We start from the raw sequence: 50,295 nt of genomic DNA, 5'->3' as shown, positions 1-50,295 counted from the left end.
GGCTATATGAACGTCGCTTCGCTCCGGCCTTGACAGATTTCCTTACTTGGGCTATTGGGCATTTAAGAGGATTGAAAACATAAGAAAAACAATAAAAAAAGTGTCAAGTAAATTCAGGACGTGACAATGAATTAAGAATTATGAATTAATGTATAAATGACTCTTGGTACGTTGTACTTGGATCTTGGTAATTAGTAATTGGGTTATTTTGTAAAATTCGGCTTTTGGTTCCTTTTAAAAATCGAAGGAGGATGTGGATTTTAAAATTAAAAGAAAGCCCCTAAAGGGGGCTAATTTGATTAGCCATGGGTGAAACCCATGAGAAAAGGGATAGGACAATTTCACACCCAACTCTGAAAGAGTTGAATTTCTGATAATAGTGAATGGGACCGTTCGTCATGTTGAGTGAAGCGAAACATCTCCAGATGACCGATGTGGGAAGTGATGAGTGATGAATGGGAAGTGAAAAGTGGGAAGTGGTGACAGAAGTGAAAAGTTAGAGGTAAAAAGTACATTGTACTTGGTACTTGGTACTTGGTACAATGTACTAGTTACATCCTGTCATCGGTGGCTGATCGTACTGGTTACTAAATAAAAATTTGTCGGAATAACTGAATACGTGACATTGAAAATTTTATTGAAATTGAAGAAGGAGGAGCTATCATGACCATTCTAATCGCCTTACTCACCCTTGGAGGATTGACACTTTTGCTGGCATTGATGCTGACCATTGCCAACAAGAAGCTGTATGTTTATGAAGATCCCAGGATAGATGTCGTGGAAGGCATGCTTCCCCATGCCAACTGTGGTGCCTGTGGGTATCCGGGATGCCGGCCATTTGCGGAAGCCTTGGTCAAAGGGGAAATGCTTCCCGGAAAGTGTACCGTAAGCAGTGAAGACGGAAGAAAAGCTATAGCTACCTATTTGGGTGTAGATGCCGGCTCTGAAGAAAAAAGGGTGGCCCGATTATCCTGTGCAGGAGGCCTTAATGTGGCCATCAACCGCGCTATGTATGATGGCATAAGCACATGTAGGGCAGAAGCTCTTGTCTCAGGCGGCTCAAAGGGTTGCTCTTGGGGATGCCTTGGGAAAGGGGATTGCGAAAGAGTCTGTGATTTTGATGCCATTTCCATGAATGAATTTGGACTGCCGGTGGTAGATGAGGCTAAATGCACCGCCTGTGGGGATTGTGTGGAAGTCTGTCCTAAAGATCTGTTTTCCATTCACCCGGTAAGCCATAGGCTTTGGGTTGCCTGCAAAAGCCTTGAAGCAGGGGACGGAGTGTTGGAAGATTGCGAAGTGGGCTGCACTGCCTGCGGCAAATGCGCCATGGATGCTCCAAACTTAATCAGCATGGTCAATAATTTACCCCTTATTGATTATTCAAAAAACCATCAGACTCAGGTTCCTATTCAAAGATGTCCAACTGGAGCCATAGTCTGGATGGAAAATACCGGAGAGGTGTTAAAAGGTGCTGAAGCTAAAAAAGTTATCCGTAAAGGCAAAAAAATGTTAGGGGAAAGTTGATAAACCACATATTTCAGTCCTTTTTTTAATAAATTCTTAAAGTCATTTTCCCCAATTAAAACAACCTTTAGTATTTTTTTCGAACCACAAAAGTAAACATAGTGAACAATAGAAGGACCTTTAGGGATATTGCCCAAAGGGATGATTTCCCAACCATTTGTGTTCCTTTTGTATCTATTGTGGTTTTTTTGACCTCCTATGGTAATGCAGGGTCAGCATGAAATTGCCTGGATTCAGGTTTTTTCGAACCACAAAAGTAAACATAGTGAACAATAGAAGGACCTTTAGGGATATTGCCCAAAGGGAAGAATATCCCAACCCTTTTGTGTTCCTTTTGTATCTATTGTTGTTTTTTTGACCTCCTATGGTATGCAGGGCTAGCATGAAATAGCCTGGATTCAGGTTTTTTCGAACCACAAAAGTAAACATAGTGAACAATAGAAAGACCTTTAGGGATATTGCCCAAAGGGAAGAATATCCCAGCCCTTTTGTGTTCCTTTTGTATCTGTTGTGGTTTTTTTGACCTCCTATGGTAATGCAGGGCTAGCATGAAATTGCCTGGATTCAGGTTTTTTCGAACCACAAAAGTAAACATAGTGAACAATAGAAGGACCTTTAGGGATATTGCCCAAAGGGAAGATTATCCCAGCCCTTTTGTGTCCCTTTTGTATCTATTGTGGTTCGATATTTTTCTTCTTTGTTCTTGTATGTTTCTCAGGGTCGGCCTCCCTGAACTTTAGAAACAATATCCTGTATGGTATCCCTCCTACTAATTTTACCAATTTGTTCTTCTAGATGAAGTTTTCTAAGAATATCCCTAACTTCGGCTCTTGCACCCACTATTTTTAATTCTTTTTTCTCTTCTCTGAGTTTTTCGGAAATTTTAAACAACATTTTTGCTCCTGTAACATCTACATGAGGGGAAGAATTGAGATCAAGAATGACAGTAAGAATAGCTGGATCACTACAGAGTTCCAAGATCCTGTCCTCCACAAAATCAGCATTGAAGTAAAGGATACTGGATTCCACCCTAAGGATTCTAATTCCTGTTATTTCCGAATTTGTCGGATTTCTTTCAATATCAGAATACACCTCAGTACCTGGTATAAGCCCTAAAACAGAAATATTGGGATTTTTTGATTTTTTTATTAATTTAAGAATAGAAAAAACCACCGAAATCAATACTCCCTTTAATATTCCAAATATCAAAACACTGAAGACCGCTACCATTGCAATCCAAAATTCACTTTTTTGAATGGAATAAATTTCTTTAAGAGATTTGATTTTGATAAGGCCTAAAACAGCATCCAACACGACTGCTGCTAATAGTACTTCTGGAAGATTTTTCAATAAATCCGTCAGAAACATCAAAATCAGTATCAGGACAACAGAACAAATAATCAAAGACATGGGTGTTTTTGCACCTGCCTTATCATTGACAGTGGATTGCGATAATCCACCTGCTACGGGATAGGCACCGGTAATACTTGTTCCTAAATTGGCCATTCCCAAAGACAGCAATTCCTGTTGTGGATCTATTTGGTAATTATTCTTCTCCCCAAAGGTCCGTGCCACAGACACTGTCTCCACGTATCCCATCAGAAAACAACCCAAAGCGAGCCCAAAAATTCCATCTATATCGGAAAACCTTAAACTGGGTCTCTTGATTTCAGGTAAGCCTGAAGGGATTTCACCTGCCATATGAAATCCATGTTCCACCAGTGGGTAAATTGTAAACAGTGCTAAAGCGCCGATAACGACCAACAAAGAAACAGGCCTGCCTGGAAAAAAGTGATGGCCCAAACGAAGCAACAAAAAAGCGGTAATTCCAAAAATCAAAACTGTCAGATTTGATTCTGGAATTTGGATGATCAGATGGTAAATTCTCGAAAAAAAATTAGGTCCTTCAGCATGAAGGGAAAATAATTTAGGAAGCTGTGTAGAAATGATCGAAAGTGCTGCTCCTGCCTTGAAACCCAGGAGTATATTTTCACTGATAAAACTCATCAGTGAACTCAGCTTGAACAAATAAGCCAACAGGGAAATTACAAAAATGGCAAAAGCAGTAAGAGAAGCTATCGCAATGGCTTTTCCCAAATCTCCTCCTGACAACACTGCAACAGAGGCTCCCACCATCAGGGAAATGGCTGATGTTGGACCAACTGCAATTTGACGACCCGTTGTAAACAAGGCAAATAACAAGCCTCCTGCTATGCAACAATAAATCCCTACCTCAGATGGCAGGCCAGCCAAACTTGCATAGGCCATAGATTCCGGCAACACAAAGGAAGCAAGGGTAATCCCTGCAATTAAATCCAGTCGGAAAAAACTCCACTTGTATTCAGGAAGCCATTGGCTGATCTGAAATATATTTTTAAAGTAAAGGTGGTTGGTCAATTTCTTTTTCGTTTAGTCAACGAAAAGATAATAAATTCTCAGAAATTTTTTCTCCCTCACCTTTACTGTGTTTGCGATTAAATTTGAATCAAAAAATCCCAAATCACTACTTCAAAAAAGTATTCAAAAAAATCACATCAATGGCAATTTAATCACAAAAACAGTACCCTCACCTTCTTTTGATTCTACAGATAATTCTCCCCCATGAGCTGTAATAATATCATAAGATAAACTCAGTCCCAAGCCAGTTCCTTCTCCTGTAGGTTTGGTTGTAAAAAAAGGTTGGAAAATTTTGTCCTTGATGGAATCAGGGATGCCAGGCCCATTGTCAGCAATTGATATCTTCACTCCTTTGCCTCCTTTTAGCGTGGTATATCCTGAAGTTGTCAGTGTAAGTGTCGGCTGATAATCTTCATTTGATCTCGATTTTTTGGCCGACAAGTCTTTAAGAACATAGAAAGCATTATTGAAAATATTTAAGAACACCCGCCCAATTTCCTGGCGGACTACATCAACTTTTGGAAGAGAAGAGTCGAATTCAGTGATTAATTTAATTTCACAACCTTTATTTTTAACTTTGAATCCATGATGGGTAAGGTTTAGAAATTCATTGGACAGTTTATTCAAGTCAGTTGATTCTTTATCCCCCATATTGAATTTGCTGTGTTCTAACATCCCTTGGACAATTCCATCCGCACGACGTCCATGACGGGTGATTTTTTCCAGATTTGTTTTGATATCATTCAACAACTCATCTTCCAATTCATCCTCCTCTGATTTCACATACCCATTGGTTTGAGTAAGCGATTGTTTTTTGTTCCTTAATTCCTGTATTTCCAGTAGCAAATCATAGCTTACCTCTGAAAAATTATTAACAAAATTCAGCGGATTCTTGATCTCATGGGCAATACCAGCGGTGAGTTCACCAAGAGAAGCCATCTTTTCGGATTGGATCAGTTGGGCCTGGGTGGATTTTAATTGGTTTAAGGCAAATTCTACTTTTTCCCTTTGGGCATGTATTTCTTCTTTCTGGGTCTGGAGAAGTTTGTTGGCTTTTTGTTTATTGAGGTTATTTCGGAAAAGGAAAATACTTATGATAATAAACAAAAGTAATCCTCCCAATGAGGTGAATATGATAATTCGTTGGTTGAATACAGCCGCATTTTTCAGTTCTGTGTCTTTTTGGAGCAATTCTATTTCTGCTTCTTTTTGGCTCAGTTCAAATTCAAATTGAAGCTTTCGAATCATATCATCTGTGCTGGATTTTGCAATTTCTTCCTTTACCGATTTGGCATTGATTTCATTATTATAGGCGGTTTTGAAATCTCCAACCAGTGCAAATAATTCCGATAAACCTTCATATGCATCTTTCAATTCAGGTTTAGCATCGATTTCTTCAGCTAAAACTTTTGCCCTTTCCAAAGTTCTGATTGCTGGTTGAAATTGACCCTGCCTCTTTAGTGTTTTCGCTAAGCCTATGAGACTTTGTGTCAGTTCAAATTTGGCATCCAGGTTTTCGGCTATGTCCATAGCTCTTTGGTGGTAACTTAAGGCTTTTTCATATTCACCCATCGTACCATAAATTTCTCCCATTTGGGTAAGGGGAAAAGTTGCATCAATAGTGCCATCACAAAGCTCCAAAGCCACTTCATGATAGTGTAAGGCAGAATCATAATTAAATTCCAAAAAATAGATTTCTCCTATATTCATGGCCACTGTAGATACCCCAGTTTCATAATCAATTTCTTCAAAAACAGCCAATGCTTTTTTATAAGACTCCAATGCATCATCAAGGGTACTTTCAGATTGCTGAAATACCGTACCAATATTGTTGTAAGATGTTCCTATTCTTATCTTATTTCCTAATTCTTCAGAAATTTTGAGGGATTGAAAATGAAACTCCAAGGCTTTGGTACTGTTGCCCATTCGATGATATATTGAACCCAAATTGTTTAAGATATTGGCTTCACCGGTTTTGTCATTTAGCTCATGGTATTCGGTAAGAGCTTGCTTGAAAATAAAAATTGCATCCTGGAAATTTCCTTGGTTGGCCAATGCCCTGCCCTGTACATTATATGCATCCGCCAATCCTTTTTTATAGTTGATTTTAAGTGCCAAAAGAATGGCATCATCAAGGTAATGTACAGCTTGATTGATGTCTGAATTCATTATTTCCTGGCCCAAATCCAAATAAGCTCTCACTTTTAAACTGTCATCATCGGAGTTGTCAATTACTCTCAATAGACTGTCAGCTCTCGGGGTTTGTGAGGAACCATTTACCGAAATGAAAAAAATAAGCAAAAATAAAATTAGAATAGCCCTACACGACATCATTTGACCGTCAAATAATTTAGTTGAAAAACAATTCCAGTACTTATGTCAACTCCGAGGTTTATCATTAACGCTTCCTTTCAATTTAATCCTAAATTCAATAAAATTTCATCGATTGAATATAATCATAATGAGCGGATAATTTTTGGAGATCTCTGATTTTCATTTGATTTTGGGAGGGAAAAACTTTTTCTCCCATCAAACAAGAGTCTAATTAAATCCAATTATAACCGCCAGGAAATCCATCCCTTATCAAAGGTAGCACTTAAAGATTCAAATCTTCAAAACAATCTTAAACGTAGTTTGTCCAGCTCGTGAATTTAACTCAAGCTCTCCTCCTTGAGCCTTAATGATATCATAACTAAGGCTTAATCCCAGTCCGGTTCCTTGCCCTGTTGGTTTGGTAGTAAAGAAAGGTTGAAAGATTTTGTCTTTGATAGCATCGGGGATACCTGGTCCATTGTCTGAGATCGATATCTCAATTTTGTCTCCCAGAGATTTTGTGGTAACGGTGACAATGGGCTTGAAATCCCCCAAGCCCCGATAGGCATCGGGATCAGAACCCTTAGAGGATTGCTCCGCACAGGCCTGAAAAGCATTATTGATGATATTTAACAATACACGCCCAATATCTTGGGGGATGACATTCACTTTGGGAAGGTTTGCATCAAAATTTGTTTTAAAATCTGCATTGAAAGACTTGTCCTTGGCCCGCATACCATGATAGGAAAGACGGAGATATTCATCTGCCAATGCATTGATATTCGTAGGAACTTTCTCTCCCGCACTGGCACGGCTATGTGCTAGCATACTTTTTACTATTGCATCAGCACGATTTCCATGATGGTTGATCTTTTGTAAATTGGTCTTTATATCTAACGCAATTTCTTTGGCTTCTTCTATTTTTCCATGTTTTAGTTCTTCCGTCATTTCATCTATCAGCTCATTGCTGACTTCAGAGAAATTATTTACAAAATTCAAAGGATTCTGGATTTCATGGGCGATTCCGGCTGTTAGTTCCCCAAGGGATGCCATTTTTTCACTATGTACCAATTGAGCCTGAGCGGCTTTGAGCTCATGCAATGACTTTGAAAGCTCCTTAGTACGTTGTTCTACACTTTGCTCCAGCAAAATATTCTGTTGTAACACCAAATCCGCATTTTCTTTTGCTGCTTTCAGTGCCTTCGCCTGAGCCTCTTCCCTTTCCTGCTTATACACATTAATACGGTCAGCCAAAGCAAGGGACAGAAGGGTCACTTCAAAAGCTGAGCCTATCTGCATGGCATTGATATAATACATCACCGGCAAAACATTGACCGTTTCTAAAATTGCAGCGATGAAACCAGCTATTAAGAAAATCCAGGCCACGAGATAAAATTTTGCAGGTTTATATTTTTTCCGGTAAACAACAATACCTGTAATCAGGAAATAAATCGCTGCGAGCATAATACCCGCCTGGGCAAGCATGAGTGCCGGAATTTTTAAAGGTGTAAAAACCATTATAAAAGATAGGGTACCCATTCCAATGAACATCCATGAAAAGGTATGCAACCTGGGTACCTGCTGTTTGGTATGCAAAAACTCCCTGGTAAAAAGTGTGGCGGTCAAAATGGTGGCTGCTGCAGAAGCAACCGCAAATTGATTGATAATCGGATTTCCCGGCCATAAGAATTCAAAAACATACTGATATACCGTGGACATAAACCAGGTTATACTTGCCACATATCCAACATAATAAAGATACAATTTTTCCCTTGTTGAAAAATATAGGAAGAGATTGTAGAAAAGTATAAGGAGCATACACCCCAAGTATATACCCTGTATAAAGTCCAATTTATGGGTGTCTTCCATAAAAGCCAACAAGGTTCCTACCCTAAGGGTAAAGAAAAAAGGCTGCAGGGTCTTAAGTTTTAATAAATAAGTCTGCTGAGTTCCCTGCTCAAGATTCAAAGGGAAAAGAAAAGTGGTAACCTTTACAGGCCTTTGTGAAAACACATAATTATCCCCTGATACCTGAAGTTCTCTGATTTGCCCATCTGAAATAGCATACAGGGTAATGCTATCAATAAATGCGGAGCCTATTTGGAGGTAAAAATCCTCATCTAATTCATTTTCAATAGTAAATCTTAGCCAAACTACATCTTCTGTACTTCCAAAATTGGGATTATCCTGTTGGTAAGGCTGGAATTGGGCTTGGATTTCAGGGTTCAGTACACTTTGAATATCAAGGTTTTTTGAATCACGGAAATAAGTAGTTTGTTTACCTATTGCACGCCAATTGGAAGAGTTATTTAGGGGAATGATGGATTGCGCATTTGCATTTGAAAACTGAAAAAGAAAAATTATTAAAATGCACAGTGTCTTATTCATTTAAGTTCGAGGGTTGGGTTTAATAAATGTATAAATAATATGTGTTGTGTCATATAAATACAATAAGATTTATTTATATATTGAACTGAAAGCCTGAAATTTAAAGATAAATGATTAAAAGCAGCCTAGAGCTATTGGAAAAAGAGGTTTGGAGATATGTGGAAACCCTAAAAGATAGTCCTGAAGCCCGCCTTGGATCAAGGAAAACGTTTTATAAAAAATATGGTCGGGAAAGTAAACTTTTTACTTTTGGTTTTGGGGATGCAGAAATCGCCTTTTTGAAATGGGAAGAAAGATCAGTACTTCACCCCCCGCATGCGGTACCTTCCGGCAGCGAATGGTGGAGCAGCGTCAATCTCTGGTTTATTTATCTTTCCGAATTAGGAGCCAAAGCTTTCGAATCAGGATTACAAAAAGATTTATTGCCAGCCCCAGCGCAAGCATGGATTGATTTCATTGTAAACCCAAGCTCTTCAACTTGGTACAGAGCACATAATTCGAGTATTATTGACGGATATCTGAAATATCCGGAAATAGCTGATAAAGAATCATTGCCAGAAAAGGTATTTATCAATATGGTACTCTATCGCTTGCTTTTCGCTCAATCGATGGTAGAGGGTGATTTTTTGTTTGCCAAACTGGGCAAAATATTAGGCGATCCCCGAGGTGAGGCTGTTAAATTCATAACGGGTTTTGATGCCTTTTATCCAAAACACTACCCCATGACGCAGAAAGAAATAAAAATGGTGATGGGAACAACTCACAATCTCGGGGAATTAGGAGTCCAATTTATGGATGATGTACTGATTGAACCTGAACTTAGTCATTTATATAAACTGGCGTCGGAATGGAATAACCAACCTGCACTGAATGGTCTCATCAAAAACCATCGCCCTTCCTATCCTTATGGGGAAAATTTGCCAAACCCAAAAAAAGGATTGGCAATTCGCATCATGGAATGGTTAAGGAATATTTTCTTTAAAAACAAAAATGTATCACTCTCATAAACAATAGAAAATGGAATCCTCAAAAAAGAAAATCATCATATTGGGTGGAGGAATGGCCTCTCTTTCTGCAGCCTATGAACTCACTGACTATGAGGGCTGGCAAAATCATTATGAAATTACCTTATACCAGGTGGGTTGGCGTCTTGGTGGAAAAACAGCTACAGGTAGAGGTCCATGTGATCGCATTGAGGAACATGGTATACATATCCTTCAAGGATGGTATGACACCACCTTCCGGTTGTTAAGAAGCGTTTATGATGAACGAAAAAAAGAAGGACTTGCACCTGGTAGCCCTTTGCAGGATTTGTTTAAAGATGGTTTAATTGCCAATAATACCACACTAATGACAGAGTTTATTCCCGAATTGGGCAAATGGTGCAATTGGCCCCTAATTTTTCCTGAAACAACAGAGCAGCCTGGAATCGGAGGCCCCTTGCCCATGTGGGCTGTCATCAGAAAAGGTATAGCCCTTACGTTGGAAATGTTACTGGGAAGTCCCTATGCAAAAAATGAAAGTTCTTTGATCAAATGGGTCTTGGATCATTTTTTTCCAGATTATAAAACAGGTTCTTCTTCTACCCTTGAAACCAAAGAAGGTTGTATGCCTTCACTTTTCAAACCCTTGGCGGGACTTATTGGCAGTAGTGTCAAAAAGGAATTTAATGAAATTATTGAGGAATTGGAAAAAGATGGAAAAGCAGATGGCGGCAATACTCACAAAAAACATAGTCTCATCCTGAGAATCTTAGAGCGATATGTAAAACATATTGAAAAAGAGGGTTTGCCCTATAAGGAAGGAGAAACACCTGCAAGGCATATCGCTTTGGGCATTTGTTTTGCCTATTACAATCTTAAAGGTGTTCTAAAAGATGTTTATAACCCAGAAACCCGGCAATTCGATTTTGATAAGATAAACAATTACGATTACCGCGAATGGCTTGGCTTGCAGGGAGCCCCACAATGGTTGGTTGATTCGGTAATTGTCCGCTTTTTTTATACCGGTACTTTTGCCAACCTTGTTAATGAAAATGGAGGAGCGGTAGCAGCCGGCACTGCATTGCAATTCTTTGCCAAATCGGTAGGGTATAAAGGTTCTTTTGTATACCAAATGGTCTATGGCACAGGTGAAGTGATGGTAATGCCCATGTATGAGGTGCTCAAGCATCGGGGGGTACAGTTTAAATTTTTCCATAAGATCCAACAGGTGCATTATGCTGAAGGAGGCAGTATTGAAAGTATTTCGTATGCAGAACAGGTTCAACTTGCTGTTCCTGAATACAATCCGGTTAAAAAAATCATGAACGACAAGCTTAGCGCCTGGCCTGCTGAACCTTTATATGAGCAACTCAATCCCGAAGATGCTAAAAAACTAATTTCGGGGAAAGTAAACCTAGAGGATCCTTGGGCGGATTGGACAGATTACAAACAAGGACAATTACAAAAAGGGATCGATTTTGATGAGGTGATTTTGGGCATACCTGTGGGTACCCTAAAAACCATCTGCAGCGAAATTATTGAGAAAGATGAGCGCTGGAAACTGATGGCAGAAAATGTTAAGACAACCCCTACCCAATCAGCGCAACTTTGGTTTTTACCTTCCTTGGAGGAATTAGGATTTGACCGTGCCTCTTGGGGTCTTCCCCCGAAAAACGGTGCACCCAACGTGGTCGTCTATCAAAATCCTATGTATTCCTGGCTGGACAGTTCATTGGTGTTGCCCAATGAAAACTGGCCTGCAGCGCAAAAACCCAAGTTCCTGGCTTATTTTACAGGCCCTTACTTACTGCGCAAACCCTTACCTCCATTCACGGACCACGGCTATCAGTCCTCAGAAAATGAAAGGCTAAAAACTGCCTTTGAGCAGTGGCTTTATGATAATGCAGCCTGGTTTTGGCCCAAAGGAGCTACTTACCTTTATCCACAAGGTCTGAATTTCCAGTTGCTGGCTGATATTGAAAATTCCCCGGATGGCTATACCAGATACAGTAACCAATTCTTCAGGGCCAATGTGCGGCCTACGGATCATTATACCCTTTCCGTACCAAACAGTGCCATTTACAGACTTAAGGCAGATGCCAGTGGTTTTGACAACATGTTCCTCTGTGGGGACTGGATTGATTTTGGTGGTAATGTAGGATATATTGACGGCACTATCCAATCAGGTCAACAGGCTGCACAGGCGTTACGGAGTAAAATGCAATTGGGCGGGCACAAAGAAATCTGGGCTACCCTGCACTCGGGAACTGTCTGATGGGATACGATTAATATTTCATGCTATAGGTAATTGGATGACAAAAGTAGTCCCTTCGCCTGATATTGATTCCACCCTAATCTCCCCTCCATGCGCCTTCACGATATCATAAGCAAGGCTCAATCCCAATCCCGTTCCCTGACCCGTCGGCTTCGTGGTAAAGAAGGGCTGGAAGATCTTGTCTTTGATGGCATCGGGAATACCTGGACCGTTATCCTTGACGGAAATCTCAATTTTGTCGCCAAGGTTTTTGGTGGAGACAGTGACAAGGGGGTGTAGACCTTCCAGGTTTTTTTTGTCGTCGCTAACACCCCGATAGCTATCGGGGCTAGGAAGGTCTGCCTGCGAGCAAGCCTGAAAAGCATTATTGATGATATTCAGCAGCACCCTCCCGATATCCTGTGGAATGATATTCACTTTTGGCAGATTCGGGTCAAAGTCTGTTTGGTAGTTGCAATCAAAGGACTTGTCTTTAGCCCGCATCCCATGGTATGAAAGTCTAAGATATTCCTCCGACAAGGCATTGATATCCGTGGGCACCTTTTCTCCTGTACTTTTTCGGCTATGTTCCAACATTCCCTTTACTATCGCATCCGCCCGCTTGCCATGGTGCTGGATTTTCTCCAGATTCTGCCTGATATCCTCCAAAATCTCATCCTCTATTTCGTCCTCTTCTGTCTTGGGTCTTAAGTCTTGTGTCTTGAGTCTTGAATCTTGTATCTCCTCCACCAATTCCGCACTCACTTCCGAAAAATTATTCACAAAATTCAGCGGATTCTGAATCTCATGGGCGATGCCGGCTGTTAATTCCCCAAGAGAGGCCATTTTTTCGGATTGGATCAGTTGGGCCTGAGCAGATTTGAGTTCGCTGTATGCTTTTTCTATTTCCTTGGCATGGGCTAGTTCTTTTTCTCGGTTTCTTTCTCTTTCTTTGGCGAGCAACCTTTGACGCATTTGACGGTCAATTGCGATAATGGCAAGAACAAAAATGAAACTATAACCCAAATAAGCCCAAGAAGTTTGCCACCAAGGGGGCAATATGATGATTTCAAGGCCTTTAGGCTTTTCGGTCCAAACCCCATAGGCATTGGAAGCCCGGATCAGAAATTGATATTTTCCAGGTTCTAGATTGGTATAGGAAGCGAAATTCCGGTTATCATAATTCCAGTCCAAATCATAGCCTTTGAGCATATGGGCATATTGATTTTTTTGGGGATCAGCGAAATGTATTGCGGCATATTCGAATGCCAGATTGTTTTGGTCATGGGATAGGGTTATGCTTTCGGTATCAAACAGAGGGTTTTCCAGTAGGGATCTTGTATCCATGGAAAAGACTGACCTATTAGAAATCAATAAGTCTGTGATTAGAATTTCAGGGGCTTTGGATTCTTTTTGAGATCCACTGATCACCGTCAGCCCATGTGCTCCTCCGAAATACAAGGCTCCGTCACTTCCTTTGTCAGCTGCAAGGGAAATGAAACTGTCTCCACCCAAACCATCCGAGGCATAGTAATTAATAAAGGTGGAAATGCCCAAAGATTCGTTGTTTACCATTTGAGAAATTCCACTTTGGGTGGCAATCCATAAATTACCATCTTCACCTTCCAGTATAGTTTCAATGAAGTTGGTAGGAAGTCCGTCCTGATCTGTATAGCGAATCCCCTGATTGTTTTTCTGGTTGATTTTAATCAGCCCCTGTTCGGTACATAGCCACAGGTTCTGATTTTTATCCAAGAAAAGCTCCCAAATTGTTAATTCAGGATAATTTTTGTCTTTGATTAAATGGTCAAAATTTAAGATTTCTCCTGAAGACAGATTGATCCTGTCCAGTCCTGAGTTATTTGCAACCCAAAGGAAATTGTCAAAAATCTCCAAATCATAAATACTTGATCCTCCGATAGCAGGTTGATTTTGGACAGATTTAAGGAGGGTTTTTATTTGTTCAAACTGATTTATATTATTTATTTTAATAAGCGCTATGCCATATAAATCTGTCAAAGTGGGCTGGGCTTCATTCCAGGAATTGTAGCTATGGCTGTCGTCCGAAACATATTTTAATGTATAGTTCCCGGAGGACAATTGGAGCGGTTCTATGTAAATTCTATTTTTTTCATTCCCTCCAGCGTAGAAAGAATTATTAAACGACTTGGAATAATGAGTGAGGGTGTCCCCATTTGCATTTTCTATCCAGCCCAAATCTGACAATGTTGATTCATTTAACCCTTCACCCACCATGACGGCCAAATAGTTTCCTTCCGTCTCTATTTTTAATTGTTGCGACAGGTTTTGAAAGTTTCCTACCTTTTCTATGCTTGCAACTTTTTGATCACTTTCTAACCAGCTATTTAGCTGTTTTAAGATTTCTGAGGGATAGGTTTTGGATTTATGGTCCAGAATGTTTTTTGTTTCACCAGATTTCAAATTCATTTTAAAAAGTCCCAAGTCAGTACCAACAAACAAATTATTTTCCTGGTCCATTTTCAGAACCCTAATCCGATTGACTTTTATGTTATTTTCTAAAAAGTGGTCAAAAGTATATCGTTGAATCTCTTTTCTGTTTTGGTCTAAATGCACAAGCCCATCTCCCCAAGTTCCCAACCAAAGTGAACCGTCCGCACTTTCTGATATTCCTCTGATGGAGGCCCAAGCACCGAAAATACCATGTTGCGAATTAATTCTGATTTTTTCAATGACCTGGGTTTTACTGTCAAGTATGTTCAGGCCTTCTCCGCGGGTTCCTATATAAATTATCCCCGGATTGGTTTTAGAAGCCATCAGTCCGAATACTCCATTGGGACTAATGGAATTGGAATCCTCCGGATTATTTAAAAAAGTGGAAAAAGAAGTTTTTTCTGGGTCAAATTTTAGCAATCCGGCATTATATGTTCCAAACAAAAAAATCCCATCCCGATCAAAAGTAAGAGTAATAACAGCTGGGCTCCCTTTTATTCTGACCTTTTCAAAATGGTCTGAAATTCCGCTGAATTTGAGGATCCCATGAATATTATTCGCAATCCAGATATTTCCTTTTTGATCCTCAACTATTTTATCATGAAGCGTTATGTTGTCCAATAATCGGTCATTGTATCTTTCTAAGGTTTTGAAAAAACCTGTTTCTGGGTTGAATTTAAAAACCCCATTTCTGGAGTTTATCCAAAGGGTATTGCTATGATCTACAAAAAGGGAGGTAATCAAATTCTCTTGCATAGAAAAATCCATTTCCCCCAATAAATTTTTTGGTATGGAGCAAAAGGCATTTTCTCCTTTGGGTTTATAAATCAATCCTTGGCTATTTGCACCCGACCAGATTCCTCCGTTTTTGTCTTCAGCCAGAGCCAAAGCACCGACTATTATGGGATCACCAGATGCCATTGGTACAGGTTCCCACTTATCTTTTTCTGGATTAAAGCGGACAATTCCCATGGAAAAAGAAGTGGCCCATAGGGTTTGTTCAGAATCCAATAGCAGCTCAGAAAATTCCTCCCCAATAACTGACCTATTTAATTGGTCACCTATCCGATAGTTCTGGAATTGTCGGGTTTTCCTGTCAAACTTTGAGATACCTCCATTCGTAGCAATCCAAATATCTCCTGTTCCATCTTCCAATACATTCCTTACATCATTGTGAATAAGGCTGTTGGGATTTCCAGGGACATTTTTGAAAGTCTGAAACTTCACCCCATCATAGACTTGAAGTCCGTTGACTGTAGAAATCCACAATAGGCCATAACGGTCTTGGAAAATATTTTGAACAGTAGTGGAGGCTAATCCATCTGAAACGGAAATTACAATAGGTTCTAACTCTTGGGACCAGCCTTTCTGGTTGATCAGAAATGCAGAAATCCAAAAAAGCAGGTTTAGAATTTTCTTTCGACTTCTTGATTTTTTTTCCTTCATCAGTTTGAATAAGGTTGCTGAATGGTAATTTTTTAAATTTTATACAGACTTTGACGAAAAGTCTAAAAATCAACTTAATAAAACTTCAAAACTAGCCATTCTAAATATATTCACTTTAATTTTATTAAATAAACCACATTAAATTCTGCAAAAAATGATTGAAGTAAGGTAAAAATTATTTGAAAGGCATTTGAAGGTTATTTAATTTATTAGTTTCTTTCTTATTCTATTTTCTGCTTTTACCTTCTCAAAATGTTCTTGAAAAATGCTTTTGATTTCCTATTCTTCTTTTTTAATGCTACATCACCACCTTTCCTATCATTTTTAGTAGAAAAAGTACAAATCTTAGCCTTCAAAAATTCCTGAATTAAGTTTTATGGTTCTTTCAAAGTAAATGCATAATCACATAAAAAAATTACAATCAGAAAATTGAAATGGTCTTCAAATTATACCATTAAAATAACTATGAATTCTGTTCCCTGTCCTTCCTTCGACACCATTTTCAATTCTCCCCCATGCGCCTTGACAATATCATAAGATAAGGATAATCCTAGACCAGTTCCCTGCCCGGTAGGCTTGGTAGTAAAGAAAGGCTGGAAAATTTTGTCTTTGATGGAATCCGGGATGCCGAGGCCGTTGTCACGGACAGTGATCAAAACTTTACCATTAACACTTTTTGTACTCACTGAAACGGTGGGTTTATATCCCGATTCTCCATTTTTCTTTCTTTCATTAACAGCGAAAAAGGCATTATTGATTAAATTCAGCAAAACCCTCCCTATATCCTGTGCAACTATAGCTATTTTTGGAAGTTCAGGATCAAAGTCTGTAGTAAATTGGGCATTGAAGCATTTGTCCTTTGCTCTTAGCCCATGGTAAGACAAGCGCAAGTACTCATCTGCTAAGGCATTGAGGTCTGTATCTTCTTTTTGACTGGAACTGTTCCTGCTATGGGCCAACATTCCTTTGACTATCGCATCCGCCCTTTTACCATGGTGGTGTATTTTTCCAAGGTTTTGAATGACATCACTGATAATTTCATCTTCCAGGTTTTCATCTCTTTCACTTTTCTCCTTTGACTTTTCACTTTTTAATTCTTCCATCAGTTCATGGCAGACCTCCGAAAAATTATTCACAAAATTCAAAGGGTTCTGTATCTCATGGGCAATGCCTGCAGTAAGTTCTCCCAAGGAGGCCATTTTCTCCGACTGAATCAATTGGGACTGAGTGGACTTGAGATCATCCAATGATTTTTTCAGTTGAGCTGTCCGGATCGATACTTTTTCTTCCAGGATTTTATTTTCCCTTTTCAGGTATTTGGACCTCTCCTGTACCACCACAAAGACCAATCCTCCAGCCAAAAGGGCAAAACTTAGATACGCCCACCAAGTCTGCCACCAAGGTGGCAAAATGCTAAATTGAATACTATCCGGTTCGCTCCAGATTCCATTGAACCCACGGGTAGCTACTTTGAAGGTATAATCTCCCGGAATCAAGTTATAGTAAATTTTTGAAACATTTTTCGCACTTACATCAGACCATGATTCATCCGCTCCTTCCAATATATACCTGTAAACAATTTTATCCCTTCCCAAAACCGTTTGGTTGGCAAAAGTAAAATTAAAGGAGTTTTGGTTGTAGGGAAGTTTTAGGCCTATCGGCATCTGGAACCCAGGAGTAATACTGTCCCATTGAATTTTGTTTTGTGATAGGTAACCGGAATCCAATGGCAATTTCCCTTTTACAAAACCTTTACTAAAATCACTGTTCCATAGTGTGTCTTCCAAAGACAACTGGTTTTCAATCAATTTTTGTTTCAAAAATACCGGGTTTTGGTCCATGATATTCATCCCTTGGATTATTGCCACTGGAGCCAAGCTGTCAATAAAAGGATTTTGATGGTTTACGGTCAAAATGGGAGAAGCCCCCCACCAAACCTGACCTGACTTGGTTATAAAGGAAGTGGCCTGATTGTAATCATTATAGGGAATCCCGGCAGATTTGTCATAATTGGCAATCCTCCAGGCTTGATCAAGGTTTTCCGCTCTTGGCCTTTCTACCACAATGATTCCATTTTCAGAACCGATATGGATCCGGCCTTCAAATTCATTGAGATCATACAAAGCCGGTGGATTCAAGCCGTTTTCGGCGGTAATATGTGTAATGGAAGTTTTATTAGGGTTAAAAATCGAAATCCCCAAATCGCCACCGACGATAATCTCCCCGCTTTTGGACTCAAAAACCATGGAATTATAATCACTCAACAATCCCTCCTTCTTTTGCAAAGTCACATTGGTGTTATTTTTTGGATCGATGATATTTATTCCGGAATCCGAGCACACCCAAATTTTACCTTTTTGGTCTTTGATCACCACAAAGGAGGTATTAGATACAATTCCATTGGTTGTGTCAAGCTTTCTGAAGGAATTTTCACCTGGATCAAAAACCAGCAACCCACTATTGGTTCCCATCCAATATTTCCCATCTGAAGTTTTAACCCCATTGAATATGGCATTACCGATTCCTTTATCAAAAGTGTTATAAATGGTGATGGACTTGGCCTTAACGTCTATGATGGCAAAACCCCGCATGATACCGGCCAAAAAAACATCCTCTTCAATTCTCTTCAATTGCCGGAAATCATTGGTACTAAGTTCTTGGGGAAGCCTTAAGAGGGAAAGCTTCTCTTTGGCAGGATCATAAATATTGATCCCACGGTAATTGGCCATCCATATTCTCCCTTTGGAGTCTTCCTGTATCCCCCATACATCATTGCTTTCCAATCCATTTTCGACTGAAAAATTGTCTGAAAGCATGCCCTTTGGATTTACCAATAGCACACCGTCCTTATCTGTTCCAACATAAATCAAACCTTCCTTGCCTATCATAGAAGAGGAAGGAAAACCGGTAGTTCTGATGGCTGAGCCAGTATGAACTTTTTTAATTTTTGATGTTTTGGTATCAAATAGGGTGAGGGTATCATTTGAAATAAACCAAAGTCTCTCATAATCATCCTCAAATACATCAGTTGGCCTACCAAAATACCCTTGATCAGCCCCTACCTTTTGGATCCTGCGGTTCTGAATGGAAACGCTGAAAGCTTCCAGGGAAAAGGCGGTGATCCATACATTACCTGACTTGTCTTCAGTAAAGTCATAGGCAGTCCGGACAAGAATCCCTTCAGAATCTCCGATTAAGCGAATGGTTTTTCTTTCGTGATCAAGTATTCCTATTTTTTGTCCAAATCCGATCCAGATATTGCCCTGACTATCTTCTTTTACTCCAAAGACAGCATTTAAACCCGTCTCTTCTTTTTGAAGATCTACTTCTGAAATCAACTTCTTATCCAAGTCCAGCATATAGACCCCACCATTCGCTCCCCAAAGAAGTCCTGCTCGGTCAAAGGCCATTCTGATAAAGCCTTTTTCAAAAACATAATGATCCACAATTCCCAAAGTGATATCCAAGCGATAAATACCAGACTCCAAGCCTGAAATCACCAACCTACCATGATTGTCCAATACCATATCTGTAATTACTTCTGTGTTGCCGTTAGGAGCTTTTCCAAAGAAATTATAGGTCAGGAATTTATTGCCGTCATATTTGTGCAGACCCCTTTCTGTGCCAATCCATATACTACCAAAATCATCCTGAATAATGGTAAAGACCTTATTGCCCAACAAGCCTTCGGATTGGCCCAGTTTCACAATGGCTGAAGTTCCACCGGTCCATACGGAAGGTATAGAGGCCAGGGTAACAATAGGCTCTGGAAGGATGAATTTTTTGACTTTTAATGGGAAATTATTGATGGAATCCATTTGAAAAGGAATGGATTCGAGATTGTCCCAATCAATTGAAGTGAAAGTAATGGGCGATTTGAGGGGTTTGAATTCATTGACTGAAAAAGGTTTTGAAGGCAATTTATCGATATCAAAACCAATTTTTACCCCTTTTGGAATGCTGTCCTGTGGATAAACCTTCCAGTTTATAGGTTTACCTTCCGGCATTTCGAAAGGAATGGCTTTTGGAATCTCAAAACCGGAGGCATTTTCCGGAAATGGAATATTGGTTTCTTTTTGGCAGGAAAATAATACCACCGACAAGGATAGCAAGAGTATTATTTTGGAATCTAAGGTGATCTTTAATTTCATATGCCTATTTTTTTCAACTTAATAAAATTGTAAACTTACTCCCTTTACCCTTCCCGAAAGGATCGGGATTTCCTTCGTCAACTTCGGATTCAACCCTCAGATCCCCACCATGCGCCTTCACGATATCATAAGCAAGGCTCAATCCCAATCCTGTTCCCTGGCCTGTCGGCTTGGTGGTAAAGAAAGGCTGGAAGATTTTGTCTTTGATGGCATCGGGAATACCTGGACCGTTGTCTTCAATTGAAATCTCAATTTTGTCGCCAAGGTTTTTGGTGGAAACTGTGACAAGGGGGTGTAGACCTTCCAGGTTTCTTTTGTCGTCGCTAACACCCCGATAGCTATCGGGGCTTGGAAGGTCTTTCTGCGAGCAAGCCTGAAAAGCATTATTGATGATATTCAGCAGCACCCTCCCGATATCCTGTGGAATGACATTCACTTTTGGCAGATTAGGATCAAAATCTGTTTGGTAGTCGCAGCTAAAGGACTTGTCTTTAGCCCGCATCCCATGGTATGAAAGTCTAAGATATTCCTCCGCCAAATTATTGATATCCGTGGGTACCTTTTCTCCTGTACTTTTTCGGCTATGTTCCAACATTCCCTTCACTATCGCATCCGCCCGCTTGCCATGGTGCTGAATCTTCTCCAAATTTTGCTTAATATCCTCCAATATCTCATCCTCTTCGCTCTCTGGTACCCTGTCTTGTGTCTTGCGTCTTATGTCTTGTATCTCATCAACTAACTCCACACTCACCTCCGAAAAATTATTCACAAAATTCAGCGGATTCTGAATCTCATGCGCGATTCCGGCAGTAAGTTCTCCGAGGGAGGCCATTTTCTCAGACTGTATAAGCTGGGCTTGGGTGGCCTTTAATTCGGTATAGGCTTTTTCAATCTCCTTGGCCTGTTCCAATTCTTTTTCTCGGGCTTTTTCCCTTTCTCTCAGTACAACCCGATGGCGAAAAATCCGGTCAGCCCCGAATAATGCACTTATAAATACAAGCCCATAAAACAGATAGGCCCATATTGTCAGCCACCAAGGTTTATTTACGATAATCTTCAATTTTGCACCTTCTTCGTTCCAAACGCCATTATTGTTGGCTGCTTTGACATGAAAGAGATATTCCCCTGGAGGTAGGTTAGGGTAGTACGCAGGCTGAAAATTGGAGGATTCCCTCCAGTCATTATCATAATTATCCAACTTATAGGCAAACTTATTTTTCAAAGGATTGGAATAATGCAGGGCGATGAATTCCAGTGTGATGTTGTTCTGATTATGGGCCAAAACAATTTCCTCTGTATCATAAATAGGTTTTTTTAGAATTGAGTTTTCCCCTGGTAATACCCTTTCATTAAATAATTTGAACTCTGTCAAAAATACTTTTGGGGGGATGGAAGTTGTGTTTACTTTATTTGGGTCAAAAATAGTGATCCCGTTTGCCCCACCGAAAACAAACTGGCCCTTGGAGGTTTTTAAATAGGATCCATCCGCATAGAGCTGACCCTGAATGCCATCATCAATGGAGTAGTTGTAAAATTGCTCTGTAGGAATGTGGAATCTACTGATTCCTTCAAAAGTACTTAGCCAAAGATTTTCATTTTTTTCATCAGCAAGGATGGACTGAATACTCATGGAGGGAAGTCCATCATTGACGGTGTAAGTTTTTATTTTCCCTGTGGCCACTTCGAAGCGGTTCAATCCACCCTGCCAAGCCCCTACCCAAACTATTCCATTTTCATCCTCATAAAAGGAATTGATGTCCTGAGTTCCCAAAATATCCCCAAGACTTTTGTCATTCCCTTTGGATTCAATTTGACCTGTAGCATAATTGTATAAAAACAATCTGTCATCTGTAGGCATCCATAAACCGAACTTTTTACTTTCATAGACCCGTACTACTGATTGTAGGCGTTTTTCATCATCCTCGCTTAAATTCATTTTAATTTTTGTAAAGGGCTCCTTGCTGTTTTTTCTCGAGTAAATCCCCCCGTTGGTAAATGCCCATTGATTACCCTGACTGTCATTAAAAAAACCGGTTACCCAATTGGATTCAGGAATACCGGGAATGTCTATCTTCTTTAATGTTTTTTCAGGATAGGTAAATTGATAGACACCAATAGTGGAGTTTAGAGAGTATTCACCTACTGACAGTTCCGAGATAGAATATATTTTAAAAGCATTGGAGGTATGAAAAGGTAAACTTTCTATCAAATTACTTTCTGGGTCTATAATATTCAACCCGGAAGTTGTTACAAGCAATTTCCCATCCGGCAATTCCATGATATTATCCGCCCATCCAGAAAGTATAGAATTGGGATCATCATTTTTAAAGGTATATGATTTGAAGATAGATCGGTCTTCATACCTTAATAATCCCATCACCTGGGTTCCTCCCCACACCCCTCCAAATTGATCCACAGCAATTGTATTGGCTGCATCTCCTCTGAAACCAAATTTTCCCGATAGATCCTCTTTAAAATAGACTACTGAATCCTGCTTGGTGTAATAATAAAAAGGACCATAGTTGGTTGCCATCCACAAATTACCTTCATCATCCAAGGTTAGGCTGTTGAAATGATTTTCTTGTAAAATTCCTACTGGAGCAAAAATCTCAAATTCTTCAGAGAATACATTGAATTTAAACAAGCGTCCAAAGTTGGATATGATCCAAAGATAACCTTCGTTGCCATTGACCATGCTAGATGCATATTCATTTTCCAAAACAGGTTCTTTGGAAATATTTTTAGGATTGATTTTTTCAAGCTTATTTTCCTTGGTTATTTTAAAGGATCCGGAGTAACAAAGGACCCAAATCGTCCCTTCCTGATCTGAAGTCAGGTTTCCAACATTTTTAATCACCAGGTCTTCAGCCGGTTCGAATCTTTTTATTTTATCTTCCTTCTCATCCAAGTATAGGAGCGCATTAGAAATCTCCTGGCCATGTAAGGTATGTACACCAAAATAAACACGGCCATTTTTGTCTTCAGCGATCTGCCTAATTCCCTTTTCGATATTTACATCATATTCAAACAAATCAACAAAAGGATATTCGCGAAATAATTGAGTGGCAGGATCATAGACATTCAGTTTTCCCGGTGAGGTACCTACCCATATTCTACCTTTGCTGTCTTCAAACAAGGACCAGACATTCAATCCTTTGATCGAACCGGGGTTATTAGGGTCTTCATAGAACCGTTTGAAAGAATAGCCATCAAACCTTGCCAGCCCGTTGATGGTTCCCACCCAGATATAGCCGAATTGATCCACAATAATTTTATTGATCTGTGTACCTGGTAACCCATCTTTTTCTGTATAAAGAGTAAGATTATTAGAACTTAATTGTGCTAAAGTGGAAAATGAAAGAAGCAAAATTCCGACAAAGCTTAACAACTGGAAGATAGTCTTTTTTTTGACAGACACTCTAGATTGTTTGGTCGGTTGCATGCTTTTCTGGATTAAATAGGTAATTTAATGATAAATTCTGAACCTTCCCCCTCCCTACTTTCTACCTTTAACTCCCCCCCATGCGCTTTAACAATATCATAGCTCAGGCTCAATCCCAATCCCGTCCCCTGACCGGTGGGCTTTGTTGTAAAAAAAGGCTGGAAGATTTTATCTTTGATGGAATCCGGAATGCCGGGGCCGTTGTCTTTTACCGATATTTCAATTTTGTCACCTAAGTTTTTGGTGGATACGATAACGAGGGGGTGTAGACCTTCCAGGTTTCTTTTGTCGTCGCTAACCCCCCGATAGCTAGCGGGGCTAGGAAGGTCTTTTTGCGAGCAAGCCTGAAAAGCATTGTTGATTAAATTGAGCAATACCCGACCTATATCTTGGGGAACTACATTTATTTTTGGTAGATCAGAATCAAAATCCATCTTAAATTCGGCATAGAAATTCTTATCCTTGGCCCTGAGACCATGGTAGGCAAGTTTAAGGTATTCCTCCGCCAAGACATTGATGTCCACAGATTGCTTTTCCCCAGAACCGTTTCTACTATGGGCCAGCATTCCCCTTACGATAGAACTGGCACGCTTACCATGTTGGACAATTTTTTGTTCATTGCTTTTCAGATCAGCAAGCAATTCCTTAACTTCATCAAGGTTACCTCTTCCCACCTCATCCTCCATTTCTTCAATCAACTCTGTGTTTAACTCAGAGAAGTTATTTACAAAATTCAACGGATTCTGTATCTCATGTGCTATTCCTGCAGTAAGCTCGCCAAGAGATGCCATTTTCTCTGAATGAACCAGTTGTGCCTGGGTAGCCTTGAGGTCTTCATAGGCCTTTTGGATTTCACGGGCATGGGCGAGTTCCTTTTCCCGGTTTTTATTTTTTTCCCTGACAAGGATTCTATTGGTTTGGATTTTGACCAATCCCAATACGATTAGTCCCAATGCTAAGAAATACATTATAAAAGCCCACCAGGTGGCATACCATGGTGGTAGGATTACAAAAGAATAGCTGATCTCATCAGACAAAACATTGAAGGTATTCTTTGCCCTAACCCGAAAAGTATAAGTTCCATACGGAAGATTCGAAAATTCCCGGTACAATTTGTTTTCCCATTTTCCCCAATCTTCATCAAACCCCTCCAAAAAAGTCTGATAGCTAATTTTGTTTTCTTTTACAAAAAAGGGTGCTACATATTGAAATCTGATAGCATTGCCCTTAAAAGGAAATTCAGGTATTGATTCGGATAATTGTTTCGGTAAATCCAAAGCGTTTTCCCCAGATGATACCGCAGTAAAATACAAGGGAACAGGATGGTCTATCTTGTACTCCGAATTGGGGTCCAGTCTGATCATGCCCTCATTTGTGCCAAACCAGAATATCCCGTTCGGCTCAGAATATTGAGAGCCTACAAAGCTTGCTGTGATAAGATTTACTGGATAGCTTTTCAGGATATAAGAGCCATCAGATTGAGGTACTGCCAATCTTTTTTCCCCTTTAAAATCCAGAAATACATTTTCATTCTGATCCACTGCCAAACCGTAGGTGTCCAGATTAATTGATGCAATTTCATCTGAAAAACTAAATACAGTATCTCTTTCAAATTTTTCTGAAGCTTGGTTGAAATAAAAGAAACCTTCGATGCCAGAAGTGTAGACTTTTCCTTTGATTGGCCCGACCACTGCCCCTGACATACCTCTGATCCCATCCTTCTCGCTAAACTCTTCAACTTTGGCATTTGCAACATCCAAATTGCCCGAGGCAGTTTTTGGGAAAATTACACGGAATAAAATGCCGGATTGGGTTCCTCCCCATAATTCACCATCCTCATTTTCTACTAAGGTGTAAACATAGCGATTGGATCCTGCAATTGGACCTATCGCTTCATATTGAAACTTGCCTTTTGCATCCTGGGACCTTTTCAATACATGTATACCAAAAGATCCACTGATAAATACATAGCCAGGATGTATTTTGGAAATCAACAAATTGATAATCTGAAAGCTTTGGGTTCCTTCAATTAAAGTTGCTTTTCCTTCCTGAATGGCAAATAATCCATCCCCAGTGGAAATCATATAATCTTCATCCGCTACAAGACTAAAAACCTGATCATTGGGTACTCCTTTTACTTGCTTGATTTCACCGTCTTTTTGGTCGATGTAAAGTACGTTGGTTGATGTACCGATATAGAGGTTTTTCCCATTCCCATTCAGAGAAAGGGCGTTTCCCACCTCAAAGTTCTCAGAGGCAAAGCGGGTGAGTGGAGAGAAAATTTCAATTTTAGAAAGTCCGCTGTTTGTTCCCACCCATAGGTTGTCTGTATTGTCCAAATGAAATGCATAAACACTTTGGTCAGGAATGGAATTTTTTATGGTAAAATGGGACTTTATTTTTCCATTTTGGTCAATAATGAAAAATCCATGGCCCAAAACACTTAAGGCATAGGTCTGATTTGGAAGTCTCAAAGCCTTATATAAACTTCTACTCTGTAATAAAGAATCTATTTCAGTCTTAAAAGGAATGAATTCCTGTCCATCGAAATGAAAAAGCCCACCTGAAAAACCACCAACCAAAAACTCCCCTGGTTTTTGATAAGGTAGTAAAACCTGTACCCTTTCTTCTCCCAAAAATTCACTCCTGGAAATCAATTCCAACACACCTCCTTTTTCCCGAAACAAGCCCAAATTCATCTGATGGGCATAATATATTCCATCCAAGCTGAAACCAAACATAAATTGTGTATCGGGTTTCCAAATCTCAATGGATGCCTTCTTCCCCTCTTTTTCGGGTTCAAGAATAAAAATGGCTTCCCTGGCCTGGAAATAAATCTTTCCATTCACCTCCAAAATCGACCAGATATCATTGAACTGCAAATCTTCTGGAAGCAAATGCTTAAGTGAATTTTCCAATGGTTTTCCTTTGGAATCATTTATTACAAATCCAAAATCTTCGGTGGCTCCATAATAAAAGATGCCCTGAGAGGAAAGTAAGGTAGCCCGAACATTGGTGTTGAAATCCGCAATAGGTGAAGTGAGCATTTCCCAATTTTGACCGTCAAATCTCTGTAAACCACTACTGCTACCTACAAAAATAAACCCGTCCTTATCCTGATTTACATTCCATATCTGTTGACCAGCTATTCCAAGATCTCCTACAACATAGTTATTGTAGCTTGGAATACCTTTTGATGCATTGATCTGTGCATTGAGCGGCTTGACCATTAGGAATTCAACCAAAATGAATAACAGACTAGGCCATGCTGTTGATTGAAGAAAAATTTTGAATTGGTATGGTGACATGGTCTTCATCATTTAATGGATTTAGATTTGAAATATTTTTTATTTTCTAAGAAGGATGGTGAAAACGGTTTTCCCAGGCTCTGAATCCACTTCCAACCTGCCCCCATGCGCCTTCACAATATCATTTGTAATGCTCAGTCCAAGTCCCGTTCCCTCAGTTCCTTTTTTGGTAGTGAAGAAAGGCTGCAGGATTTTGTCCTTGATCTCATCCGGAATCCCATGTCCATTATCCTCAACTGATAACTTAACCCTATCCTTTTCAAGTATTGTGGTAACCTTTAATTTTGGCAAATAACCTTCACCTGACGATGCACCACCTTCCGACTTCCTCCCGATAGACATCGGGATTCCGACTTCCGACTTTTTCGCTTTTTCTTTCATCATACTTCGACTTCGCTCAGCACAGGCATCAAAAGCATTATTACAGAGGTTTAAAATTACCCGGCTAAAATCTTCTCCTACAAGGTCCACTTTCTCGATGGAATCATCTAAGTCTAATTGAATATCCACATTGATCGGATTTTTACCTGCCCGCATGCCATGATAACTCAGATTCACATATTCCTTTATCAAGGCATTCAGGTCTGTGGATTCTTTTTTGCCCGAGCCTCCACGGGAATGCTGGAGCATGGAGGTCACGATGCCATTGGCACGGGAACCATGTTCGTGGATCTTCTCCAAGTTGGCTTTTATATCCTCCAAAATCTCATCCTCAATTTCGTCTTCCTCTGTCCTTGGTCTTGTTTCTTGGTTCTTGATTCTTGTCTCTTTTACTTCATCTAAAAGCTCCAAACTCACTTCCGAAAAATTATTCACAAAATTCAGCGGATTCTTTATCTCATGGGCAATGCCGGCGGTGAGTTGGCCTAGTGACGCAAGTTTTTCCTGTTGGATAAGTTGGGCTTGGGTGGATTTGAGTTCTTTCAGTGCCTCTTCTACCATTGCTCTCTTTTGCTCCAGTTCCTCGATGGTTTCTTCTAGCAGGATAGCTGTTGTCCGTTTTACTTTTTCGGTTCGGTCGAGCTTAAAAGATAAAATATGAAGTTCTTTATCCACAGCTTTTAATGCCATAAGAACAGCATCTTTCTGTTCAGCCGGCATATTTGGATACTGCTGAATAAATTCTAATACAGTTAGCAGATTTTTATCCATTTCTATTTTTCTTTTAACGCCACACAACAGGTGGTCAAATTATGCATTTCCAAATTACCTCCTGCCATTCTGCCGAGTTCCGCATTGGAAAACATTCCTACCATAGGTACATTCCAAACTCGTTGAATGCCTTCTATTTCGGAATTCATCATAGGGCCGAATGAAAGAATCCTGCCGGCACAGCTGAACACAACCAGGGCATCTGCTTCCGGCCTTTCGGTTTCCTTTAGATTTTGAACGCCTTTCACCACTTTTTCCATCACATCCCAATCAGGAGGTAAGGAAAAACGGATTTTTGACCCTTGCGGAACCGTGCCACTTGTGTAAAAAGAGCGATCTGACCAGTCAACGACCAACGGTGGACGCATGACTGGATCTCCATTTTTTCGTTGAAGTTGCAATGGAAAATTGGCAGCAATTTCTATTAATAAATCCTGGTTGCCCGGGGTTACATTCTCAAGTCCGCCATATTTTGTGGTGATATCGAGTGCCGGTTCGTTTTCAATCGTGAACACATGGTTCCCTTCACTTTTGGTCACTGTTTTTTCTGTTCCTACTGCTTTCCAACCACAGGTAGCGATGCCGCTGACAGCCACTTTTTCTTCATCAAAAGCGATACAAACCATTCCCTTGTTGCTCACTTTATAGTTGGTGAAAACATAGGTTTCAGTAAAGGCGTAATCGTCTCCTGCACCTCCGCCAAAAGCAATCACATCTTTCCCAATAACTTCTTCAAAGCCCCGCAAGATTTCTTCTCCATCTGCCGCAGGATTACTCGTACCGATGATAAAAGCAGGCTTTTTAAATGTCGCTTTTGCTTTACTGGCAATTCCCATCGCAACTTCTTTGAAGTTTTTATTTGGGTATTCTTCCAGATATATCTCGTAATAATTTTTGTTGATTTCCAACAAGAGTGCCACTACTGATCCCTTTTCAGTTTCTTCATCTATAAACTCTCCATTGGTGGTAACCCCAAAAAGGTCTAATCCCGCATCATCTGTTACCTTACTAAGGGCATGAAGATCTTGACTCACGGAAGAGAACATGATCGCCAGGGTGGGTTTGAAGCCATCGGCCATACATTCAGCGAGTGATGTTTTAATTTCTTCCGTTGATTTGCCTTTAATTGATTTTGCTTTCATTTCTTCAATTTTAGAGGTTAAAATTATTTCTCTTTCAATGCCACCCAACTTACCGTTGTTCCCTGAAATTCACAGCGGCCTTCATCCAATTTTCCAAATTCACCCAAGGAGAAAAAGCCTATCATGGGTTTGCCCCAGGTAGATGCCAGCCCTTCTATTTCTGTGGAAATCAACGGGCCAAAAGTCCCTAAACGTCCGACACATGAAAAGACCATTAACACATCGGCATCTGGCATCTCCTTTTCTTTACTGATCCTGGTGGTTTCTACCACTTTGTCAATCACATCAAAATCCGGTGGCAGGGAAAAACGGAATTGATCCCCCTCGTTTACACCCCCTGCAATCATGACGGATTGGTCGACAGGATTAAAAAACAGCGCAGGCTTCATAATGGCATTTCCTGATGCCCTCTCAAACTGTAATGGATAGCCCAGGTCTGTTGGAATAAATCCAATTCCTTCTGAATTATCCCTTACTATATCATTCCCTAAGAATTTTTGAATGACATGCATCGCCGGTTCATGGTCAATGGTGAGTGCCCAAGTGCCTTCACATTTCGTGATTTTTTTGCTTGTCCCTACCGGCTTCCATCCTGAAACAGCCAGACCGCTCATCGCAACCTTGTCCTGATCCAGAATGAGTGCAAGTAATCCTCCCTTACTTGATGCATCATTGGTGAAAAGGATTCCTGTAAAGTCAGCCGGATCACCACTACCACCACCCGCGATCAAAATATCCTGGCCTACTGCATCCGTCAATCCTTTGATGAGCCCATCGTAGGAAATTCTGAAATCCAATGGTGAAATGATGAAGCCAGGATTCTTAAAAGCGCTCTTCCCAGTTATACCTGCATTATACCCGGCTTCATAAGCAGAGGATCCTTCGTAATCGTTTAACACTATTTTGAAGTTCTCAGGTTTTATATCCAAGAGCATCACCAGGATATCATCTTCTGTAATTCCGTCTTCAGAAAATTTTTGGGGTGATGTGATCCCAAATATCGCAATACCTCGTTCCCAAAAAATGTTACGGAGCGCTTCTGCGTCTTCCATGTTGCTTATCATAATGATGGCAAGGGTCGGATTGAAATCCTGCCCACCAGGCTGGATGGCATTACTTTTGCTTTCCACCAATGCTTTTTGTATTTCTGAAGGTGTTTTTCCTTTGATTGATTTTGCTTTCATATTTTCAATATTTTATGATTGAATCATTTCTCCTTCAATGCCACCCAGCAACATGCCGTCGAGTGAACATGCTGTTGGCCATTTTTGGCCCTTCCAAATTCCCCATAAGTAAAAAAACCTGCCATGGGGCTTTTCCATACCTCGGCCAGTCCTTCATTCTCCATAGTCACCAAGGGACCAAGTGCTGGTTCTCTACCTGCGCAGGAAAAAACCAATAGGGCATCTGCATCTTCTTTTACCGTATTTTTCAATGCCTTTGCTTCTTCGATGATCTCCTCCACAATATCAAAATCAGGAGGTACCGAAAACCAGAAAGTCTCGTCCTCCTTCATTTCCATGTCCATGACCAAAGCATTTTCTTGGTGATCAATATTCATGGGGGACTTGATCAATATTTCATGGCTGTTTTCCCGCTCTGTGATGAATGGGTATTCGAAGGAAAGCTCGTTTAAAAGGTCGAAATCCTGGTCTCCACCCTGTTCGCTTTTGCCCAGGTACTTGAGGTACATTTCCACAGCAGGTTTGCCGTCAATGGAATACAATAATTTACCTTTACTTTTAGTTACTTTTCTGGAGATTCCCAATTTTTTCCAGCCTGTGATGGCCATACCATTTAGGGATACTTTATCAGCATTCAGCACCAAAGCGACAAGGCCATGATTGGTTTCCCCATTATGGGTAAAGACTGCCGTTCCTGTTAATGTAAAATCATCGCCGGCCATACCTCCAAAAAAGACTTTATCCCGTCCCATGGCATTGGACAATTCATGTACAAGCGTTTCTCCGTCAAATAATTCTGCGGAGGAGGTTACGCCCGTACTGCATACTATCATCGCCGGGTTGGAAAACTTGGAAAGGGAGAAATCAGCTACTTTCTTAGTAACCTCCCTGATGCTAAGCTTGGTCAACTCTTCCAACAGAATCGAGTAGGCATCCCGATCTAAGTCCATCAACAGGATGGAAATTCCACCTTTACTTTGATGGCCATTGACAAACTCCCCGCAGGATGTGGCTCCAAAAACATCGATGTCCAGTGCTGCAAGGATTTCACGGACCGCTTTTCTATCCTGCTTTATGGAAATAAAGACAACAGCCAAAGTGGGAATAAAACCCCGTCCGACCGGGTCATCCGGGCGGGCATCGGCCATGCATTGCTCCAAAGCTGTTTTGATTTCTTCAGGAGATTTGCCGTAAATGGATCTTGCTTTCATGTGTTTAGTTTGATTATAAACTTTGTCCCTTTGTTGATAGCTGTTTCTATTTCCAACTCTCCCCCATGCGCCTTAACAATATCATGCGTTATACTCAGCCCTAAGCCCGTTCCTTCAGTTCCTTTTTTGGTGGTAAAGAATGGCTGCAGAATTTTGTCCTTAATCTCATCCGGAATCCCCGGTCCATTGTCCTCAACTGATAACTGAACCCTATCCTTTTCAAGCATTGTGGTCACCCTTAATTTCGGCAAATACTTTACCTCACTGTGAACCCCCTCTTGGTACATGGTATTTGGTACATTGTACATTTTAATCTTCTCCCGCATCGCATCAAAAGCATTATTACAAAGATTGATCACCACCCTCGTGAAGTCCTCTTTGATCAGGGACACCATACCCAAATCAGGATCCAGATCCAATATAATATCCACATTGATCGGATTCTTTCCTGCCCTCATGCCATGAAAGCTGAGATTGACATATTCCTTGATCAAAGCATTCAAATCAGTAAGTTCTTTCTTCCCTGATCCACCTCTTGAATGTTGGAGCATGGAGGTCACAATGCCATTTGCCCGCGAACCATGCTCATGTATTTTCTTCAAGTTTCCTTTAATATCCTCCAAAATCTCATCTTCCATCTCCTCACTTTCATCCCTTTCCCCTTCTTGATTCTTGGTTCTTGTCTCTTGTTTCTTGTCTTTCGCTTCTCGTCTCTCGCTTCTCGCTTCTAAAATCTCCTCTATCATCTCCAAACTCACCTCCGAAAAATTATTGACAAAATTCAGCGGATTCTTGATCTCGTGGGCGATCCCGGCAGTCAACTGTCCCAGAGAGGCGAGTTTTTCTTGTTGGACGAGCTGGGACTGGGTGGCTTTGAGTTCGCTCATGGCAGATTCTACCTCGGCCTTGGCTTTTTCCAATTTCACAAAATCCTCATACCGGGCATAAGCCACGGAAAAAGCCTTAGCTAAGGCCTGCACGAGTTCGATTTCATTTTCAGCCAAAGGACTGACATCACCTACATAAAGCATCCCTTGTGAAAATGGGACAAAATGCAGATCAAGAGATTCGGGAGGTGCCGCGGTACCCTGATAAGTACTGCCATCCTGAATCTGATCCTGCTCCATCAATTGGTTGATCCATTGGACAAAATCTTCCCTGTTCCAATGCTGTCTGTAAACCAACCCTTTTCTCCATGCCTCCACTGTTTGGTAAGTGAGTTCGCTGGCCTCGTAAGGTAGCCGCAAAACCCCAAGAGAATGTCCCTCTGGGGAGGAAAGGTAAGCCTCGACAATTTCTTGTTTTTCTTGAATGATAAATACCCCACAACGGATAAAGGGAACTCCAAGTGCAGTCAACTCATTGAAGATAAGCGGGGTAATCCGTTCAAGATCTTCTGCGTTTCTCATGGATGAAATCTCTGCACGGATCCGGTCGAGGGAAGCCTGTCTCAGTGCTGCTTTGGCACTGGCCTGAGCCTTTTGCAAATCACTGAATCGGGTATAGGCAAAGGAAAATACTGTCGTGGCTCTTTTTAAAAGTTCCCAACTTTCTGAGGAAATCTCTCCAGGAGCTGCGGCACCGATATAGCCGTTGGAAAATTTGTACAAGTGATAGGTACGATCGGGAATAGTTTCTCCATAAAAATTGCTGGTCCCAAACAGGTCGGATTTTTCTTCACAATATCGGATCCATTCTATCCTTTCCTCACCCTGCATCAGGATGGAAGTTTGTTTTACTTTGGATCGGTAAAATTCATCCATCTTTCGGCCCACCCAGGTATCCTGAAGGTCAATAGTCATCTGGTCTGTTATCGCTTTGCCAGGGTTATCCGGATTCTTAATGGTAAACCAACATTGGGTCAATCCGCTACTTTCATCCTGGATGTAAATGGAGCTGGTTTCCAATTCCTCTACGCCCAATGCACCCATTTCTTCCCGAAGCAGTTGCGCGACTTCAATGAGTTCATCAGGGCCCTGCATGGCCAAAGACCGGGAGCGCACTTTCTCCAGCGCATTTTCGATCTGGGCTTCTCTGGCTTGTTTTTCCGCTTTTTGCAGATCTAGGAAACGGGTGTAGGTTTGATCAAAAACCTTGGTAAAACGCTTGAAAATATCATGGGCATCCTGGACTGGCTTATACGTGATAAAGAGGAGATATCCATGGGTGAACTTACAGAGATGATTTATTTGGTAGGTTGGTAAAGCAATTCCAGCTTCTTCGAGACCGTTAAATACTGGTGTTAATTCCGGAAGGGATTTCATGAAATTATAATGGCTTTCAAGGGCTTTTCCCTCCAGTTCTTGGGTAAAAAAGTATTCTTCACTTTGCAGAAAATGAAAAAATTCAAGTAAAGAATTCTCTTTGGTCAAAGGGAGGTCAAATGGTTTTTGAATGGTTCCCTCATTACTCATGAAATTGGTGGCAACTTTTTTATCGGATGAAAGAATATTATAACCACAGCTCCAGGCAGGGATATCCAGGGACTGGATTTCCAGAAACATAATATTGGCGACTTCTTGCAATTCATCACTGCTCTGCATGCCCATGGTTCGGGACCGGATTTTTTCCAAGGCCGCTTCAATTTTGGCCTCTCTTGCCTGCGCTTCTGCTCTTTGAAGATCCAGGAATCTCCGATAGGTTTGGGCAAAAACAGCAGCAAAACGACCGAATAACCTTGCTGTTTCTTCAGAAAATGGAACCGGAGAAAAGGCAAAAAGAAACCCATCCGGAAAGAAAAAATCATAATGGATAATTTTTTTAGGCAATTTTTCAAAATCCACCCGAATGGAATAATCAGGGGCATCGTTGACAGCTTTGAAGTAGTTGATCAAATTATCTCCTGACAGTTCATAGGAAAAGGTGGATTTCTTTGCTTCCCACGCATCCTTCACGGCTGTTAACAATGGGTGTAAACCCAAATCCAAAATACCCTTATCCAAGAAGATATTCCCTGTGGAAGGATTGGTAGACCCGGTCCAGACTTCCACAGTTCTGGATGGGTTCCAAATCCCAATCCCTGATCGGACGGATTTATCTACCCCAAGCTTGAGTAATTCTTCAAAAAGTGTGGTTACTGTGGTTTCCACATCCACGCTGGAGTGCATGGCCATCGTTCGCGATCGAACCCGCTCCAGTGCAGCTTCTATCTGTGCTTCCCTTGCTTGGGCTTCGGCTTTTTGAAGATCGAGAAAGCGGGTGTAGGTTTGTTCGAAAACTTTGGCGAAGCGTGTGAAAATATCATGGGATTCAGGGGCAGGTTCATAGGTGATAAAGAGGACATACCCATATTTGAAAAATGCCACATGGTCAATCTGCGAAGTTGGAAATGGGATTCCGGCTGCCTTCATCTTAAGCAATTGTTCTCCTACCCCGGGCAAGCTGCAGAGGTATTCATAATGCGCAGGACAGGCTTGCTCCCCGATTTCATTGACCAAAAGCGTTTCTCCTCTTTGACCTGCTTCAAAATACTGAAGAAATACACCTTCCCTTGGGGTTCTGTATTGAGGAAAAGTACCCTTTCCGTTACTTCCCCATTCCACAGATCCACGGGGGTCATCATCGTAAATGTTAAATGCACAAAACCAGCTTTCCATGCCCAAAGACTGCACTTGCTTGACCAACTCAAGTGAAATATCCGCCAATTCTTCACTTCGGTGCATGGCGAGGCTTCTTGCCCTCACCCTTTCCAAGGCCAACTGAATCTCTGCTTCACGGGCTTGTTTTTCAGCGTTTTGCAGATCGAGAAAGCGGGTATAAGTCTGCTCGAAAACCTTAGCAAATCGTATAAAGATTTCAGGTTCGGGATAGGGTTCCAGCGTGATGATCAATAAATAGCCCCTCGAAAAATAGGCGGCATTCCACTGCTGCTTTTCAGGAAAGGAAAGTCCTTCATCTATGATTTTTTGGAAAAAAAGCCTGACCTCCGGAATGGACAACATGTAATCGTAATGGCTCTTGAGCGCCGCTCCTGACTTTTCAATGGATAGAAAATCAGTTTTTTTCTGCCATCCCTGATACATTTGCTTATGTGCAGAATCTGTGGTATTCGGAATAGCAACGGGCGGGAATACTCCATTTTCATTGGCAAACCAAAATTCATCTTTTTCAACATGCTCTTGGCACAAGCCAAATCCGGTGCCCCATAGATTGCCGCCCAAAGCTCTAAGCTGTTCGAAAAGTACGAAGGCTGCATCGGCAAGTTCTTCGGACTTTTGCATTGCCATAGTGCGGGCCCGCACCCTTTCCAATGCCAATTGGATTTCAGCTTCCCGGGCTTGTGCTTCCGCTTTTTGGAGATCGAGAAAACGGATGTAAGCCTGATCAAAAACCCGTGCAAAACGCTTGATGATATCAATTTCATTTTCGGATAAAACTTTCCCTTCAAAATCATTGACATTAAACACTGCATTTTTAACCGCGACCATGGAAATGGTATAGTTGCTGCTATCGAATATCATGCGCTTGATATCCTCGGGCAAATGCCTGAATTCAGCAGTGTGTTCAATTACATGCTCATAGAAAGAATCTTTTTCTTCTTTCGAATAATGGCCAACAAAATAATCTAATTGCTCTTCTATAGCCCCGTATAAATCTTTCGGTACCGGATGATCAAAGTAAGGGAGACGATAATTAGTGATGACCAGGCCAGCTTCATTCTGACCGCATACAAAAGCATTTAAATCTTTCGAGCCTTCAATGTTTGTGGCGATGCCAACGGCTGTAAAAGGAATTTGCAGGTCTTTTAATCTTTCGAAAAGAACTGAGACCACCTCTTTTAGCTCATCACTTCTATGCATGGCTAAGGACCGGGAACGGACTTTTTCCAGGGCCGCTTCGATCTGCGCTTCCCTTGCCTGTGCTTCCGCCTTTTGGAGATCGAGAAAGCGGGTGTAAACTTGTTCAAAGGTTTTACCAAATCGTTTGAGTACTTCATTTTCTTCCTCTGTATAAGGAGTGTTTGAGTAATTTTGGATGGCCAGCGAAACATTTTCCATGAAGACTACAGCCCGGTACATACCCGGACTATCAAAAATTAATTTTTGTCTTTCTGTAGGAATATTTTTGATATGCTGGAAGAAGTGGCGGAAAAATTGATTTTTATCCTCGAAGGATAACTGCTGTGTAATAAATTTTAGCCCTCTTTTCTTTGCTTCCTTAATTGAATTAAATAAAGAATTGTCAAAGTAGGGAATATTCAGCAATATAGAGTAGGGTTGACCGGGTGCTGCTGTCCAAAGGTTGAGGTCATCGTTCTCCTTATAATTAGGGTCAAATTGCGCTGAGTCAATTTTGTAATTCAATAAGCGAAATTGCTCAAACATTAACTGAATAACTTCCTTGAGTTCTTCACTCTTGTGCATTGCCATCGATCTTGATCTAACTCGTTCCAAAGCCGCCTCAATCTGTGCTTCTCTGGCTTGCGCTTCAGCTTTTTGGAGATCAAGGAATCGGGTATAGGTTTGTTGAAATACTTTTCCAAAGCGCATCAGAATCTTATTCTCTTCTGCTGTATAGGGAGTCATTGAATAATGTTCTATATACAAGCCCACATTGTCCAGCAATACGGTGGAGATGGCAAGTGCCGTTTTGCTGAAAATGGCTTGCTGCGCTTTTTCCGTCAATGCCGGAATCAACTCGAAAAGATCCTGGTAGAATTTGTTTTTTACTTCAAAGGGGAGCAGGTTGGCAAAGAAAGATTCCTGCTTGGCTTTTGCCTCCCGGTAACTGTTCCAATGGGGAGAATCAAAATAAGGAATGGTAATCTCGCTGGGCACTCCTTGTTGGTGGTCTGCTAGCCAGATATGCATATCCTCCCGCTCTTTATAGTCCAGGATAAATCCTGCATGGTCTACATGGATATTTAATCCCACCATTTGCTCGAACACTACCTGGATAACTTCTTTGAGTTCTTCGGTATGGTGCATAGCCATAGTTCTGGATCGTACTCTTTCCAAGGCTGCTTCTATTTTTGCTTCTTTTGCCTGGGCTTCCGCTTTTTGGAGATCGAGGAAACGGGTGTAGGTCTGTTCGAACACTTTTGAAAAGCGTTGGAAAATGGCATGTGATTCGGGTACCGGCTTATAGGTAATGAACAATAAGAATCCATGCTTGAAAAAAGCAATATGGTCATACTGCGACTCGGGCAAAGAGGCACCGGACGACACAATTTCACGAAGTGCATCACCCATGTCCGGAATAGTCATGAGGTAATCATAATGGACTTTACAATCCTCGCCTAAGAATTCTTCCACATGGAACGTTTCTCCGGCTTTGCCTTTTTCGTAAAACTTCAAGAAGAAATTTTCTCTGGGAGTTTTGTAAAATGGCAAAGACCCTTCTCGGCTGCTAAACCATTCATAGTCACCCTCAGGATCGTCTGCATAAATATGAAAAGCACAGCCCCAGGTTTCGATACCCAATTCACGGACCTGCCGGTCCAAAACCTCTGAAGCTTCGGTCAGCTCTTCTGAGTGCTGCATGGCCATGGTCCTTGCCCTTACCCTTTCGAGAGCCAACTCGATTTCTGCCTCACGGGCTTGGGATTCTGCTCTAACCAAATCCAGATACCTTCTGTAGGTTTGTTCAAACAGAGCACTGAACCGCTTGGTAATCTGAATTAATTCGGGTTGGAATTCACGGGGACTGAAAGCATAAAAAAATCCATGCTCGAAAATGAAACAGTGTTGGATTTCTTTTTTGGGTAATTTTTCTATCGGTATCTGAATTTTATAGTCAGGCGCATTATTGAGCATTTGGTAGTAATTCAGCAAATCTTCTCCTTCCAATACATACTTGTGGAAGGCAACCTGCTCCTTCCAGGCCTTACGGGCACTTTTCAGCAAAGGGTGGGAGGCCATATCGATGTTGCCGATATGCATGTTGACTTCCTCCCCATTTTTGCGGACCGTCCAAAGCTGATTGTTTTCATTTTCATGGTTGAGAATGCCTATCCCAAATCGGGTACCCTCATCCACTCCCAAAGCGGTAAGTTCAGCAAACATCTTGAACACACATTTTCCCACATCCTCGCTGCTGTGCATGGCCATGGTCTGGGCCCTGACCCTTTCCAGCGCTGCCTCAACCTGTGCTTCCCTTGCCTGCTGTTCGGCTTTCTGTAAATCCAGAAATCGGGTATAGGTCAGGTCAATCACCTGTGTGAATCTCTTCAACACTTCGGGCAAATCACCTGGAAGTGGTTCCATGCCCACTGCTTCAAGAATACCGTGTTGAAAAAGGGCCTGACCTGCAAATACCTTTTTTAGCGCATAAAAAGTCTGTTTATATTCTTCTGAAGCGTATTTAAAATCAGTTTCCGAGAAAATCAAATCGCCATAGGACTTTAGCTCTTCCTCCTCCATAGAAAATTCCCTATAGGGTACTTTTCGATCAAGATCCTCTAGTACTGCATTTAAAATCGGATGATCCACAAAGAGAAACTGATAATTACTCAGAAAAGCATCATCAGTGGCGCCCCTACCCCATACCGTGAATTGCCGACTATTTCCATTTCTGAAGAATAAACTGCATTCATAAAGCTCCAGTCCTAATTTTTGCAGCTCTTCAAAAATTACGGTAATAATGGTTTCCAATTCATCACTTTTTCTAAGCCCCATGGCATGTGCCCTTACCCGCTCCAAAGCTGCTTCAATCTGTGCCTCCCTTGCCTGCTCCTCCGCTTTTTGTAGATCGAGGAAGCGGGTATAGGTTTGCTCGAAGACCTTGGCAAAGCGAATAAGAATGGATTGCTGATCTGTGCTAAGTTGGGCATTGGCCACAATATGCAGATACCCATGAATGAAGTGCGCATTATAGAAATGAATAGGATCCGGCATGTTTTTGCGGGCTATTTGGACTTGTTCCGGATTTATCCCCGACTCCACCTTTTGCAGATGTTTCAAAAACTCAGATTTGGTTGTTTTCTGGTAAAATTGTGGAAGATCGGATTTCCATGCACGGTACCTCTCATTCAACAAAGTATCGCTTTTAAGAGGGAGAAAAAACTGATTCATGCGATTACCATCAAATTGTGTAAGCCACATATTCTGAAGCTCCTTTTCTTCATTTATGATCGCATAGCCACACTGTTGGACAGATTCAAAACCCAAATTGAGGAATTCCTTATACATCAATACGGCCACCTCCTCAAGTTCATTGGAGTCATGCATGGCCATGGTTCGGGCACGCACCCGTTCCAAAGCCAGTTGTATTTCTCCCTCTTTTGCCTGAGCTTCGGCTTTTTGCAGATCAAGGAAGCGGGTATAGGATTGTTCAAAAACTTTCCCGAACCGTTTTAAAATTTCGTTTTCGTCTTCCAAAAACGCTTTGCCGTGATGGTTGGTAATAGAGATGCTTGTGTGATGGGAAATCACCACCGACCTGGCAAATCCACCTTTCCGAGACTTCAGTTCTTCTTTTCGTTCCCTTGGCAGGCTTTTCCAAGGTTCGTATTGGAATAAGTGGGCAAACATTTCCAGCTTTTCTTTGTCGCTGAATCTTTCGACTAGGAAACTGTTGCCTTTTCGAATCGCATCCCGAATCTGTGTGAAGATCGGTTTGTCCAATACGGGTGCCACGACTTTTTGGACGTAGTCGGCCATACCTCCTGATGCCCATAAAGAAAGTTCCTTATCAATCTCAGCGTTAATACAGATGAATACGCCCCCGTTGATATCCATTCCGATTCCATGCAATTGCTGTGCAGCAATGTTCACCACTTCCTGCAGTTCGGAAGTGTGATGCATGGCGAGACTCCGGGCACGCACACGCTCAAGCGCCAGCTGTATTTCTGCTTCCCTTGCCTGTGCTTCGGCTTTTTGGATATCCCGGAATCGCTGATATGCCAATGAAAAAACCTGATGAAAACGCCTGAACAATGTCAAAACATCATCAGCCATCGGTTGGTATAGGGTAAGGCCAAGTCCTCCTTCTCCAATGGACAAAAAGCAATAGTCCAATTCGGTGGCATCATCCAAAAATGGATCGGAAAAATGGTTTTCCTCTTTTCGGTGAATCCTAAAATCTTCCAGCTCTTTGCCACTTAGTCTACCGATGAAATACCCATCCCTTGAAGCCAGCATCTGCCTGACCATGCCATGTTCTACCGGACTTTTGAGGTATTCTGTTTTTTCTATGACAGTTTTGTCATAAGGAGTGAAATACTGGTAACAGAGGTATTGACCAATGTTTTCGTCAATGATAGCTGTCTGAACATTTCGGATTTTTTCTACCCCAAATTGCTGTAACTGATCCGAAATTGCCTGGCATACATCCAGCATATCCTCCGGTTTTTTCATGCCCATGGCTACAGCACGCACTTTTTCTAAAGATGCTTCGATAGCCAAATCCCTGTTTTTATTTTCCAGTTCGATGGTCCTTCGCTTGATGGCATCCCGGAGCTCCAGGTTTTCTTTGCTGATTTTTTCAATGGCCAAAGTCTCACCCTCACTAACCCGCATATCGGGGAGGGAACCGTGCTGTTGTACCACTTTCCATCCAGTCTTTGATTCTCCCAAAAGTGTTGACAGTCTGAGTTTAGAATAAAAATTCCAGTCTGCCTCTGTTTTGACATAAATATCGCAGACTTCATTGATCAGCACCATTGGATTGAGCCAAACAGCATCAATTTGGCGGTTTCTCATTTCCACTTTGCCTACCACCTCATGCATTTGGGACTTATAAAATTCAACCCCATCCGCTTTGGAATGGCAGACTTCCGCTTCTGAGGTCCCGATCATTTCAAATCGATCATCGAGTGTGGAAGAAAAAGCCAAAAGGTCTCCCTTAAGATAACTATGCCAGTATAAATTATAAACTTCTAATGCTTCAGCTTCCCCCTCTTTTTTATGTTTTTTCATATAGGCTTTTTGGGTGTTGGCAATCCCGAAAGCCCGTAGAGTTCTTTTGGCTATTATCAGTAAGACCAATCAGGAATTCGGATGGTGGTTGGCATTTTGGTTTGAAAAAGCAAATTGCCCTATTAGGATCCAGAGAGTACCTGATGCAATTCGGCTTTAAGTGATTCAAAATTGATGGGTTTGGTAAAAAACTCCTTTGCGCCGGAATTCATGGCCCTGTCATGGTTTTCACTATCTCCATAGGCGGATATCATACTTACCTGAATTGCAGGAAATTCTTTTTTGACTTTCTCCAACAATTCAAGTCCTGTCATTCCAGGCATATTGATATCCGAAAAGATATACATGACTTCCGGAGGATTATGGCTCCTAAGCAATTCCAATGCTTCACTACCGGAAAAGGCAAATTCAAGTGAAACTAAACCCTCCCGAACTTCTCTGCGGAGCTTCTGTCGGAACAACATCTCCACATCTCTTTCATCATCTACTATTAAAAATTTCATATTAATAAGGGTTAAACATTTAAGGTTTTGATTCTAGGAAATCATTCACTGATATTGAAAATCTTAGTTCATGAATCCATTTTAATTTACTCATTTTCAGGCAATTTTTTAGTGACACCCTCATATTTTTTTAAAATATTAATTATTCTTCCTTTCTCTGATTCCAAAGGTTCAAGACTGAACTGATAGTTAATTTAAGGTATTCTGATTTTTTAAAAATTCATCTAGGACGAAAGGTCTGTTTTTCTTCCCCAATGAACTGGATTTCTTTCCGAAAAGAAAAAGACCTTTGAAGCACAAGCAAGGGCAAGATCAAGAACTAGTATGCTGCTTCTGGAGAAGCAGCAGAACAAAAAGCAGCATAACCAAAAAATAGGGCATTTGGAAAATAATTTTCCAAATGCCCTCAGAGATCGCGATTCTCAAATTTAAAAAAGTTTAATTGGAAGGTGGTTTTATTTCAAATCCTTGTGCTTCCAGAATATTCAACATATCGTACCAATAGCGTAAAAATTCAATTTTACCATTCACTATCCTCCCTGCAGTGTGGTAGGGAACGGTAATGATTTTACCGGTCGCTTTGTGCTGAAGAGTATTGACTCCCCATGATAAAACCCATTCCCCTTCATTCCAATTGTTGGTGACTTTTACAGGCAAATAAAGTTCCTGTGAAAGGGTGTGTTTGAACAGGTTGGTACTATTGGTGTAATATTCCTTATGCTGGGCCACTGTAAGAGAGTCCAGACCTCCTCCCAAGCCATAGATCATGGCGCCAGGTGCCAATTGAGCATTCATAGTAGCTACATCTCCGGCCTGAAGGGCCTTGGTATAAGCCTGTACCACTTCCAAAGCTTTTGCAGCATTTTGAAATTCCAGGGTTACCTCTTGTTCCTGTGCGCTTGAAATCCCAGGCATCAGCGCCATTACGCATATCAATGCCATCATTGTTTTTAAAATTTTCATAACAAAGCTAGGTTAGGTTAAATGTTGGGAATCCCTATTGATTCCTTGATCAACTTCTTATTTATAAATAGATTTTCAAATCCATTTAGGACGAATGCATGCATTTATTGTCCCAATACACTAAAAAAGTTTTCCAATGAAAATTCAATTTTATGATATAAAATTAGTTATTTTAAATTTCTATAAAATTTTATTTTTTATTTTTTCATTTATTAAAACATAATTAGTAATTTACTCCATCTTAAAAAATCCACTAACAACCGATAACCAGTACCACATGAGAAAGAAATCCTATACCTATTTCACTTGCTTCCTATTCCTATTAATCAGTGGGGATTTGTTTTGTCAATCCACTATCATGCAGTTTAGACATCCATTAGATCCACTTGACACCAATGAGATCAAGATAGTCAAACAGGTTTTGTTGAAGGAAAATAAGGTTAGAAATGACAGCAGTAGTTTGTACAGTATCATTAACTTACTTGAACCACCCAAAAGTGAGGTGTTAGCCTATAAACCAGGGGATGATTTCAGGCGTGAAGCGTTTGCCTATGTGTACGATTATCCTGCAAATGAATTGGCAAAAGCCGTTATTGATTTAAAGCAACAAAAATTACTTTCTTTCGAAAAAATAGAAGGCAAACAACCTACTGGTGCTTTTAAAGCAGATTCCATCGCTTCTGAGATTGTCAAAAACAATGCAGATTGGAACGCTGCCCTAACTAAAAGAGAGATTAATCCGGATTCCGTGAAAGCCAGCTTTGGAAATTTCGCTGCTGATCTTGGACTTGCTCCATTAGGAAATCGGGAACTAATAGTTTCTCCTGTCTACAAAAATAAGCAGTTTAACAGGATGCCTATAGGAGGAATTTATGCCTATGTGGATGTCACGGACAAAAAAATCCTGAAAGTAGTGGATAGTGGAGGAGGTTGGTCAGATCCTGTGAAGGTGGGCTATTTCGAGGGAGATTCCATCAAAATTGACATGACCGCACCCAAACAAGTGTTGATTACCCAGCCGGAAGGGGTGAATTACCGTATTGAAGGAAATCAGGTGATTTCTCCCCTTTGGAAATTCAGATTCAGTATCCACAGCAGAGAAGGTTTGGTCATTCATGATCTGCACTACTTTGATCATGAGCAAAAGAAGTGGCGCTATATCATGTATCGGGGCGGACTTTCGGAAATGATCGTAAATTATGGTTCTCCGGATTTGTTAAATGCCACCAATAACTATTTTGATGTAGGTGAATTCAGGTTATTCCAGACCAAAGCCAGACCCCTCACCTATGGTGCTGACGCCCCGGAGAACGCCACCTATCTGTCCGCCGTATTGCATGATGATTTTGCTACACCCATTCTTTCAGATAGTGCCATTGCGGTTTTTGAAGAATTTGGTGGCGTGCTCTGGAGACATCAAAACCATGCCAGGAGGGCAACCGATCTCGCTATCAAATATTACATCACTGCAGGCAATTATGATTACGGATTTAAATGGACTTTTAAAGAAGACGGTACTGTGGTCATCGTGACCGAACTCAATGGCATCGCACATATCCGTGTCGTGGAGCGGGTTACAGATGATCCCGGAAGCGATGACGAAGCCTATCAAGGTAATTACTTCGGGACTATCGTAGAACCACACGTGGAAGCAAACAACCATCAGCACTTTTTCATTTTCAGGCTTGACCTCGATATTGACGGACAGCACAATTCCGTTGGAGAAATGAATATGGTTCCAGTCCCAAAAGGACCGGACAACCCTTACGGGAATGCCATTATTGGGAAAATGGACATGTTTAAGAATGAGCTTGAGGCCAAACGCATGGCAAACGCTGCCAGCAGCAGGATGTGGATGGTCATGAACCATCATGTGAGGAATAAATTCAACCATATGTCTTCCTATATGCTTATGCCAAGTCCCGGTGTGGTACCATTGGCGGAAGTGGGATCTTCTCTTTACAATCGGGCCGGGGCACTATACCATCATTTTTGGACAACTCCATATAGGGCTGATGAAATGTATCCTACTGGTGATTTTCCGGTGAGCAACCAGAAAAATGAAGGATTGCCCAAATGGACACAACAAAACAGGAATATTGATAATACCGATGTGGTCGTATGGTATGTGGCCGGGGTAAATCACATCGTGCGGCCGGAAGAATGGCCCATCATGAATCAGCATACGGTATCGATTACCCTAATGCCCTTTGGGTTTATGTCAAAAAACCCGGTTTTGGGATTGCCTCCGGTTAAATTGCCTACAATTGCTAATTAAACCCGAAATATGCATTGGCAATTCTTTTGCGGGCTTTTATTGTTCCTGTAATTGGTTTTTAATTGATCAAGGACTCAATTTGGACTTTTCCGGTGAAGGGTGGCCTGTTCAAAGGAATAGGTCAGTCTGATCAAAACCGGCTCATCAAACATCCTACCCAAAAACTGTATACCAGCCGGAAGATTTTCGGAAGTATATCCCATGGGAACTGTAAAAGCAGGTTGCCCGGTATGAGGAGAAATAATCTGACTGTTGTCACCTTTATATTCTTCTTCAAAAAATTCAATCCTGGCAGGTTTGTTATTCCATGTGGGATAAACCAAGGCATCCAATTGCAATTCATCCATTTTATTTTCAATGGCCTCCCTAAATACCACTCTTCTGACATCTGAATAGGCATCTCCACAAGGAATGTCAGGGTTTTCCCGACGGAGTGTATTGGATGACAAGCGCTCCATTCTGTCTCTGGTGTAGGCTGATTTGGAACCTATACGCATGATATCTTCCATTGATTGTACCGTGTCTCTCTTGACATATGTTTTCAAAAAATCCTCTAAATCCAATCGAAAAGTCGGACACCATTGATCCTGACTGAGTTGTTCTAAATCGGCTATTTCCACATTTTCAATGATTTCAGCACCCTGCTTCTCCATATCGGATAAGGCTTTTTCAAAAAGAGCATAAATCTCCTCATCAGGATTATTGTCCACCAGGTTTCTCAATACCCCTATTCTTGCACCTTTTAGTCCTTCTCTGTCCAGATATTGGGTGTAATTGGAAGGGATTTTTCCTTCCCCATAAAGTGTGAATGAATCCTGGGGATCATGTCCTGCAATAACTTCCAATACCCTCACTGCATCTTCGACTGTTCTGCACATGGGACCTACCACATCATTTCTGAGATAAAGGGGTACTATTCCTTCTCTGCTGACCAATCCCAAGGTTGTACGGAAACCGACCAATGCATTATGGGAAGATGGTCCACGGATAGAATTGCCTGTATCCGTACCCAGGCCAATTGTCCCGAAGTTTGAAGCCATGGAGGCGCCTGTTCCCCCACTTGAACCTGCAGGAACATAATCCAGATTATAGGGATTTTTGGTAATCCCCACTGTCGAGCTTTCTGAATGCATGGGACTGAATGCCCATTCGGCCATATTGGATTTGGCGATGACAATTGCTCCAGCGGCAACCAGTTTTTTGATGATAAAGGCATCTTCTTCCGGATAAAAGTCCTGCAAAGCTAAAGATCCAGCTGTAGTAGGTAATCCCATTGTATTGATGTTGTCTTTGACAATCAGGGGAATGCCGTGAAGTGGACGTAAAGTTTTTGTTTTTTGAAATTCATCATCCAAAGATTTTGCCATTTCCATAGCATTGGGATTGATCATGCTTATGGAATTGATGTCCTTGTCCATCTTCTCTATCCTATCCAAATAAGCCTGTACCAATTCCTGGCTGTTGAATTTCCCGTTCTGATAGGCCGTATGGATTTCAGAAATAGTGAGTTCTGAAAGGTCGATAGTTTCCTTATTTGGGGTATTACATCCAAAGGATGAAATAAGTATAAGTACCCATAGGATGGCTTTTTTGTGAAAATTTGTTTGCAGTTGTGTCATCGGTAGTAAGGAAAATTGGTATTTACAGATTGGGGAATGACAGGTATTAGAAAATCTTAACCATGCAAGATAGACTTCTCCTAACGTCGAAGTGACAAGGAAAAGCCTTTTGTAGTTCTCTGGCTAAATTGATTATTCTCCTTGCTGTCATTGGTATTTCTTAAGGTTTTATTTGATCAATTTTTTATCTCCAAAATCCAGCTTATAAATGTCATCAAAGATGCCCGTTTATTTGCGCTTTCAAGGAAAGGATATTTTCCCTGCGGGTTTCAATTTGGGCGATTAGGTTGAAGCACCTTCCCATATCCCCAATAACATATGCTTCGAAACGGGGATCATATAGCACCTTTTCATAGTCACTTTTGATATCGCGTCTGTCTTCAATCGCATGAATCAAATCATAAAATTTTGAATTTCCTTTTTCAGCTATGACCATAGTCCCGGAATTTATGGATATATGGATAGCAGAAATCTCAGCCATGACAGGCTCAAAACTATTGCTGATGAACTCTGTGATGGAGGTCATAATGATTTTGATTTTCTCAAAATCAGCATAGTATTGGTTGAGTGATTTCAGGATTTCTTTTTGCCTGAAATTGCTGAATGACCCAGATGATTTTGCAGATTCAAAGGCAGTGGAATAGCTCGTAGCAGCTTCTGAATAATAAAGCGGCTCTATCAATATTCCGAACTTTTCTGCTCCCATTTTATCAGCTGGATTTCTCAGGTAAGTCAATAAGGTGGATAAAATCTCAATCCTATTCCGGTGAAATTCAGTAAGAAAATCCAACTTTTCAAGGTCCTTGTCCAGGTCACTGATTACGTCTGAGTAAAAATCAGCCTCCTGATTTCGGTACTTCCGGTTTTCATTCCAGGTGTTGATTTGAAGAGCAATCAGGATACCGATGACAACAAGGAAGATTTCGCCTATGGCATAAGCGAGATATCGGGTTAACCGATTCTGGGAGAGAAGTTTTTGGCGGATTTTTCGGAAGAGTGAGATCATATTATGTCAAATTTTATTTTCTTCAGGTTAATGTCTTATCATCTTTCCAATCTTTTAATCTCCCTTTCCAAATCCTGGATCATGTCCTCTACCGATTTCCTCAGGTTTTCATAAAAAAAGCCGATATAAGACCCGGTGCGATTGCGCTGGGTTTTGATAAAATACAGATATTCCCTGTCCTTTTTAAGGGATTCAAAGTCCAAGGGAACCATGTTTCCCTCAAAGGTGGATTTCCCGGTAAAATTCCACCCAGATTCAAATCGACTCGGTAGGATATGCCTCATATTGTATTCCACCTCAGCCAATTCTTCCTGTTCCGCTTTGAGGAAAAAATCATATTGGGAATCATAGACAGCAATCAGCTTATTTCGGATATCTGCATTTGAAATAATGTCCAATCCTCTGGATTTAGCGGTCTCGAAGGAACTTGTCGAGTGGACAAAATGCATGGGCAGAAGCGTGTAGTTAAAATGGTAAGCAAGCGAATCATGGTAGGAACCATTATTTTCCAACACCTCAATGATCAAATTCAAGGCTCTTTCGCTTTTTCCAAGTTCGTCCATATTGAGCTTGATTTCTGCCAAATCAGTGGTGAGTTCGGTTTTACAGCCTTTCAGGATTTCAAGTTCAGCCCTCTTCCTGCTATTATTTTCCCCATAATTCGACAGTTCAAAGGCTCCATAGATACCGATGATCAGCACCAGAATTTCAATCAGGTATTCCGGCCATTTTTCTTTGAGAAGGTATAAGATTCGTTTCATGTGTTTATATTTTGTTTTTTAATTGCCACATGGAATCTTCGCATGGATTATAATCACTCCTCTGTGTGTCGCTTCGGGTCATGCTTGATTTCATTATTTGAGTTCTTTTTGGATCAATTCTTTCAGTTTCTGGTTTTGGATCAGGACAGTTTCGATGTTCGACTCTGTATTTTTAGTCTTTATGGATGCTTCCAAAAGCAATTGTTGAAATTCCGGTGATCTGGAAAGCAGGTTTAAACCCTCTTTATCGACAAAGTCAAGTGGTACTGCTCCCTTGATACTATTGTCCCGGTTTCCAAAATAATTGGGTAAATGGTGGACTTTTTTCTCGGCCAAAAAGACCCGCATTCTGTTTTCCAATAACCCGGCATATTCTGAATAGGTAAAATCAAGATCAATCAAGTACCTGGAATATGTGTTGATTTCTTTCCTGATATCTTCATTGGATATTTTGTCGGCAACAGAAGGATCATTTTTTATTGCTATTGGATTATAATAAATCAGTTTCCTGATCAAGTTAGGATCTTCAATTTTCAAATCAATTCCATTCACCCCGATTTCATAGAGCACTTGATGTAGGATATTGATCTGGGTCAAGATAACCAGGTTGTCGCTGAAGGAGAGAGAATCCGCTCTCAAATCCTGAACAAGATTTTTTAAAACTGCCTGCTCTTTTACCTTGTCTTTTCGGTATTCGTTCCAGTTATTGACTTGTAAGGCAATCAAAATTCCGATGACGACCAGAAGGATTTCTCCAATGGCGTATTTGAGGTAAATGCTTACCTTGTTTTCTTGAAGGAGCTTTTGGCGGATATGGCGGAAGAGTTTTAGCATTGGTGGATGTTTGGTTTTAATGAAATATACTAGGCCAAAGAGGCGGTCCCCTACCATTTATTTTTCTTTCAGAAAACTGACAATCTCATCAGCAAAATCACGCTGATTGAAGGCGCTTATATGATTGCCGGTTACTATGCTCAGTCGACTGTTGGGAAGTGCTTTTTGTAAGTCTTCTGGATCCCCATTATCCAGATCATCTTCCCCTGCAATAACCAAGGCCTCGGTTTGAATGGCCTTGAGTTCGTCCAAAGTTGTTTCGGGCTGATGATCTTGAAGGTATCCCATGATTTTAAAATCAACTTTTTGTGACCGGGCATACTCAACCGCTCCCAAAGTAATTTCATCAGGTTGCGTTCTACCTGAGAATACATCCCCAAAAGCAACACGTCTGTTCCACTCAGGTTGTGTAAACCCCAAACCCATTCCTCCAAACACCGCCTTGGTAATTCTGTCATCCTTCGTCAGTAATTTTGCTAATACTATAGAACCGCGGGAATAGCCTACTGCCATATAGTTCTTCGCACCCAAATGATCCATCAAAGCGATAAGGTCCTTTATTTCTGCATCATCTCTGTAAGCGGCTTCATTCTGAGGTTTTCCTGACTTTCCATTTCCCCGCAAATCCGGGATTATCACTCGGTATCCGTTGCTCAGCAGCTCCTTCTTCAATTCAGAACTGCCCCAATTGATGCTGCCATCCACAATAAATCCATGGATAAGCAATACGAAGTTACCATTGCCCTCGTCCGTGTATGCAATGTTGGTTCCGTCGAATGAACTAAACTGTGAGAACTCATTTTTATCTGTTCCACAACTGAACATGGTGAGGATAAAGATGAGTGCGATAAGGAGTTCTAATTGTTTCATAGGTCGATGTTTTGCTTTAGGGAGTCAAAGAAATCAAGTATCTGATGCGGTCGAGCAAAAGTTGGGTAACCTTGTATTGCTGAAGGAGTTTTTGACGGTTTCCTGCCTTGCCGGCCTTTAGATTTACAAAATATAAATATTCTAATAAAGCTATTATTACTATCAACATTGAGGGGGGTCTGGGGGGAGACTTATAACTTGTTGATAACGGTGGATAAGTTAATTTTAAGGCCA

At 41.0% G+C, this 50,295-nt stretch carries 23 protein-coding genes; 4 read left to right on the top strand and 19 right to left on the bottom strand.

Annotated elements, in window-relative coordinates:
* Positions 1–663 precede the first annotated feature (663 nt).
* The gene (locus tag ACFSKV_RS03215) at positions 664–1,527 is read left to right on the top strand and encodes an RnfABCDGE type electron transport complex subunit B (protein ID WP_380800332.1); all 864 of its coding nucleotides are present in this window, start codon (positions 664–666) and stop codon (positions 1,525–1,527) included.
* 714 nt (positions 1,528–2,241) lie between these two features.
* Here the strand turns inward: ACFSKV_RS03215 and ACFSKV_RS03210 are convergent.
* From ACFSKV_RS03210 to ACFSKV_RS03200, 3 genes are all read right to left on the bottom strand, one after another.
* Positions 2,242–3,924: a SulP family inorganic anion transporter gene (locus ACFSKV_RS03210; RefSeq protein ID WP_380800330.1), complete on the bottom strand. Its 1,683-nt coding sequence runs from the start codon at positions 3,922–3,924 to the stop codon at positions 2,242–2,244.
* Positions 3,925–4,056: 132 nt separating this feature from the next.
* On the bottom strand, positions 4,057–6,225 hold the full coding sequence (locus ACFSKV_RS03205) for a tetratricopeptide repeat-containing sensor histidine kinase (RefSeq protein WP_380800328.1): 2,169 nt from the start codon (positions 6,223–6,225) through the stop codon (positions 4,057–4,059).
* Between the two features lie 303 nt (positions 6,226–6,528).
* Positions 6,529–8,625: a sensor histidine kinase gene (locus ACFSKV_RS03200; protein ID WP_380800326.1), complete on the bottom strand. Its 2,097-nt coding sequence runs from the start codon at positions 8,623–8,625 to the stop codon at positions 6,529–6,531.
* A 110-nt stretch (positions 8,626–8,735) separates the two neighbouring features.
* On the opposite strand from ACFSKV_RS03200, the gene ACFSKV_RS03195 reads away from it, so the two are divergent.
* Positions 8,736–9,632: a hypothetical protein gene (locus tag ACFSKV_RS03195; RefSeq protein ID WP_380800323.1), complete on the top strand. Its 897-nt coding sequence runs from the start codon at positions 8,736–8,738 to the stop codon at positions 9,630–9,632.
* 10 nt (positions 9,633–9,642) lie between these two features.
* Complete coding sequence (locus ACFSKV_RS03190; protein ID WP_380800321.1) at positions 9,643–11,883, top strand: NAD(P)-binding protein; 2,241 nt, start codon at positions 9,643–9,645, stop codon at positions 11,881–11,883.
* A gap of 18 nt (positions 11,884–11,901) precedes the next feature.
* On the opposite strand, the gene ACFSKV_RS03185 is transcribed toward ACFSKV_RS03190, so the two are convergent.
* From ACFSKV_RS03185 to ACFSKV_RS03135, 11 genes are all read right to left on the bottom strand, one after another.
* Complete coding sequence (locus ACFSKV_RS03185; RefSeq protein WP_380800319.1) at positions 11,902–15,780, bottom strand: two-component regulator propeller domain-containing protein; 3,879 nt, start codon at positions 15,778–15,780, stop codon at positions 11,902–11,904.
* Positions 15,781–16,226: 446 nt separating this feature from the next.
* A complete protein-coding gene (locus ACFSKV_RS03180; RefSeq protein WP_380800317.1) occupies positions 16,227–19,931 on the bottom strand; it encodes an ATP-binding protein in 3,705 nt (1,234 codons plus the stop codon).
* Positions 19,932–19,944: 13 nt separating this feature from the next.
* The gene (locus ACFSKV_RS03175) at positions 19,945–23,373 is read right to left on the bottom strand and encodes a sensor histidine kinase (protein WP_380800316.1); all 3,429 of its coding nucleotides are present in this window, start codon (positions 23,371–23,373) and stop codon (positions 19,945–19,947) included.
* Between the two features lie 11 nt (positions 23,374–23,384).
* On the bottom strand, positions 23,385–26,693 hold the full coding sequence (locus ACFSKV_RS03170; protein ID WP_380800314.1) for a sensor histidine kinase: 3,309 nt from the start codon (positions 26,691–26,693) through the stop codon (positions 23,385–23,387).
* A gap of 27 nt (positions 26,694–26,720) precedes the next feature.
* Entirely contained in the window at positions 26,721–27,833 is a 1,113-nt protein-coding gene (locus tag ACFSKV_RS03165) for a sensor histidine kinase (protein WP_380800313.1), read from the bottom strand.
* Positions 27,834–27,835: 2 nt separating this feature from the next.
* Positions 27,836–28,975, bottom strand: a complete 1,140-nt coding sequence (locus ACFSKV_RS03160) for an FIST signal transduction protein (protein ID WP_380800311.1) — start codon at positions 28,973–28,975, stop codon at positions 27,836–27,838.
* Positions 28,976–28,998: 23 nt separating this feature from the next.
* Positions 28,999–30,159 carry an FIST signal transduction protein gene (locus ACFSKV_RS03155; RefSeq protein ID WP_380800309.1) on the bottom strand — a complete coding sequence of 387 codons (1,161 nt, stop codon included), beginning with the start codon at positions 30,157–30,159 and terminating at the stop codon, positions 28,999–29,001.
* Positions 30,160–30,182: 23 nt separating this feature from the next.
* On the bottom strand, positions 30,183–31,370 hold the full coding sequence (locus ACFSKV_RS03150; RefSeq protein ID WP_380800308.1) for an FIST signal transduction protein: 1,188 nt from the start codon (positions 31,368–31,370) through the stop codon (positions 30,183–30,185).
* Positions 31,367–41,227, bottom strand: a complete 9,861-nt coding sequence (locus tag ACFSKV_RS03145; protein ID WP_380800306.1) for an ATP-binding protein — start codon at positions 41,225–41,227, stop codon at positions 31,367–31,369. Before ACFSKV_RS03145 ends, ACFSKV_RS03150 begins: the two co-directional genes overlap by 4 nt.
* Positions 41,228–41,349: 122 nt before the next feature.
* Positions 41,350–41,730 carry a response regulator transcription factor gene (locus ACFSKV_RS03140; protein ID WP_380800304.1) on the bottom strand — a complete coding sequence of 127 codons (381 nt, stop codon included), beginning with the start codon at positions 41,728–41,730 and terminating at the stop codon, positions 41,350–41,352.
* A gap of 438 nt (positions 41,731–42,168) precedes the next feature.
* Positions 42,169–42,693 carry a nuclear transport factor 2 family protein gene (locus tag ACFSKV_RS03135; protein ID WP_380800302.1) on the bottom strand — a complete coding sequence of 175 codons (525 nt, stop codon included), beginning with the start codon at positions 42,691–42,693 and terminating at the stop codon, positions 42,169–42,171.
* 277 nt (positions 42,694–42,970) lie between these two features.
* On the opposite strand from ACFSKV_RS03135, the gene ACFSKV_RS03130 reads away from it, so the two are divergent.
* On the top strand, positions 42,971–44,971 hold the full coding sequence (locus tag ACFSKV_RS03130) for a copper amine oxidase (RefSeq protein ID WP_380800300.1): 2,001 nt from the start codon (positions 42,971–42,973) through the stop codon (positions 44,969–44,971).
* A gap of 74 nt (positions 44,972–45,045) precedes the next feature.
* On the opposite strand, the gene ACFSKV_RS03125 is transcribed toward ACFSKV_RS03130, so the two are convergent.
* The 5 genes from ACFSKV_RS03125 to ACFSKV_RS03105 all read right to left on the bottom strand — a co-directional run bounded on the left by ACFSKV_RS03125 (position 45,046) and on the right by ACFSKV_RS03105 (position 50,061).
* Positions 45,046–46,590 (bottom strand): amidase, encoded by a 1,545-nt coding sequence (locus ACFSKV_RS03125; protein ID WP_380800299.1) that lies wholly within the window; start codon positions 46,588–46,590, stop codon positions 45,046–45,048.
* A 214-nt stretch (positions 46,591–46,804) separates the two neighbouring features.
* Positions 46,805–47,596 carry a DUF6090 family protein gene (locus ACFSKV_RS03120; RefSeq protein WP_380800297.1) on the bottom strand — a complete coding sequence of 264 codons (792 nt, stop codon included), beginning with the start codon at positions 47,594–47,596 and terminating at the stop codon, positions 46,805–46,807.
* Positions 47,597–47,634: 38 nt separating this feature from the next.
* Positions 47,635–48,357: a hypothetical protein gene (locus tag ACFSKV_RS03115; protein WP_380800296.1), complete on the bottom strand. Its 723-nt coding sequence runs from the start codon at positions 48,355–48,357 to the stop codon at positions 47,635–47,637.
* A gap of 93 nt (positions 48,358–48,450) precedes the next feature.
* Positions 48,451–49,191: a DUF6090 family protein gene (locus ACFSKV_RS03110; protein ID WP_380800294.1), complete on the bottom strand. Its 741-nt coding sequence runs from the start codon at positions 49,189–49,191 to the stop codon at positions 48,451–48,453.
* A gap of 57 nt (positions 49,192–49,248) precedes the next feature.
* Positions 49,249–50,061, bottom strand: a complete 813-nt coding sequence (locus ACFSKV_RS03105; protein WP_380800293.1) for an alpha/beta fold hydrolase — start codon at positions 50,059–50,061, stop codon at positions 49,249–49,251.
* Between the last annotated feature and the right edge of the window lie 234 nt (positions 50,062–50,295).

The sequence above is a fragment of the Shivajiella indica genome (assembly GCF_042683085.1).
GTDB lineage: Bacteria > Bacteroidota > Bacteroidia > Cytophagales > Cyclobacteriaceae > Shivajiella > Shivajiella indica.
This window is presented reverse-complemented; position numbering and strand designations above follow the sequence as displayed.

Coding starts and splice junctions, on each gene's coding strand:
- ACFSKV_RS03215 (WP_380800332.1), top strand. CDS start 664: ATGACCATTCTAATCGCCTTACTCACCCTTGGAGGATTGACACTTTTG.
- ACFSKV_RS03200 (WP_380800326.1), bottom strand. CDS start 8,625: ATGAATAAGACACTGTGCATTTTAATAATTTTTCTTTTTCAGTTTTCA.
- ACFSKV_RS03195 (WP_380800323.1), top strand. CDS start 8,736: ATGATTAAAAGCAGCCTAGAGCTATTGGAAAAAGAGGTTTGGAGATAT.
- ACFSKV_RS03190 (WP_380800321.1), top strand. CDS start 9,643: ATGGAATCCTCAAAAAAGAAAATCATCATATTGGGTGGAGGAATGGCC.
- ACFSKV_RS03185 (WP_380800319.1), bottom strand. CDS start 15,780: ATGAAGGAAAAAAAATCAAGAAGTCGAAAGAAAATTCTAAACCTGCTT.
- ACFSKV_RS03180 (WP_380800317.1), bottom strand. CDS start 19,931: ATGAAATTAAAGATCACCTTAGATTCCAAAATAATACTCTTGCTATCC.
- ACFSKV_RS03175 (WP_380800316.1), bottom strand. CDS start 23,373: ATGCAACCGACCAAACAATCTAGAGTGTCTGTCAAAAAAAAGACTATC.
- ACFSKV_RS03170 (WP_380800314.1), bottom strand. CDS start 26,693: ATGATGAAGACCATGTCACCATACCAATTCAAAATTTTTCTTCAATCA.
- ACFSKV_RS03165 (WP_380800313.1), bottom strand. CDS start 27,833: ATGGATAAAAATCTGCTAACTGTATTAGAATTTATTCAGCAGTATCCA.
- ACFSKV_RS03160 (WP_380800311.1), bottom strand. CDS start 28,975: ATGAAAGCAAAATCAATTAAAGGCAAATCAACGGAAGAAATTAAAACA.
- ACFSKV_RS03155 (WP_380800309.1), bottom strand. CDS start 30,159: ATGAAAGCAAAATCAATCAAAGGAAAAACACCTTCAGAAATACAAAAA.
- ACFSKV_RS03150 (WP_380800308.1), bottom strand. CDS start 31,370: ATGAAAGCAAGATCCATTTACGGCAAATCTCCTGAAGAAATCAAAACA.
- ACFSKV_RS03145 (WP_380800306.1), bottom strand. CDS start 41,227: ATGAAAAAACATAAAAAAGAGGGGGAAGCTGAAGCATTAGAAGTTTAT.
- ACFSKV_RS03140 (WP_380800304.1), bottom strand. CDS start 41,730: ATGAAATTTTTAATAGTAGATGATGAAAGAGATGTGGAGATGTTGTTC.
- ACFSKV_RS03135 (WP_380800302.1), bottom strand. CDS start 42,693: ATGAAAATTTTAAAAACAATGATGGCATTGATATGCGTAATGGCGCTG.
- ACFSKV_RS03130 (WP_380800300.1), top strand. CDS start 42,971: ATGAGAAAGAAATCCTATACCTATTTCACTTGCTTCCTATTCCTATTA.
- ACFSKV_RS03125 (WP_380800299.1), bottom strand. CDS start 46,590: ATGACACAACTGCAAACAAATTTTCACAAAAAAGCCATCCTATGGGTA.
- ACFSKV_RS03120 (WP_380800297.1), bottom strand. CDS start 47,596: ATGATCTCACTCTTCCGAAAAATCCGCCAAAAACTTCTCTCCCAGAAT.
- ACFSKV_RS03115 (WP_380800296.1), bottom strand. CDS start 48,357: ATGAAACGAATCTTATACCTTCTCAAAGAAAAATGGCCGGAATACCTG.
- ACFSKV_RS03110 (WP_380800294.1), bottom strand. CDS start 49,191: ATGCTAAAACTCTTCCGCCATATCCGCCAAAAGCTCCTTCAAGAAAAC.
- ACFSKV_RS03105 (WP_380800293.1), bottom strand. CDS start 50,061: ATGAAACAATTAGAACTCCTTATCGCACTCATCTTTATCCTCACCATG.